Here is a 56,420-nt window from a genome sequence, read left to right on the forward strand (position 1 = left end):
GGTCCTGATGTCGAGAACGTGCAGTTTCTCGGCGGTCACTTTCCCTACGCCCCAGAGTCTTTCGATGTTCAGCGGGTGCAGGAACTCGAGTTCGCCGCCGGGCGGGACGAGCAGCAGACCGTCCGGCTTGGCGAAAGCACTGGCAACCTTCGCCAGAAACTTGGTGGTGGCGATCCCGACAGTGATGGGCAGTCCCACCTGCTCGGCGACGTCCCGCCGCAGTTGTCGGCCGATCTCCGTCGCACTGCCCGCGATCTTCTGCAACCCGCCGACGTCGAGGAACGCCTCGTCGATGGAGATGCCCTCCACCAGCGGGGTGGTGTCGTGAAAGACGTCGAACACGTCCTTGCTCGCCTGCGAGTACGCCTCCATGCGCGGCGGCACCACTATGGCCTGCGGGCACACGGCCTTGGCCTGACCGCCACTCATTGCGGTACGCACCCCGAACGCTTTGGCCTCGTAACTGGCGGCGAGCACCACTCCCCCGCCGACGATGACCGGCTTTCCGCGGAGCCGGGGGTCGTCGCGTTGCTCCACCGAGGCATAGAAGGAGTCGAGGTCGGCGTGCATGATGCTCGCCAGGTTCGGGTTGTTCGACTCCACGAATCCATGCTCGCACGGGCTACCGACATACTCTGAGGGCACAACTAGAACAATCGGGACTGCCGAAGTGACCCAGATCACCGAGTGTGCCATTGTTGAAGTCGTCGGATCGACGGGAACGGCTGGAGAGAATCGTGACGGCCTGGTGGCGGTGGTACGCAGCCCTCGGCGTAGTCGGCTGCGTCGCCTACTTCGCGGTTCCGAGTATCGTCGTGGCGCAGTCGTTCTTCGTGCTCGTCGGTGCCTCTGCCGTCGCGGCCACCGTGATCGGCACCAGGATGCACCGGCCGCGCAATCGCACTGCATGGCTGACCATCGCGCTGGGCACCGGGCTCTGGGTGGTCGGCGACATCGTGTTCGAGTGGATCGACCTCACGAGGGGCAGCGTTCCCGAGCCCTCGCTCGCCGACGTGTTCTATCTGGTGGCCTACCCGATCTACGGATTCGGCCTGTTTCTGCTCGTCAGACACAAATGGCGAGCGAGCGAGCGCGGTCACGTCGCCAACAGTGCCATCGTCATGGTCGCGTTCGGATTGCTCACCTGGGTGTTCGCCGTGCAGCCGTCGCTCGGCAACGACGGCATTTCGGGGACAGCTGGTCTGGTCGACGTGGCGTACCCAGCTATGGACATATTCCTGCTCGGGTTGCTGGCCCACTTCGTCGGCTCGCGGCAATGGCGCTCGCTGTCCTACCGGTTGCTGACGGCGGCAGTATCGCTGCTGGTCGTCACCGATATCGTCAACAATTTCTCGATCGTTTCGGAGTCGTCGTCGGAGCCCTCGCTGGTCGACGTCGGGTGGACCATGTCGTACGTCCTCATCGGTGTCGCCGCCCTGCATCCGTCCATGCGGCAAATATCGAGCCCGAACGTCGAACCCGAAGCACACCTGATGGCGTCGTTCACCACCCCTACGATCGTCGTCTTGACCGCCGCCACCCTGACGGCTCCGACGGTCATGTTCATCGAGGTGATTCGCGACGAGCCGATTGCGCAATGGGGCTGGGCAGTACTGCTGTGCGCATCGGCGTTGGTGGTTCTGGTGATACTCCGCATCACCGATCTGCTGCGGTTGCTCCACACCCAAACCGTGCGGCTCCGCGCTGCCGCCGACACCGATCGCCTCACCGGTCTCGCCAACGTCCGCGCACTCGAACACAGAATCTGGCAGAACGCGGGCGACACCACCTTGCTGACGGTCGATATCGACCGATTCAAAGAAATCAACGACACTTTCGGACGCGGCCTGGGCGATCAGGTTCTGGTGGCGGTCGCCGACAGACTGCGGAGTGTCGTCGACGATTCGATCATGTTGGCGCGCTTGGCAGGTGACGAGTTCGCGCTGTGCGGGACGGCGGATTCGATGGACCCGACCGCGCTGGCACACGAGATTCAGCGCCGCTTCGCTGCCCCGTTCGATGTGGGCACCATGACGCTGCTGATCGAGGCGAGTGTGGGTGTGGCGTCGAGCCTTCCTACTGCCGAGGGCGAGGACGAGGCCACCCCGGATCGCCTGGTGCAGCGCGCCGATCTCGCCGTACAGGCCGCGAAGGCGACGCAGTCGCGCGTCGCGTTCTACGACCGGTCCATGGACCGCGACACGAGCGCGCAACTGATCATGCTCGGAGAGTTGACCACCGCACTCGAATCCGACCAGCTGGAACTGCTGTATCAACCCCAGGTCGATCTCGAGTCGATGACGGTCGTCGGCGTGGAGGCATTGCTACGGTGGCATCACCCGAGTGGGACAGTGCTCTTGCCCAGCGCTTTTCTACCCACCGCCGAACGTACCGGACTCATCCGGCCGCTGACGAGCTACGTGCTCACCCGCGCGCTCGCCCAACGCAGCCTCTGGGCACTGGACGGGCTGGATCTACAGATTGCCGTCAACATCTCGACCCGCAACCTGTTCGACGACACCCTGATCGAGCAAGTGCGCACCGCACTGCGGGAATTCCACTGCCCTGCAGAACGATTGACACTGGAAGTGACCGAGACATCGGCCATGACCGATCCGGTGGGTGCAACCGAGATGCTGTCGATTCTGCATGCGATGGGTGTACAGGTCGCCATCGACGACTACGGCACGGGCTACAGTTCGCTCGCCTACATCGAACGGTTGCCGGTACAGGAGCTCAAGATCGATCGAGCCTTCGTCGGCGGGATGGCCCACGATCCCGCGCACGCCGCGATCGTGCGATCGACCGTCGAGCTCGCCCGTACGCTGGGGTTGTCGGTGACTGCAGAGGGCGTGGAGGACGAGATGACGATGACCGCGCTACGCGAACTGCGATGCGGGCGTGCCCAGGGGTACCACCTGGGCAGACCCACCTCCTCGGATCTACTCCCCACCCTCGTCGCCGAACTGAACACTCGTTTGAAAATTGCTACAGGAGAACGGATATCATGACCGAGGCAGCCCTGTCGGTGTACGCCGCGATCCGATCTCGACGCGATGTCCGTGCCGAGTTCGACGGAACCGTCGTGGACGACGACACGCTGCGCCGCATCCTCGGTGCCGCGCATCAGGCTCCGAGCGTCGGCAACACCCAGCCCTGGGACTTCGTCGTGGTCCGCAAGCCCGACACCCTGAGCACATTTGCCGCCCACGTCGCGGGCTGCCGACAGGACTTCGCCGACAAGCTCGATGACGAACGCCGACAGACGTTCGACCCCATTCGGATCGAGGGGATCGAGACAAGCGGAACCGGAGTGGTGGTCACCTACGATCCGAACCGTGGAGGACGGCACGTCCTGGGCCGCGACACCGTCGACGACACCGGATTGTTCTCTGCTGTACTCGCGATCGAGAATCTCTGGCTGGCAGCGATCGCCGAGAACGTCGGCGTCGGCTGGGTCTCGTTCTACGACGAGGCGTACCTCACCGAGCTGCTCGACATCCCCACTCCGGTCCGTCCCATCGCATGGCTGTGCGTCGGCCCGGTCGAGTCGTTCCAGGAGGTACCGGATCTGGAGCGCTTCGGTTGGCGCTCTCGGCGTCCCCTCGACGACGCCCTGCACTTCGAGCAGTACCGCCGATGAGGGCGCGCCTGGTGGCGGTGGCGACAGCCTGTGTGCTGGTGGCCGGATGCTCTGCTGCCGAATCCCCTACCGAACCGTCCACTCCGGCAACGACTCCGGCAGCCGAGCCCGCACAGGCTCCGGATTCGGCCGACCCGATCGGCACCGTCGTCCCCTTCCCCGGCGCTCCCGAGGGCGTCGTGGTCGGGACGTCCGGGATCGCTGCCGCAGCGGTCCGAGAACCCGACGGTGTGGTGTTGTTCGACGCGGCGACCGGTGTCGTGCGGCAGATGGTCCAGACGACCGGAGCACCACGGCATCTCTCGCTCGCCGGCCCCGACGGCCCGGTGCTGGCACCGCTCGAGGGTAGTGACGAACTGCTCGAGGTCTCGCTGGACGACGGCGCGATCCTGTCGACCGCCACCGGTGTGGGCCGTCAGCCGCACGATGCCGTGTCGACCTCCGACGGCACGATCGTGGCCACCAACGAAATGGGTGGCGGAGTGATCTTCCTGCGCGACGGCGCGGTGCTGTCGGAACTACCGCCGGGTCCCGTCCAACCCGGTGGAGTCGCAGCCCTCGGGCCGTATGCGGCCGTCGCGGACGTGCAGGGCAACGGCGTGTGGGTCTACGAAGGCGCGTCGCGGCGGGAGGTGGCGCAGGCCCCGATCGGAGTCAAGCTCACGCACGCGGTGACGGTGAATCAGACAACGGCCGGATTCGCCGATACCGACGGCGGCACGGTCCTTCTCGCATCGGTCGACGCGGCCGGGGGCATTCGTCAGATCGCGTCGATCGACGCACCCGGCAACCCGTACGGGCTCGCCGTGGATCCCGAACGCCGGCTGTTGTTCGTGACGCTGACCGCATCGAATGTACTGCGGGTGGTCGATGTGTCCGATCCCGCTGCCCCACGAATTCTGGGCGACGTCCCGACGGTGACACAGGCCAATTCGGTCGCGGTCGATCCGCGCACCGGGAACGTGCTGGTGACCGGCAGCGACCCCGGTGCGGAGAGTTCGATTCAGATCATCGCCCGCGCCGAATTGCCAGTGGGGTGAGTCGTCACCAGCCGTAGGAGCCAGGAATTCCCTTGAACGGGCCGACGACGTCGTCGGTGATCCAACCCTCGTAGAACCCGCCTTCCTGGGGTCGGACCGCTTCCCCATCGATTTCGCACTGCAGACGGCTGGGCGAGAACGCCAGGTAGCCCGCGATCGCGGCGAACCGCGGCGTCGGGTTCTCGTAACTCCATCCGGCTGCCTCTGCGACGGCGTCTCCGCCGTGCACGTCCCAGTACGTTGCCGCGCCTTTCCACTCGCAGTGTGTCGAGCGCGCCGCCGAGGGGGTCAATGCGCCCGGAACGACGTCGGCCGGGGAGATGTACCAGGTAGGCGGATGGCTCGTCTCGAGTACGCGGTAGGCGGCGGTGGTGCGGGCGACCACCTCGCCTCCGAGTCGGACGACGAGCGAACGGTTCGAGGATTCGAGGCTCGGCGGACGGGGGTAATCCCAGACCGACTCCTGTCCGGGCTTCGGCTTCTCGGGAACGACGGATCTCGGCAAATGTGGACTCATCCTTCGATGGTGCCACCGGGTGTCACGGGGCGTCGACGGGATAGAGGTCGTCCACGCGTTCTTCGTCGAGAATCCAGCGATCGACTTCGTCGAGAGGTTCGACGACGCGCACCGAGGATGCAGGCGTCGATTGCTCTGGGCGGGTGTCCACGATGGTGCGGATGTCCTCGATGGTGCGGGTGTCCTCGATGGGGTCCGGATCCGGCGGCGGAGCCGACTGGACCGGCACGGCGGAAGCAGGTGTGCGGATTTCCGGTTGTGGCTGTTCGGTCGGATGTGGCTGTTCGGTTGGTTGTGGCTGTTCGGTCGGTTGCGGCTGTTCAGTTGTCGGAACGACTGCGATGGGCTCGTCGGTCTTCGTGATGGTCGTGGTCTTCGGCAGCTCTGCGGGGATACGCACCAGGATGCCGAGTCCGTGCGTCGCGGCCAACAGGCTCACCGGGGCCACGGTTGCAATGGCCGCCGACAGGGCCTGATGCAGCGTGCCGGCATCGGAGATGAAGGCGTGCATGGCATTTGCGCCGATACTGACCAGGGCCGCGGTGATCAACACGCCCCAGAAGAAGCGTCGGCCCTTGCGTTGATCCTCGAACTGGGCCAACGCGATCACGGAGATGGTGGCCTGGAGAATGGTGCCGTCGACGATCACCGGCCACAGCCATGACAGCGAGCGCGGGACGCCTGCCATCGTGGCGAGATCCCACAGTGCGGCGAAACTCAGCACGAACGACGCAATTCCGATGACGGTGGTGATGACGACCGCACTGACGAGCGTCGCACGCAGGACCTTGTTCATGGTTCGTCATGAAACACGAGACCACCGACAGGTTCGGCAGGAGTGGAGCCTGCGGAACGACTCTGATGCGCAGGAGTGGAGCCTGCGGAACGACCCAAGCTGTCAGGAATGGAGTCGGACCAGGCGCGAGGTCGGATCGTGGAGACGAATGACAGAATGGCCGTCTCGCACGGAAGTAGGAGCTGGTGCAATGTCGACGCGGAGGATAGACCCTGGGGCGGTGCGCCGACGGGTGGTCGAAGCCACCGTAGATTGCCTTGTCGAGCACGGGTATGCGGGAACGACGACGCAGAAGGTTCAGGTTCAGGCCGGTGTCTCCCGCGGCGCACTGCTGCACCATTTCCCGAGCAAGCCGGCAATGTTTTTGGCTGCGGTGCAGCACGTGGGGGAACAACAGGATTTGGCTGTCCGAGCGGCGGCCGAGCGCACCGTCAGCGGTGCCGATCGATTGGAGTTCGCGTTCGAGGTGTTGCACGACGCGATGTCGGGACCCCTGTATCTCGCCGGCTACGAATTGTGGATGGCGGCGCGAACGGACGGCGATCTGCGTTCGGTCCTCCAGCCGTACGAGCGGAAGGTCGGGCAGAACCTGCGGGAGCTGGGCGTCCTGATTTTCGGGCCCGAATTATCTATGCAGCCGGGGTTTCCGACTGCTTTCGAGTCGCTGGTTCAGATGTTTCGGGGCCTCGCACTGACCGGGGTGCTTCGTGAGAACCCTGATCGGGAGAATGAGTTGATGACCGCATGGCGCTCGGTTTTCCCCGCGATGTGCGGCTTGACGCAAGCATGAACTCGCTGACCTCACCGTGGGAATCGATCGAATCGGACGTACGCATCAGCCGATCAGCCCTCCACTGCACGCGAGGACCTCGCCGGTGATGTAATCGGACTCGGGAAGGCACAGCAGGTACACGGCACCGGCTGCTTCCTCCGGGGTGCCGAGCCGACCCAGCGGTGAGATCTGTAGCGCTGCTTGCAGAATCATCGGATTGACGCCTACTTTCATCTCGCGCCCGTCGATGTCGACGGTGGCGTCACCGTCAGCGCTGGCTTCGGTGAGTCTCGTCTTTATCAGGCCGAACGCCACTGCATTGACTGTGACGTGATAGCGGCCCCATTCTTTCGCCATGGCCTTGGTCATTCCGAGGATGCCCGCTTTGGCCGAGGAGTAGTTGACTTGGCCGTCGTTTCCGTAGAGACCGGCAAGCGAGGAGATATTGACCACCTTGCGGGTAATACGTTGCCCTGCAGCTATTTCCCGTTTCGCAGCAGCGCTGATGACGGGTTGGGCGGCTCGCAGAATTCGGTACGGCGCTTTCAGATGGACGTCGAGGATGGCGTCCCACTGTTCGTCGCTCGTCTTCTGAATGACGCCGTCCCAGGTGTATCCGGCATTGTTGACGATGATGTCGACTCCACCGAACGAGCCCACCGCGGTGTCGACGAACCGTTCTGCGAAACCGTCTGCAGTCACATTCCCTGCGCAGGCGACGGCGGTGCCGCCGGCGCTTGCGATGTCGGCGACTACCGCTGCTGCGGCTGCGGGGTCCACGTCGTTGACGACCACGTTGGCCCCGTGAGCAGCTAGTTTGTGCGCGATGGCGGCCCCGATTCCGCGTCCGCTCCCGCTGACGAGTGCCGTCTTGCCGGTGAATGTGTTCATCGTGTCGTTGTCCCTGTCGTTGCGCTCTTCGATGTGCTTGTCGATGAGTCGAACGTTCCGTGGCGTCCGGCACCGTCGGCGAACCGGCCGGCACCGGCGACGGCGTCGCTGCCGATCGAGACGAGTCCGTGGCGGTACTCGATTGCGGCAGCTTCTGTTTCGGGCACGCCGTCCTGCTCTAGCAGTGACATGCGGTCGTGGCGCATGCACGTCTGGGGGAAGGCACTGAGCTCGTGGGCGAGTGTGACCGCCGCGCCGACCGCTGCACCGGTGGGCACTACCCGATGAACGAGGCCGATCCGCAGAGCCTCGTCGGCATCGACCGGACGACCGGTGAGGATGAGATCCATGGCCCGACTGGTCCCGATCAGCCGCGAGAGACGGTAGGTGCCGCCGTCGATCAGGGGCACACCCCACCGGCGGCAGAAGACGCCGAAGGTCGAATCCTGCGCTGCGATACGCAGATCCGCCCAGGCCGCGACTTCGAGGCCACCGGCGACGGCGTGGCCTTCGATCGCCGCGATCACCGGCTTGGACAGACGCATGCGGGTCACCCCCATGGGAGCGTCACCGTCGGGTGCGAAACGATTCGCTCGTCCGGATGCGACTGCCTTCAAATCAGCTCCTGCGCAGAAGCATTCGCCTCGACCGTAGAGTACGGCGACGGAAGCACCTGGATCGTCGTCGAACTCGCGAAAAGCGTCGGCCAACGCGTCCGCAGTGTCGCGATCGACAGCATTGCGGACGTGTGGGCGGTTGATGCCGATGAGGGTGACGGGTCCGTCCCGCTCGATCAGCACAGTGCTCTCGATCATGTTCCAGCCCTTTCGATTACAGCGAGCGAGCGATGAGTTCTTTCATGATTTCGTTGGCCCCGCCGTAGATGCGCTGGGCCCGCGCGTTTGCGTACATTTCCGCGATGGGGTAGTCGCGCATGTAGCCGTTGCCGCCGAAGAGCTGGAGGCAACGGTCGACGACCTGACACTGAATGTCGGTTGTCCAGTACTTCGCCATCGAGGCGGTCGCGGCGTCGAGACTGCCATCGAGGTGTTTATTGACACAGTCGTCGACGAACACTGTGGCCACTCGGGCGAGGGTGGCACATTCCGCAAGCTCGAACTTCACGTGCTGCTTCGCAAACAATGGCTTTCCGAACGCGTGTCGATTCTTGGTGTAGTCCACCGCGAGGTCGACCGCTCGTTGCGCGCTCACTGCGGCGGCCACCGCGAGGAGCAATCGCTCCTGCGGCAGCTGCGTCATGAGCTGACCGAACCCCATACCTTCCACGTCACCGAGAAGACTGTCAGCCGGTACCGACGCACTGTCGAAGAACAGTTCCGCAGTGTCCCCGCTGTGTTGACCGAGCTTGTCCAGCACCCGACCGCGCTCGAACCCGAGGCAGTTGTTCGCATCGACCAGGAACAGGGACACACCGTGCGCGCCGCCTGCTGGGTCCGTCTTGGCGGCGAGCAGGATCAGGTCAGCGGATCCGCCGTTGGTGATGAACGTCTTCGCGCCGTCGATCAGGTAATGATCGCCCTGTCGGGTTGCCCTCGTCGTCATGCTCGCCAGGTCGGATCCCGCGCCAGGCTCGGTCATGGCAATGGCGGCCACGACCTCCCCCGACGCCATCCGAGGCAGCCAGTGGTGGCGCTGCTCCTCGCTGCCGTAGGCCAGCAGATACGGAGCCACGATGCCGCTGTGCACATGATTGCCGAAACCCGGCTCCTCGATGCGACTCTGCTCCTCGAGCACCACCATGTCGTGCGCGAAGGTTCCTCCTCCCCCGCCGTACTCCTCGGGTACCGCCAGACACAGGAGACCGAGCTTCCCTGCTTCCAACCAGAACTCTCGGTCGATGAATCGCTGCTCCGCCCAACGCTTCTGGTTCGGAACGGCGACGGTCTCGAAGAACTTTCGTGCGGTCGCCCGCAATGCCAGTGCTTCGTCGTCCGATGCCCAAGGAGGTGCGATGACTGCCAGATTCATCGATCCACCATAACAGTCCGTCTGGACGGACTGTTCAACGGACACAAGCACTCGATTCCGACCCCCGCCGTCTTCACCTACTACCGACGGCGATCTCGACCGAAGCGAGTTGATACGGATGGTGAGTGGCGCGTCCGCCGAATACTCGACGATCCACTCCTGCCCGACGAACTTCTTCCGACCTATCGGGACGGGCGGGACATCCGCGAGCCCTGCGGGTTGTTTCGAGCCGAGTCGACGGCACCCGAATACCTGACATCATCATTGGCGTAGTCGAGGACGAGTGTGCATCGCCAGTCGAGCGCACCAGGGTTCAGGCGGTGCGGACGGCTCCGCGGTAGACGTCGGCGCGGTCGTGCGCGGACATTCCGCCCCACACTCCATATGGCTCGTTCGCTTCGAGTGCGTGTTGGCGGCATTGCTCGAGCACCGGGCAGCGAACGCAGACCTGCTTGGCGGCCTTCTCTCGCGAGGTGCGGGCTCGGCCTCGTTCACCCTCTGGATGGAAGAACACCGACGAGTCCAATCCGCGACACAGGCCGTCGAGTTGCCAGTCCCACACATCTGCGTTGGGAACGGGGAGTTGGACCGGCCTGGCGGGTGCGCCTCGCACCATGAGCTGTCTCCTCACTGAAAAGTGAACAAGCTCACCTTCCCGCATTCGTCATACTTTTACAAGTCCTTTCGTTCATTCGTAGTACTTAAAATCAAGCGCGCTTGCTTGGAAAACGAAGCGCTCAGTGACTCTCCGACATCCCCGCGCGCTTCTCGAGCTCGACGAGGACCTGTTCGGCAATCTTGGTCGGCGGCGGGCCGATGTCCACGACGATGGCGTTCTCGTCGTCAGCGAGCGGCTCGAGTGTCGAAATCTGAGTATCGAGCAACGAGGACGGCATGAAGTGGTCCATTCGAGCGTTGAGGCGTCCGCTGATCCGATCCTTGGTTCCGGCCAGATGCACGAAGATCACCGGGGCCCCGTCCCGGGATCCCGCGCTGAGCACGTCCCGATACGACCGTTTGAGCGCCGAGCAGGTCACGATTCCCGAACGGCCAGTGCTGGTGTGATCGGTGATCCACTCGGCGATCACGTCGAGCCACGGCCACCTGTCCTCGTCGGTCAACGGCTGACCCGACGCCATCTTCGCCACATTGGCGCCCGGGTGCAGGTCGTCGCCCTCCTGAAGGTCCCATTTCAACGCCCCGGCGAGGATGCCCGCCACCGTGGACTTGCCCGATCCGGACACTCCCATCACCACGAGAACCGGATGATGCGCTCTGCCTGTCGTCTGCGATGCCATCCCTCGATACTGCTGCATCAAGCTCGTTCGGATCGGACAGACGCGAGAAACCGGGCCACCCGTGGGACGATCGATCGGACATGACCGAGACCAGCGATTTCCGCCAACTGCATGATTCGGTGCTCGACGAGCTCGGTCGCGACATCGTGAGCGGCGCGATTCCAGGTGGGACCCGAATCTCGGCCGACGACGTCGCCGTGCGGTTCACCGTCTCGCGGACGGTCGTACGGGAAGTGGTCCGGGTTCTCGAGTCGCTGGGGTTGCTGACAGTGCGGCGCCGCGTCGGGATCACCGTGCAGGGTTCCGAGAACTGGAACTCACTGGATCCAGTGGTGATCCGCTGGCAGCTGGCCGGGCCGGCTCGCGCCGAACAATTACTGCTGCTCAGCGAATTACGTTCGGGCATAGAGCCTTTGGCAGCCAAGCTGGCTGCTCACCGAGCGACGCCCGAGCAATGCGGTGAGTTGACGGCAGCCGTCATCGGGATGTCGGCGACGTCCCGGGCCGCCGACTCCGTCGCGTATCTCGAACACGACTGCAACTTCCATCGGACGTTGCTCGCCGCGTCGGGCAATCCGATGTTGCGGTCGATGTCCGACATCGTGGTGGAGGTGCTCGCCGGACGCACCCGACACGCCCTGATGTCGAGGCAGGCAGACCCGGAGGCGATCCGCCTACACGGCGTGGTCGCCTCGTCGGTCCAGGCCGGCGACGGCGACGCCGCACAGCGAGCCATGCTGGCGATCGTCACCAAATCCGCCGCATCGATGTCGGCGGCCTCGGGCGTGACGCCGTCGCCCGGTTTGGTGCCCGACCAGCCTTGACACCCCGAGCCGACCGAGCCAGGCGCGCCGAGGCGGGATTCATCGCCTAGATTCGACGGGTGACTGCTCTCGAATTGCCGCTCGAACTTCGCCGCGCACTCGTTGGAGTAGCTAGGACTCCGCGTCTGCTCGTCGCGTCCGATTACGACGGCACCATGGCACCGATCGTTTCCGACCCGCAGAAGGCCTTCCCGCACCCCGAGTCGGTCAGCGCGATGCGCGGGCTCGCCTCACTGGCCGGCACCAACGCCGCTGTCATCTCCGGGCGCGCCCTTCGCGATCTTGCGATCCTCTCGCGTTTACCGTCCGAGGTACAGCTGGTGGGCAGCCACGGCAGCGAGTTCGACGCCGGGTTCGTCAACGCCATCGACGACGACGCCAAGAAACTCCTCATTGTCATCACCGGAGAACTGCAGGCCATCGCCGACGCCCATCCCGGCGTCAGCATCGAGACCAAGCCGGCCAGCGTCGCGCTGCACGTGCGCAACGCCGAGACTGCCGATGGCGACGAGGCGCTTGCCGCTGTGCGCTCCGGCGCGGCAGCACGCGACGGCGTTCAGGTCACCGAGGGCAAGTCCGTCATCGAGTTGGCCGTCATCGTCACCGACAAGGGTGTCGCCCTCGATATTCTTCGTCACCAGGAAGCAGCGACTGCCGCAGTCTTTTTCGGCGACGACGTCACCGACGAGAAGGCCTTCGGACACCTGCACGGCCCCGATATCGGGGTCAAGATCGGGCCGGGCGACTCTCTCGCCGAGTTCCGTATCGACAGCACCGAACAGGTCGCGCTGGCCTTGGCGTTCCTGTTGGAGGAGCGTCGGCAGTGGTTGTCCGGAGCCGACGCGCCACGTATCGAACGTCTCACGATGTTGGCCAGCCCCAATGCGGTTGCCCTGCTCACCCCCGACGCCGATGTCACGTGGCTGTGTCATCCCGAGCCGGATTCCGCGGCAGTGTTCGCGCACCTCCTCGGTGGCGATCAGGCCGGTCACTTCAGCGTCGGACCCACCCGCGCATCGCTGCCGCTCAGCCAGCAGTACGTGGACGGCACGATGACGGTGCAGACCAAATGGGCCAGCCTGCAGGTCACCGACTACCTGCCGCACGACATCGGCCAGGGCCAGACTGCGTTGACTCGCGTCATTACCGGTAGGGCGACTGCGGTGGTGACGTTCGCGCCGCGTCCGGAATTCGGAAAAGCTTGGGCATCACTGGAACCCGATGCCGACGGCCTGCGCATTCTCGGCACGGCCGACCCGATGGTGCTGCGTAGCCCCGGCGTCACCTGGAACATCGTCTCCGACGGGTCGCAACAGACCGCGCATGCAGAGGTCGATCCCTCGAACGGGCCGATCGTTCTCGAATTGCGGCTCGGTACAGACGATCTCAGCGAGCACCCCTGGGCCGAGGTCGAGCGTCGCCGCGCTGCCGAGGCCTACTGGAAGGACTGGGCCGACGGCCTGGACCTGCCTCCGCTCAAGCGCGATCTGATGAAGCGATCGGCACTGACTCTGCGCGGCCTGGTGCACGCCGAGTCCGGCTCGATCATGGCGGCGGCCACCACTTCACTGCCCGAAGATATTGGTGGAGTGCGTAACTGGGACTACCGCTACTGCTGGTTGCGCGACGCTGCACTGACCGCGACAGCACTGGTGGACGTCGGGTCCGTGGCCGAGGCCGAGAACTACCTGTCCTGGATCCACGGCGTACTCGAGTCGGTGTCCGGCCCCGAGCGTCTACACCCGCTGTACACGATCTGGGGTCTCGGACTTCCCGCGGAAGCCGTCATCGACGAGCTACCCGGGTACGCCGGATCGCGTCCGGTCCGCGTGGGAAACGCTGCCAACCAACAGGTTCAGCTGGACGTCTTCGGACCCATCGTCGAATTGGTGTCCGCCCTCGCGCACGCCCGCCGGGCCAAGGGCTCCGAGAACGGCCTGTCGGACGACGACTGGGAACTCGTCCGCGCCATGGTCGAAGCCGTCGAACGACGCTGGTTCGAGCCCGATCACGGCATCTGGGAGATCCGCGACAATCCCCGCCACCACGTCTACTCGAAAGTGATGGGGTGGATCACCGTCGACCGCGCCATCGGTCTGGCCGAAACATTCGGCCGCACAGCCGAACCGAGCTGGGCACCCTTGCGCGAGACCATTCGCGAGGAAGTTCTCGCCAACGGCTGGAACGACGAGGTGCAGTCCTTCACCGCCGCCTACGACGGCACCGACCTCGACGCCGCGACGCTGTACATCGGCCTGTCCGGACTGATCGACCCGGCAGACCCCCGCTTCGCCGCCACCGTCACCGCCACCGAAGCCGAACTGCGGAGCGGATCGACCGTTTACCGCTACCGTCACGACGACGGCCTCCCCGGTGGGGAAGGCGGATTCCACCTGTGCGCCGCCTGGCTCGTCGAGGCATACCTGTTGGTGGGACAGCGCGCCGAGGCCGAGGCCCTGTTCGCCCAACTCGTCAGTGCCGCAGGCCCCACCGGACTGCTCAGTGAGGAATACGACCCCATCGCCGAACGCTCACTCGGCAACCATCCGCAGGCCTACAGTCACCTGGGTCTGCTGCGTTGCGCGAGATTGCTCAGCGCTCAGCCGGCCTGACCCCCGCCCGTCCACCGCCCGACCCGGTAGAGCCACCCCGGTCGGGATGAATGTGGCTTTGTTGCACTCTGCCCTGAGTGACTGGAATCCGCATTGATCCCAAATGAGGGCGGGCGGACGGGCGACGGCAGCTCAGGCGATAGCGGGCGGTTGTTCCGGCGGAGGTCCTGCGGTTCGTCCACGGAAGAGTTCGGTCGGCAGGGTTTCGGCGGCGACGATGCCCGAGTGCGAGGACGAGAGCACCAGTTTCCCGGCTCGACGGCCTTTTTCCTCGGCGTCCTGGCGCACGGTGGTCAGGTTCTCCCGGATGGCGTCGGAGATGCCGTCGAATCCGGTCACCGAGAGTTGGCTCGGCACATCGATTCCGGAGACCCTCGCGAAGCTGAGTGCACCGAGCGCGATGACGTCGGTGGTGCAGAGCAGCGCAGTGGTTTCGCGATTGGCTTGCAGTGCTTGGGCCGCGGCGGAATGGCCGGAGCGAACGGTGTGGTCGAAGCGTTCGACGACGGTGAGGGTGTCGGGGTCGAGTCCGGCGTCGATCATCGCGGCCTGCACTCCGGCGATCCGTTCGCGTTGGACGTGGAAGTGACTGTCCGCCAGCCGCCCCGGGGGTACGACGCCATCGCGGCGGTCGCGTCCCAGCCGCATGCACAGCACGGCAAGATGCTCGTGCCCGAGCGAGATGAGATGCGCGGCAAGCATCTTCATGGCAACACGGTCGTCGATGGCGACAAGGGCCGCCTCGGGGATGTTGCGGGGCTGGTCGCACACCACGATCGGGAGGTGGCGTTCGCGCACTGCGGCCAGGTAGGGGTCGTCGTCGGCGACGGAGTAGACGACGAATCCGTCGACTCCAGCCTGTTGCACCACGGCAGCGGCCTGAACGTCGTCGCGTTCGGCACCAGCGGGAATCAACAGCAGACCTTGCCCTGCGGCCTCGCACGATTCCGCGAGGCCTGCGAGGAAGCTCATGGCGGCCGGGTCACGGAAGGAGTAGCTCAGAGCCTCGGTCAGGAGCAGCCCGATGGCTCCGGCCTTGCGGGTACGCAGTGATCGGGCGACCGGGTCGGGGCCAGCGTAGCCGCGCCGTTTGGCCGCCTGCAGTACGCGTTCGCGCAGTTCGGGAGAGAGCTGATCCGGTCGGTTGTAGGCGTTCGAGACAGTGGTGCGCGATACCTTCAGCTCGGCAGCAATCGACGCCAACGTCGCTTGACGTCGCGGTTCGCTCGACCTGACCATTACCGGGACGTTAGTCCCACAACGCACTCCGGAGAAATTCGAGGTCGCCTTCGTCCGATTCGATCGAGAGCCCCGACGAGCGCTAGAGTACAACGGTAACGGTTTCCATTAGCGTCAAGCATTGCCCATCAGGAGTACATCGATGTCGTCCATCCATCGCGCGTCCCGGACCAAGCTCATGGCTGCACTGGGCCTGAGCTGCGCCGCAGCCCTCACATTGAGCGCATGCAGCTCCAGCGATCCCGCGAGCACCGAGTCCGCCCCCGCCACCCCCGTCGACGGGCCGATCACGATCGTCGCGTCCACCAACGTCTGGGGAAGCGTCGCCGAGGCGGTTGCCGGTGACCTCGCGACAGTGACGTCGATCATCTCCGATCCCTCAGCGGACCCGCATTCCTACGAGGCGAGCCCGGCCGACGCTGCCTCCGTCTCCGAGGCATCGCTCGTCGTCTACAACGGCGGTGGCTACGACCAGTTCATCGAGGACATCCTCGGCTCCGAGGCCAAGGATGTGCCGTCGGTCGACGCCTTCACCCTGCTCGACGAAAGCCACGATCACGACTCCGAGCCCACCTCCGATGCGGCGACCGAGCCCGCGACGGAGGACGGCCACTCGCACGGCGAGGTCAACGAACACGTCTGGTACAACGCCGAGGTGGCAGCGCACGCCGCCGAGGAGATCGCCGACAAGCTCGGTCAGCTCGACCCCGACAACGCCGCGCAGTACACCGCCAACGCCGAGACATTTCACGAGCAGGTCCACGCCATCACCGACGTGACCTCGAAGATCGCGGCCGATTTCCCGAACGCGCCGGTGGCACAGACCGAGCCGATCGCGCACTACCTCATCGAGGAGTCCGAGCTCGACGATCGCACCCCCGAGGACTTCAAGGACGCCATCGAGGAAGGCAACGATCCGTCGCCCGCCTCCATCGCCGCGACGCGAGATCTGTTCACGTCCAAGTCCGTTCGCGCGTTGGTCTACAACATCCAGACCGAGGACGCCGCCACCCAGGACATTCGCTCCACCAGCGAGGCCGCGGGCATCCCCGTCGTCGAGGTCACCGAAACGCTGCCCGCTGGCATGACGTACATCGAGTGGCAGACCAAGGCTGCGACGGATCTGCAGGCCGCCCTCACCACCGCCTCCTGACCCGAACCGGCGTGATGGAAAGCTGTAGTACATGCCTGCTGTAGAACTGCGCGATGCCGGACTGGCGTTCGGCGAGCGCACGCTGTGGCAGAACCTGGACCTGACGGTCGAAAAGGGCGAATTCGTCGCCGTTCTCGGCCCCAACGGGTCGGGTAAGACCTCGCTGCTCAAGGTGTTGCTCGGCCAGAATCAGCTCACGTCCGGCACGGCCGCGATCGACGGTGATCCCGTCCATCGCGGCCAGTCGGGAGTCGGCTACGTCCCCCAGCAACGCAACATCGACGACGATCTGCCGCTGCGCGGACGCGATCTCGTCGGCCTGGGCTGGGACGGCCACAAATGGGGCATGGGATTGCGCGGCATGCGGCAGCGCAAGGAAACGGTGCAGCGAGCGATCGATCAGGTCGACGCCAACTCCTTCGCGGGTGCCCCCGTCGGCTCGATGTCCGGCGGTGAGCAGCAGCGACTGCGCATTGCCCAGGCACTCGTCGGGGACCCCTCGGTCCTGCTGTGCGACGAGCCTCTGCTCAGCCTCGACCTCGCCAACCAATCACTGGTCTCAGGCCTCATCGATCGCCGACGGCGTGAGCACGAGACAGCCGTTCTGTTCGTCACTCACGAGATCAACCCGATCCTCCCGCTCGTCGACCGCATCGTCTACATCGTCGACGGCCGGTTCCGCATCGGAACTCCCGAGCAGGTCATGACCACCGAGGTGTTGTCGGAGCTTTACGGCACCGAGGTCGAGGTGCTGAAGGTCCGCGGCCGACTCGTAGTCGTCGGCACCGGCGACTCCATCGATGCGCTCGGCTCGGCAGGCGCTCACCACCCACCTGTGCCGCACGACAGAGAAGACAAGGCATGAACGAGAAGGTTCTCGACGCATTCTCGAAGATGCTCGACTTCGACACCACCGCCAACCTGCTGACCTATGACTTCGTGCAGCAGGCGCTGATCGCGGCCGCGATTCTCGGGCTGCTCGCGGGCGCTCTCGGGCCGTTGATCGTCAGCCGTCAGTGGGCTTTCGCGGTGCACGGATCCAGTGAACTCTCGCTCACCGGTGCATCCGCTGCCCTGCTCGTCGGCATCACCGTCGGTCTCGGTGCCATCGTCGGTTCCGTCGTCGCGGCGGTGATGTTCGCGCTGCTCGGCAACAAAGCCCGCGACCGCGACTCGGTCATCGGCGTCATCATGTCGTTCGGGCTCGGCCTGTCGGTGCTGTTCATCTGGCTCTACCCGGGCCGAACCGGCACCAGCTTCTCGCTGCTCATCGGCCAGATCGTCGGCGTCGGGCAGAGCGGAATACAGCTGCTGCTGGTGTGCGCTGTGTTGGTGTTGATCGTGCTCGCGGTGGTCTACCGGCCGCTGCTGTTCGCCAGTACCGATCCCGAGGTGGCACTGGCCCGCGGCGTCCCCGTCCGTGCACTCTCGGTCGTGTTCGCCGTTCTCGTCGGCGTGGCATGTGCACTGGGCGTTCAGATCGTCGGTGCCCTGCTGGTGCTCTCGCTGCTCATCACTCCCGCCGCGGCTGCCGCGCGGGTCACGGCCAGTCCGCTCAAGGCAACGCTGCTGTCCATCCTGTTCGCCGAGATCGCCGCTGTCGGTGGCATCTTGCTCTCCCTCGCTCCCGGACTTCCCGTCTCGACGTTCGTCACGACCATCTCGTTCGTCATCTACCTCCTCTGCCGCGCTGTGGGGGCGACGCGCAAGGCCAATTCCGGACGGCTCGTCGCCGCCTAGAATGTCGAGGGTGACGGCCATCGATCTCAACGCCGATCTAGGCGAAAGTTACGGCGCGTGGACTCTCGGCGACGACGACGCCATGCTCGCCGTGGTCTCGCGCGCCAACGTCGCGTGCGGCTTTCACGCCGGTGATCCCACCACCCTTTTGCGTACGTGCCGTTCGGCAGCTCGAGCAGCCGTGCGGATCGGAGCGCAGGTGGGCTACCACGACCTCGCCGGGTTCGGCCGACGCTTTCTCGACGTCTCCCCCGCCGACCTCACCGCCGACGTGATCTACCAGATGGGCGCACTCGATGCGCTCGCCCAGGTAGCCGGATCGGCGATCGCCTACGTGAAACCGCATGGGGCGCTGTACAACGCGATCGTGCACCACCGCGAGCAGGCCCGGGCCGTGGTCGACGCCGTCACCTCGTACGACGCGACCCTGCCGGTGCTCGGGCTCCCCGGTTCGGTTTTCCTCGAGGAGGCCGAACGAGCCGGACTACGCACCGTCGCAGAGGCTTTCGCAGACCGCGCCTACACCCCGCAGGGAACGCTGGTCTCGCGCTCGGAACCCGGTGCCGTGCTGTCGGATCCCCATGCGGTGGCACAGCGAGTGCTGACCATGGTCACCGACGGCACCGTCGTGGCCGTGGACGGCTCGCGCATCGACGTTCGGGCCGACTCGATTTGCTTGCACGGCGACTTCCCCGGCGCAGCCGCAATGGCCAACGCTGTCTCGGAGTTGCTGCGCGCCAACCACATCGACGTCACTGCCTTCGTCTGATGCGCATCCTACCGGCCGGCGAAAATGCAACACTCGTCGAATTCGACGGGCTGGACGAGACGATGGCGTACTACCGTGCGCTGGCTCTGGCCCCACCGGCTGCCGTTGTCGACCTCGTTCCCGCCGCGCGCACCGTGCTGGTGATGTTCGACGGGGCACGGCAGCCGATTCTCGACTGGATCTGGGCAGTGACACCCTCCGTCTCGACGGATGAAGACCGGTACGACACCGTGACCATCTCGGTGATCTACGACGGGGAAGACCTCGACGAGGTGGCCAGTCTGACCGGCCTGACCACCACGGAAGTCGTTGCGGCTCATCTCGATCAGACGTGGACTGTCGCCTTCGGCGGTTTCGCCCCCGGTTTCGGCTACCTCGTCGGCACCGACACCCGACTGCACGTCCCGCGGCGTACGTCGCCGCGCACCAGCGTCTCGTCCGGTTCGGTGGGACTGGCGGGCGAGTTCTCGGGCATCTACCCACGATCCTCCCCAGGCGGTTGGCAGCTCATCGGGCGCACGGACGCACAATTGTGGAACCTCGACCACGATCCACCCCCACTGCTGCGCCCCGGCACCACCGTCCGATTCGAGCGGGCATGAGAGCCCTGACCGTGCTGCAGACGGGGCCGCTGTGCACGGTGCAGGATCGCGGCCGCCCGGGGCACCCGTCGATCGGAGTCGGCCGCTCCGGTGCCGCAGACCTCCTCTCGCACGATGCCGCAAACCGCCTGGTGGGCAACAACTCCGACGCTGCCACATTGGAAGTGACCTTCGGTGGACTCGAGCTACGCGCCGGGTTCGACGGTCTCGTCGCAGTCACCGGTGCGCACGCGACCTGCCGGATCGACGGCACGGAGCAGGGACTGAATTCGACACTGGTGATGCGAGCCGGGCAGGAACTGGAACTATCCGCGCCGACATGGGGTCTGCGCAGCTACCTCGCCGTACGGGGCGGGATCGACGTTCCGGAAGTCCTCGGCAGTCGCTCGACAGACACGATGTCGGGGATCGGCCCGGCCGCTCTCTCCCCCGGCACCGTCCTGCCTGTCGGCAACGGCAAGGCATGCTGGCCCGCTGCAGATTTCGCACCAGCGCCAGCACAACCCGACGCACTGTGTGTCAGCTTCGGGCCACGCGAGCACTGGTTCAGCGAGCATGCTCGATCCATTTTGCTGGAGCAGCCGTGGACAGTCACGCAGGATTCGGATCGCGTCGGAATCAGGCTGGACGGTGCCGAACCCTTGGGCCGCGCAATCGACGACGAATTGTCCAGCGAGGGAATGGTTCTCGGTTCGTTGCAGGTTCCACCGTCCGGACAGCCGGTGCTGTTTCTCGCCGACCACCCCGTGACCGGCGGCTATCCAGTGATCGCCGTCGTCACCGCGGCAGATGTGTCCGCCGCGGCGCGGCTGACCCCAGGAACGCAGATACAGTTCCGCGCTCTCGGTTGATCCCGGCCGCACACAACTGCGCTTCAGCCTCGGCGCTGACGCGCGATGTCGGCCAGCACGACGCCTGCCGCGACAGATGCGTTGAGCGATTCCACCGGCCCCGCCATCGGGATCGACAGGATGTGGTCGCAGGTCTCGCTGACCAGACGCGACAGGCCCTTGCCCTCGGATCCGACGACGATGACAACCGGGCCCTTACCGTCGAAGGTGTCGAGTTCGGTGTCGCCGCCGGCATCGAGGCCGACGACCGTGACGCCCTTGGACTGCCAATCCTTGAGGGTGCGAGTCAGATTGACCGCGCGCGCGATGGGCAGCCGAGCAGCAGCGCCGGCACTGGTTCGCCACGCCACTGCGGACACGCTCGCACTGCGCCGCTGCGGGATCACGACGCCGTGGCCACCGAACGCCGCCACGGATCGCACAACTGCGCCCAGGTTGCGCGGGTCGGTGATGTTGTCGAGCGCCACGAGCAGCGCCGGCTCCTGGTGCGTGCGCGCGTTCGAGATCAGATCGTCGGGGTGCGCGTAGCGGTACGGCGGTACCTGCAGCGCGAGGCCCTGGTGCAATCCGTTGGCGCTGAGCTTGTCCAGGTCGGAGCGAGGCACCTCGAGGATGGAGATGCGCGCATCGCCTGCGCGCTGCACTGCTTCCTTGAGTCGATCGTCGCTGTCGGTACCGACGGCAACCCACAGTGCGGTGGCGGGAACGCCTGCACGCAAGCACTCGACGACCGGGTTGCGACCGAGTACCACCTCGGGGCCGTCCTCGGCCTTACGTCCCGCCGGTCGTCCACCCGCGCGGCCACCGGTGTTGGCACCGCGGTTCGTTGCGGACTTCTCGGCGAGCTTGGCCCGGCGCGCCGCGGGATGCTTGGTGCGCTCGGAGGCGGGAGGCGTTGCGCCACGACCCTCTAGGCCTTTACGACGCTTGCCTCCGGAACCGGCGACCTGCCCCTTCTTGGTGCCGTCCTTGCGGATTGCGCCGCGCCTACTCGAATTGCCTGCCATCACAAACCTGCTTCGTCGGTCTTGCTCGTACCCAACGACCATTCGGGCCCGTTGGGTGTATCTGTCACGTCGACTCCGGCCTTGGCCAGTCTTGTCCGTATGTCGTCTGCGGCGGCCCAGTCCTTGGTCGCCTTCGCCGTTGCCCGACGCTCCAGCTCGGCCTGGACCAGGACGCCGAGGGCACCCAGAGCGGCTGCGTCGGAACCACTGTCGCCCAGCCAGTGCGGATCGAGTGGGTCGACGCCGAGTATGTCCAGCATCGCCCGCACACTGCCCGCGTGCTCCACCGCTGCCGGTAGGTCACCGGACTCGAGTGCGGTGTTGCCGAGGGTGACGGTGGCGTGAATCTCGGCCAACGCCTTGGGAACTCCGAGGTCGTCGTCGAGAGCAGCGGCAAATCCTGTGGTCCACTTGCCCATCGGTACCTCACCGGCGCGTTCGACGGCTCGCCGGACGAACCCCTCGATGCCCCGATACGTCACGGCCGCGGTCTCGAGCGCGGTGTCGGAGTACTCGAGCATCGACCGGTAGTGTGCGCCACCGAGGTAGAACCGAAGCTCTTGCGGCCGAACCTTTTTGAGCACATTGGGTACCGAGAGAACGTTACCGAGGGACTTCGACATCTTCTCGCCGCCCATCGTCACCCACCCGTTGTGCAGCCAGTACCGCGAGAAGCCGTCGCCGGCCGCCATCGACTGCGCCCGCTCGTTCTCGTGATGCGGGAACACCAGATCGAGCCCGCCGCAGTGGATGTCGAAATCCGCGCCGAGGTAGGTCTCTGCCATCGCCGAGCATTCGAGGTGCCAACCGGGGCGACCCGGGCCCCACGGCGTCGGCCACGACGGCTCACCGGGCTTGGCACCCTTCCACAGCGTGAAATCGCGGGGATCACGCTTACCCTCGGCAACACTCTCGCCCTGGTGTACATCGTCGAGCTTGTGCCCGGACAGCGCGCCGTACCCCGGGAAGCTCTGCACGTCGAAGTAGACGTCGCCGCACTCGTCGGCGTAGGCGTGGCCGCGTTCGATCAAACGCTCGATCATCTGGACCATCTGCGTGATGTGTCCGGTGGCGCGTGGCTCCGCGGACGGTGGCAGCACTCCGAGCCGGTCGTATGCCCACGTGAAAGATCGCTCGTAGGTCGCGGCCCACTCCCACCACGGACGGCCTGCGTCGCGTGCCTTGTTGAGGATCTTGTCGTCGATGTCGGTGACGTTGCGGACGAAGGCGACGTCGTAATCGTGCGCCAGCAACCACCGCCGCAACACGTCGAACGCGACGCCGCTGCGCACATGACCGATGTGGGGTTCACCCTGCACCGTAGCCCCACACAGGTACACCGATGCATGGCCAGGGACCAAGGGGGTGAATTCCCGCAGGGCCCTCGTCTCGGTGTCGTGTAGGTGAAGGGTCACGACCAGCAATGCTACCGGTGGTTTTACCCCGTCATGACAAGTGCGGTCGCGATGGCCGCAATTCCTTCACCGCGACCGGTCAGACCGAGCCCGTCGGTGGTGGTCGCAGACACCGATACCGGCGCACCGAGCACGCGCGAGAGGACCTCCTGCGCCTCGATGCGACGCGGTCCGATTTTGGGCCGATTGCCGATGATCTGCACCGCGGCATTGCCGATAGCGAATCCGTCGGCGTCGAGCAGCCGCTTGACCTCGGTCAACATGGCAGCTCCACTGACCCCGTCCCACTCCGGACGGCCGGTTCCGAACACCGACCCCAGATCGCCGAGGCCTGCTGCGGACAGCAGCGCGTCGCACAGAGCGTGGGAGGCGACGTCACCATCGGAATGTCCCTCTAGTCCGTCCGCGTCCTCGAACAGCAATCCGGCCAGCCAACAGGGTCGGCCGGGAGCGATCGGATGGACGTCCGTGCCGATGCCGACTCTCATAGCTCGCCTCTCACAGCAGGGCCTGTGCCAGTAGTAGATCGTGTGGCGTGGTGATCTTGAATGCGAGGGCGTCGCCGAGGATGGTGTGTACCGTTTCGCCGATGCGCTCGACCAAACCCGCGTCGTCGGTGGAGACGTCGGTGGTCGCGTCGTACGCACGGCGCAGGACGTCGGCGTCGAAGCCCTGCGGTGTCTGTACCGCGCGCAGACTCGCGCGATCGGGTGTGCCGACCACAGCGCCCATGAGGTCGACGGACTTGATGGTGTCGACGACCGGAAGAACCGGAATGACGGCGGAGCGGCCGGCGCGCACCTCGGCCACGACGCGGGCGATCAGCGTCGGTGGAGTGAGGGCACGCGCGGCGTCGTGGACCAGCACTATGGACGCGTCACCGACAGCAGCGAGACCGGCTCGTACAGAATCGGTGCGCTCGTCGCCACCCGCTACGACAAGTACATCGGCACCGACGTGATTGCGAGCCGCGTCGAGCAAATCCGCGGGAACGATGACAACGATGCGATCGACGGCACCCGAGGCCCGCAACCCGTCCACGGACCGCGTCAGAAGAGAGTCGGTACCCAGACAGACGAATGCCTTCGGCTCGTCGTGTCCGAGCCGAAGGCCTTTGCCTGCAGCGGGTACCAGCGCGACTACGTCGCCGGCAGTACCGTTCACTCTGGAAAGCTGTTCACACTAAGAAGCTGTAGCGAGAACTTCGTCGAGCATGGTGTCTGCCCTGGCCTGGTCGGTTCCTTCGGCCAGTGCCAACTCGCCGACCAAAATCTGACGTGCCTTGGCGAGCATGCGCTTCTCGCCTGCCGACAGTCCACGATCCTGTTCGCGTCGCCAGAGATCGCGGACGACCTCGGCCACCTTGTTCACGTCACCGGAGGCCAGCTTCTCCAGGTTCGCCTTGTAACGGCGCGACCAGTTGGTGGGCTCTTCGGTGTGCGGTGCGCGCAGCACCTGGAAGACTTTGTCGAGGCCTTCTTGGCCGACGACGTCGCGAACGCCTACGTACTCCGCGTTGTCCGCGGGGACTCGAACGGTGAGGTCGCCTTGCGCGACCTTGAGAACCAGATACTCTCTCGGTTCACCCTTGATGGTGCGTGTCTCTATCGCTTCGATCAGCGCCGCTCCGTGATGGGGGTAAACGACGGTGTCTCCGACCTTGAAAATCATGTGACAAGTGCCCCTTTCGATTTATCCAGAATACCACGCCTCATATCAACGGTGCAGGTCAGGGGCATAGCGATGCCGAATCAGGGGTTGACACAGAAGGATCGACGTGTATCCGGGGCCACATTTTCACGTGGACAGTTCTGCAAGTTCTTCTTCTGACAGGCACCCCCACCTGGCGTCATCGGGCCGCTGGCAGACCCCACGAGCGGTCGGTGCACGAGAACTACTACTCTGCCTAATGGACGAGATGGACCGAGCCGGCCCGGCACCACATGGAGGACGACCGAAGTGACTGCAATCGACGCTGCGACACCGCTTGGCCGCCATCGCAGAGTGGCCACCACTCTCGCCCTTCTCGCAGGTGGCGCACTCGCCCTCACGGCGTGCGGCGCAGGCCAGATCTCCCAGACCGCCACCCAGGTCGCCGCAGTCAACGGCAACTCCGCCGACGTGGGCGACATCCAGCTGCGCAACGTGCACGTGGTGTACCCCAATTCGCAGGAGTACAGCATCGAGCCCGGCGGCACCGTCGAGCTCGGCTTCACGGCCATCAACTCGAACCCGGCCGTCGCCGACGAACTGACCGGCATCTCGTCACCCGAGGCACAGATCACCATCGTCGACGAAGCGGAACCGGGCAGCACCGAGATCGCTGCCTCGACCGCCCTGGGTGCAGGTGCGCCCGCTGATACTCAGCTCGACGATCCGCTGGTGCCGATCCAGTTGATCAAGGTCGAGATGGCCGACATCAGCGAGAACGTCCGTCCGGGCCTGACGCTGCCGGTGACGTTCGAGTTCGCGAACGCAGGCGAGGTCGTCGTCAACGTCCCGGTCGATGCCGGTCACGAGCTCGAGCGCTCCGAAGAGGCAGTGTCCGAGCACAGCGGCGAATAACGACTGGGGCGGTCGAGGTCGCCCAAGATTGTCGGTACCGATCGTTAGGCTTCCGACGTGGTCAAACTGAAGTCGAGCTACCGCTGCTCTGCATGTAATCACTCGGTCTCGAAATGGGTCGGGCGCTGTCCCGAATGTGGTAACTGGGGATCGATGGACGAGGTCCAGGCCACCGCCGCGCCCCTGACCACGCGTGCAGGCGCGTCGACACTGCGGTCCGGCGGCGGGGCGATGATCCCGACCACGCCCGCAGCTGCTCTGACGACCATCAGCAGTGCCACCTCGCAGGCCAACACCACCGGGATCGACGAGTTCGACCGCGTACTGGGCGGCGGATTGGTGCCCGGTTCGGTCGTACTGCTCGCGGGTGAACCAGGTGTCGGCAAGTCGACCCTGCTGCTCGAGGTGGTGCATCGGTGGGCCCGCTCGGCACCGGATCGTCGCGCGCTCTACGTCACGGGTGAGGAATCAGCCGGCCAGGTTCGGTTGCGCGCGGACCGCACCGGCGCGGTACACGAGCGAGTATTCCTCGCCGCGGAGTCCGATCTGGCCACGGTGTTCGGCCACGTCGAACAGGTCAAGCCGAGCCTGCTGATCGTCGATTCGGTACAGACGATGCTCGCCGCCGACGTCGACGGCGTCATCGGCGGAGTCACGCAGGTTCGAGCCATCACCAGCGCCCTGACCACCCTGGCCAAGACCACCGGAGTGGCGGTGCTGCTCGTCGGACATGTCACCAAGGACGGCGCGGTGGCAGGTCCTCGGTCGCTCGAGCATCTGGTCGACGTGGTCCTCAACTTCGAGGGGGACAAGCACTCCACGCTGCGGATGATCCGGGGCGTCAAGAATCGGTTCGGGGCCTCCGACGAAGTGGGGTGCTTCGAGTTACGAGAGACCGGCATCGTCGGCATCAGCGATCCGTCCGGGTTGTTTCTGCATCATCGGAGCGACGCCGTCCCCGGGACGGCCGTCACGGTGACCATGGACGGCAAGCGGCCGCTGCTGGCGGAATTGCAAGCACTGATCGTCGACACCGCGATGCCGTCGCCTCGGCGTGCGGTCAGCGGACTCGATCACGCTCGAGTGGCGATGATCCTGGCCGTACTCGAACGCCGGTGCGGGGTCAGGGTCTCCAAGGCCGAGGTCTATGCCGCCACCGTCGGTGGCATGCGCACCAGCGAACCGTCCGCGGACCTCGCTCTCGCGGCGGCCGTGGCCTCGGCCGTGCGCGATCAACCCCTGCCTGCAGGAATGGTCATTCTGGGCGAAGTGGGCCTGGCCGGCGAGGTGCGGCGGGTGGCCGGGTTGGGCCGTCGACTCGCCGAAGCGGCACGACTGGGCTTCAACTACGCGATCGTCCCCGAGGACGCCGGACCCATACCCGACGGCATCAAGGTAAAGACGGTCACCAACGTCGGCGAGGCGTTGACCTACACGCGTATGCGCCCCGTATGACACCGGGCAGTACTCTTTGTTCGCACGAGAACATCGAACGCACGGGCAGAGGACGCCGCGCGCCGACATGACACGAGGGGGTTGGCCATGGAGGGCACCACGCCGTCCCCAGCGTTGCGCGAAACCATCGCTCGGCTCGCACCGGGCACCGCCCTGCGCGACGGCCTCGAGCGAATTCTGCGTGGCCGCACCGGGGGATTGATCGTCCTCGGCTACGACGAAGAGATCGAAGCGATCTGCGACGGCGGCTTCGAGCTCGATGTCGAGTTCGCACCGACCAGGCTTCGAGAACTGTCGAAAATGGATGGCGCAGTGGTGCTTTCGACCGACGGCAAGCGCATCGTTCGGTCCAACGTCCAGCTGGTCCCCGATCACAAGATCCCCACCGTCGAGTCCGGCACCCGACACCGTGCCGCCGAGCGAACCGCCATGCAAACCGGCTATCCCGTTGTCTCGGTGAGCCAGTCGATGAGCATCGTCAGCGTCTACGTCGACGGCATCAGACACGTCGTCGAAGGCTCGGCCACCATCCTCTCTCGCGCCAATCAGGCCGTCGCGACCCTCGAGCGTTACAAGGCTCGGCTCGACGAGAACACCCGTCAGCTCTCCGTCGTCGAGATCGAAGACTTCGTGACTCTCCGCGATGCCTTGACCGTCGCGCAGCGGCTCGAGATGGTGCGGCGAGTGTCGGTGGAGATCGAACAGAACGTCCTCGAACTCGGTACCGACGGCAGGCAGCTCGCCCTGCAGCTCGAAGAGTTGTTGGGCGACAACGACGTCGATCGTCAACTGATAGTGCGCGACTACCTGGCCGGCAACGAACCACCGAGCACCACCGGAGTCGAGAAAGCGCTCGCGGCCCTCGACAAGCTGACCGACGTCGATCTGCTGGATCTGACCACGCTCGCCCGCGCTTTCGGCTATCCCGCGACCATCGAGGCTCTCGACACCCCGATGAGTCCTCGCGGCTATCGGGTACTCACGCGCGTTCCGAGGTTGCAGTTCAGCCAGATTCATCGCCTCGTCGGCGCGTTCGGCACTTTGCAGGGGCTGCTCGCCGCCACTGCCGCCGACCTGCAATCGGTCGACGGCATCGGCGGATTGTGGGCTCGTCACATCAGGGAAGGCTTGTCCAGGCTGGCCGAGGCGTCGATCTCGGGGCCGTACGACTAGGACGGCTTCTTGGTCCCCGGGAGGAAACCGGCGTCGATCACGGCCTTCACATAGGGCCGTGCGCTCGTGATCAACTGATCCGCGTCCGGGACGTTCTTCCACACTGCCGATGCCATGGCGTCGGTGCGATCTTCGATGTGCTGATCGAGAGCGGTGCCGCTGTCGGTCAGTGTCTCACCCTCGGCCGAGGTGGTGAGCAGTCCGCGGGTGGCGAGTCGTTCTGCGGCTGAGTCCCATTCGCTTTCGGACCACTGCCTCGTCAGCTGCGTGATGCGCTTGCCGAGCGCTCGGCGGCCGGGCTGCGGGGTCGGGCGGACGGCCTCGTGGAACACTGCCGCTTCCGCCGGGTCGAGTTCTGCGTCGATCAACGCGGCGAGGTGGCCGTCGCCGCGCCACTCACGCAGGACGGTGATGGAATGCCAGAGGGCAAGGTGCGGCACGTCGGGTCGCTCGACGGAATGCCACGCTGCTGCGAGCGGCCGGCCGGCGAACGAGGCGGTGTCGCCGATATCGCCCAGACGGCCTGCCAACGTGGCGAGCGCCGGGTCGTCCGCCAAGGAGCCGAGAGCCGTTCCGAGAACGGAGTCGAGCAGAGTCCACCGACGGTCGGACACCGCATCCAGACCGACGGCCACAGCGGCGGGCCACGCATGCTCGATCAGCACCGGGTTGAAGTTGTAGAACGCAGCCGCAACAACACTCGGCGTGCACGGACCCATCGGGGCGGCCCGTGCACCGACGTACCAGGCATGACCGTCGAGTCCGGTGTCCTCGTAGGCCGTCCCCAACTCCGGATTGAAGTAGGCGGTGACGTGAAAAGGTTCGAACGTCTTGTAGGCGGCGCGGGCGAGGGCTGTCGAGGTGGTCATGAGATCCGACCGTACTCAGCCGGTGATGTTGAACGGCTCCGGCACACTCTTGAGCTCGCCGAGCTGCGCGATCGCCTGGTATGCACCGACACCCACCGGGATACGCTCTTCACCGCAACCGGGAACGGAGTTGGTACCCGACCACTTGACCGTGAATCCGGCTTGCTCGCCGGGCTTGAAGGTACGCAGATCGGACGCGGCGTTGGGGAAGCAGTCGACGTTGGACCAGATGCGCTGATTGTCGAGCGTGTAGACGAGCGCCTGCTGCAGACCGGCACCGACGTCGCGCTGGCATTCGGTGGAGCCGATGTTGGTGATGACCACGGTGAACACAGGCTCTTCACCCAAACGGTAGGTGGCCTTCTCCGGCGTCACCTTGATCGCGAGTGACTGGTCCGGGCACTGGTTGGCGATTACCGGAGCCGGTGCACCGCTGGTGGTCACTGCTGCGCCACCACCGGCGGCAGAGTCGGTGCCTCCACCCGATCCACCCGAGCCGCCGCCGGAGCCACCCGAGCCGCCGGAATCACCTTCGGTGGCGGACGAGCTGGGTGATGGCAGAGCCGAAGTCGATGCGGGTGCCGAAACAACTCCGGCCGGAGCGGCCTCGGTGTCGTCGGAACGGCCGCTGAGCGAAGCGATGAACCACACGATCAATCCGAGGACGACAACGGCCGCACCGATGGCGAGCGCGCGGCGTCGCCAATAGATTTCGGGAGGCAAAGGCCCGCTCGGTTCCAACACGAATCAACCGTATGCGGCCGGAGGCAACCTTTCCCTGAGCCCGCGCGGCGTGTCGCGCGAACGACTGGCTCGCACAGGCTTGGGCACGAGTCAGGCGGGCTGTTCGCCGATGTCGCCGATGACCTCGCGGAGCTGCGCGTGCCCCTTGGACAGCTGGTAGGTGAGGCCGACGATCGCGAGTTCCCCGGCTTCTACCTTGTCGGCGACGATGCGGGAGCGCTGCATCAGCAGATTGCCCGTCTCCTGGACGTGCCGTGCCTCGAACTCGTCGACCGCCTCGTAACCGTCACGTCGGGCCGAGAGCACGGACGGGGTGACGCGTTCGACGACGTCGCGGATGTAGCCACCGGGGACGTCTCCGCTTTCGAGGGCGTCGACGGTCGCCTGGACTGCACCGCAGTGATCGTGACCGAGCACCACGATCAACGGCGCGTTCAGCACCGCGACGCCGTACTCGATGGAACCGAGGACGGCGGAGTCCACCACGTGACCGGCGGTGCGAACGACGAACATGTCACCGAGGCCCTGATCGAAGATGATCTCGGCCGCAACGCGCGAGTCGGCGCAGCCGAACAGGATGGCACCGGGATGCTGAGCGCTCTCGAGGCGAGCACGGTCCTCGATGCCCTGCGACGGGTGCAGGACCTCTCCGGAGACGAACCGTTGGTTGCCTTCCTTGAGTGACTTCCAGGCAGCGATCGGATTCGAAGCAGGCATGGAATCCATTGTGCACGCGCCGCGGGCGCGGGGCGAGTTGGGTTCACTATTGTTGGTACCGATCACAGACACGAGAAGAAGGGCGCACAGTTGCCGATCGATGCCGAGGCTCTGCTCGGGTGGTTCGACACCGACGGGCGCGACCTGCCGTGGCGTCGTCCGGGCGTGAGCGCCTGGCAGATCCTGATGAGCGAGATCATGCTGCAGCAGACTCCGGTGGTGCGGGTGGCACCCATCTGGGAGCAGTGGGTGCAGCGGTGGCCGGTGCCCTCGGCGATGGCAGCGTCCTCGCAGGCCGAGGTACTGCGTGCGTGGGGCAAGTTGGGCTATCCGCGTCGAGCGCTGCGGTTGCACGAGTGCTCGCGAGCGCTCGCCGAGGAGTACGGCGACGAGGTGCCGAGCGACGTGGACACACTGCTGAGCCTGCCGGGCATCGGTGCCTACACAGCAAGAGCGGTCGCGTGCTTCGCCTACGGTCAGCGAGTTCCGGTGGTGGACACCAATGTTCGACGCGTTGTCGCGCGTGCGCAGCATGGCGGCGCCGAGCCCGGAAATCCCTCCACCACAAGGGATCTGGCCGATGTGGAGCAGCTGCTGCCGGTGAGCGTCCCGCGGGCGGCCCGATACTCGGCGGCATTGATGGAGCTCGGCGCGCTGATCTGTACCGCCAAGAATCCGGCGTGCCTGCTGTGCCCGTTGCCGGAATGTGCCTGGATCGAGGCGGGCAGACCCGCGCACACCGGGCCTGCGAAGAAGGTCCAGAAGTTCGCAGGCACCGACCGTCAGGTTCGCGGCAAACTCATGTCGGTGCTGCGCGAGAGCACCGGTCCTGTCGAACGAGCCCAGCTCGACATCGTCTGGCCCACCGACCCGACCCAACGCGACCGTGCTCTCGATTCGTTGCTCACCGACGGCTTGATCGAACAAACCGAATCGGGATTGTTCGCCCTCGCGGGCGAGGGTTCGGACGGTTAGGACGCCAGAAACTCGACCAGAGCCGCATTGACCGCATCGGGGCGTTCGAGGTAGCCGAAGTGGCCGGTGTCGGCTATTTCGACATAGCGCGCACCGGGTATCGCGGCGGCAACGTCACGGCACTGCTGCACCGGAATCATGCGGTCATCGGCAAATCCGATCACCAGAGATTTCGCCCTGATCGACCGGTACGCAGCCAATCGGTCTGTCCCGGAGCGCATTTCGAGTCCGATCTGCGCCCGCATGCCCGCCGTCTTCCGGCCACCCGAATATTCGAGAACTGCCAACCAATCGCCGATCGCACTGTCGTCGGCCAGGGTCTTCGGTGAAAAGTTCTGCATCGCAGTCATTGCCGCGCGGTACGACGCGGGAAGTTCGATTCCGGCGTCGTGGAGATCCTTCTCACCCTTCGACATCTGCACACGAAAGGTGGTGGCCTTACCGAAGGTGGCCATCATCACTGCATGCGACACCAGATCCGGCCGGGCCAAAGCCAATTCCTGGGTGACGCGGGCTCCCATCGAGGTGCCCACGACGCGCGCGGGGCCACCACCGAGGTGCTCGACGAGGGCAGCGGTGTCGGCCACCAGGTCGTCGAGCATCATCCCGCCCGCGCACTCCGAAGACGGTGCGATACCGCGATTGTCGAACGTCGCGACCCGAAACCCGCTCTTCACCAGGGCTGGAACCTGATGGGTTCGCCATACCCGCCCCGGGCTGCCGGTTCCCATCACCAGCACTACGAGCGGTCCGGCACCGGTGACGTCGTGGTTCAGATCGATTCCGTTGAGCTTCGCGAGAGGCATTCGGGTGACTCTAGTGTGCGCAGGAAGCCCTCGACTGCCATGCGATACCGCTCGGGTGCCTCGTCGTGAACCAGATGCGCTGCGTTCTCGATCCGTGAATACGTCGATTCGGGCTTGCGTACGTGCATCTGCCTCATCTGCCCGGCCGGTGTGATGGTGTGTTCGCCCTCGATCAGCAACACCGGAACGTCGACGGCATCCCACTCGTCCCAGAAATGACGCGTACCCCATTCCTGGGAGATCGCCTCGAAAGTGTCGACATCGCCGTGCAGTCGCCAGCCGTCGTCACTGTGCTCGAAGGAGTCCAGAAAGTATTGTCCTGCAACATCTCCGAAAAACGCACGCACTGCATCCGCATCGGGAAAAGGTTGCGGCCATGCCCGCATCATCGCGGCCCAATCGTCGGCGGTGCGGCCCCGGAAATCCGGCGCGATGTCTTCGATCACGAGGGCGGTCACCAGGTCGGGTCGCCGTGCTGCTGCACACCAGGCATGCAGCGCTCCCATCGAATGGCCTATGAGCACACTCGGGCCGAGCGACTGCAGATTTTCCAGAAGGTCCGCTACGAACGACTCGGTCGTGAGCTCGGACGGTGCCGGCCGCCGGTGCCCTGGTGCGTCGTAGGTATGCACGTGCCCGAATTCTCGGAGCCACGGAACCTGCCGACGCCAGGTGGCGGCACTGCCCATCAACCCGTGCAGCAGCAGTATCGAACGGCCGGATCCACCCTCGTCGTAGAGCATCACCGCCGAGCATAACGGCGGAGTAATCTCGCGAGCATGGCCATTGTGAAGATCAACGCGATCGACGTACCGGAGGGCGCAGGCCCCGAACTCGAGAAGCGCTTCGCTGCGCGCGCCGGAACGGTCGACGGCTCCCCCGGATTCCTCGGGTTCCAGTTGCTCCGGCCGGTCAAGGGCGAGTCGCGCTACTTCGTCGTCACCCAGTGGGAAGACGAGGAGTCGTTCCAGGCCTGGTCCGGTGGACCGTCTCGACAAGCACACGCCGGTTCCGGTGAGGGCAAACCGGTTTCGTCGGGAGCATCACTGCTCGAATTCGAGGTCGTGCTGGACGTGCCTGCGACATCGTGAGCAGCGGTGCTCAGATGCGTTCGCGAGCGAGTTCCCACTCGAGTTTCGTCGGCATCTCCGAATCCAGTTTCGCTACGGCATCGGCCAGGAACTCTGCGGGCATCGGTCTACCCAAGAAGTAGCCCTGGGCACCGTCGCACCCGAGCAGTCGCAGCGCGTCGAGCGTGCCCGCGTCCTCGACCCCCTCTGCCATCACTCGCACCCCGAGGCTTCGAGCCAGGTCGATGGTCGAGCGCACGATCGACGCATCGGTGTCGTCGGTGTTCATCTTCGACACGAACGAGCGGTCGATCTTGAGCGTCTGCACCGGCAGACTCTGCAGATACGCCAACGAGCTGTAACCGGTGCCGTAATCATCGATCGCAATGGTTGCCCCCAAGCTGCGCAGGGACGCCAACGCGTTCACCGAACGCACCGGGTCGGTCATCGCGGTTGTTTCGGTGACCTCGAATTCCAGGGTGTGCGCCGGCACCGCGTACTTGGCCAGCGCAGCCGACACCTGTTCGGTGAGCGTCTCGTCGAGCAAGTTACGGACCGAAAGATTCACCGAAACAGACAGATTGATGCCGCGTCGCCGTAAGGCACTGCACTGCGCCAATGCCTCGTCGAGCACCAGCGCGGTGATTGCGGGCAGCATGCCGGTCCGCTCGGCGTCGGGAAGAAAGATCGACGGGCCGATCAAACCCTCACGTGGATGCTGCCACCGCAGCAGAGCTTCGACGCGATCGACGCTGCCCGATTCCAGATCCAGGCATGGCTGGAAGAACACCCGAAGCTGATGATCCCGGATCGCGGTGTCGAGCTCGCCCAGCAACCGCATCTGATCGTGGCGATCACGATCCATGTCGGGTTCGTATCGACCGACTCGGGTCTGCCCTGCCTTGGCTGCGGTCAGCGCCACATGAGCCTGCTGCATCATCGCCTCACCGTCGATCGGTGTCGCCGACCGGCCCTCCGGCCGGTGTGCACAGACCGACAGCTCTTCGATGGCTGCTACTCCGACCGTCGCATCGAGGGCGACGTTGATGTCGTGGACGAACATCTTGCGACTGACGGCGAACTGCAGCTGTGCGGCGGTCTCGCACACATCCGTCCGGCCGGGGCGACGAGTCATCGCGACCACGAATTGATCGCCTCCGAGGCGTCCGACCAGATCGTCGGATCGAACCGATGCGACGAGTCGATGGCCGATCTCACGCAGCACACTGTCGCCCACCCTGTAACCGAACGTCTCGTTGATCTGCGCAAAGCGGTCGATGTCGACCACCAGCGTGAAGACGTCCGAATCACCGCGAGTGGCGAGCATCGTGTCCAATCGCTCCCGAAGCAGACGCCGGCTGGCGAGTCCGGTCACCGCGTCCGTACGTGCGACATCCTCGAGAATGGCGGCCTGCAGTCGCAGCGTGCGCACGAAGCGCGCCATCCGTAACCCGACAAGCAGGATGACCAGCGCGGAGGATCCCACGATGACCCAACCCCATTGCTCGACGGGAACGCCGCGGGCCAGCTGGACTGTCATCACCGTGGGTACCACGGCGATTGCAACCGCGAGTCCGAAGAACCGTCCCCTACCGAATTTGAACGGACCGGGCCGGTCGGCCCGCCTGACGGACTTCTGCACATCGTGCAGGGCGACGACTCCGAAGCAGACGTACGAGGCCAACCACATCGCGTTCGGAATCGTCGATCGGTAGACCTCGGTGTTGCTCGCGGCGGAGTAGGACGCGAAGTCGGCCGACACGAGCAGGATTACCCCGGCTGCCGCGGCCAAGAGGGGAACTGTGGCCGACCGCGTGACGAGATACAAACTGCCGACGAGGGTCAACAAGAACGCGTCGACGGTGAGGTACGCCGTTGCCGGCCACAGCGCCATGGCCTCCGAGAACGACCGCGTCGAACTGTCGGAAATGACGAACACCCAGGTGACGAGACCGAACCCGACGGCCACGATGAGGCACTCGTACAGTTCCTCGAGCCCGAACATCAAACCGTTTTCGTCGGCGGCCCGAGCGAACCCGACTGCGATGATCGCGTAGCCCAGAAGGTAGAACACGTCCGCAGCGGAGAACGTCGGCAATTGACCACCGTCGATCTTCATCACGGCTATCAGCGCGTCCCCGATGACCCAGCTGCCGATGCCGACAACCATGTACTTCCACGTCCGCTTGTCCGGGCCGGGTTCACCGACGTAGCGATGCACGAAGGCAGCCACTGTGGCCGAGACCACGATTGCGTAAATCGTGTTCCGGGGTATTCCCTGTGGGGCGAGTGCGTAGGCCACCACTGCAAGTGCGCCGAGACCTAGGAAGCGCGTCCACAACATGGTGGGCCGATCCTTCCTAGGCCGGTCGGTGCGTACCCCGAACGTACGCAACAGCCGATCGAACCCGACGTTTGACCACAATTCGTCGCCGAATCATCCGCGGATGGGCCAAGTAACGAACTATTTCAAACCTGACGATCGTTCGCCAGTCACACATCGGGCACCGCGTCGGTTCAGCCCTCCAAAGATGCATCCAAGGTGATCTCCACGCCGGTCAGCGCCTTGCTGACGGGGCACGTTTCTTTTGCAGCCTGAGCAGCCTTCGCAAACCCGTCTGCGTCGAGACCGTCGACCTCGCCTCGCACGGTCAGCTTGATACCCGTCAACTTGAAACCGGGCTGGTCGGGACCGAGCGAAACGTCGGCGGTGACCTCGAGGCTCTGCGGGGTACCACCCGCCTCGGCGATCAAGGCCGACAGCTGCATCGCGTAGCAACTCGAGTGGGCAGCTGCGATCAACTCCTCGGGGCTGGTGGTGCCGTCGGCGTTCTCGGCGGCGCGCTTGGGAAACGACACGTCGAAAGTCGCTGCGCCGGAACTGGACAGCTCGACCTGGCCGGAACCCTGCTCGAGAGTGCCGTTCCAAGCTGTGCGTGAGGTACGAGTTGGCATCGAACTTCAATCCTTTCGTCGTCGACCCTGTGTAGGACCGATACTCAGGCTAACGTCGGCGGCTCGGCCGGGCCATCGAGTGCGGGAATCTCGACACGAAGAATGCGACAGATGTAGAAGTGTGCCCACATGCCGGGCGCGAACCATCTGTCCGGGTCCTTGGCCGCGTAGTCCGACGTCATGCCCTGGATCGACGGCCTGATTCACCGGAGTGGAGCCGGCTGAAACGACCCGGCTGGATGATCTCGGGTGTGAAATCAGGGTGTTCACCGAGGCGTCGACGCGGTGACGTTGGTTCACTCGATCCATGCGCATCGTGCACGCCCTCCTGACCATCGCAGCAGTTCTGACCGCTACCCCAACCATCCCCGACGACGGCAGCGCGTCGGACATCGCGGTGATCGCCGAGGATCTGGGCCTGCCGGGAGTGGCCTTCCGAGTCGTCTCCGAACGCGAGGTGATCGAGAACGTCGAGTACGGGGTGGACGGACACGGTGCCCCGATCGACAACGGCACGCCGTTCGTCTGGGGTTCGGTGTCGAAGTCGGTGACGGCAGCGACGGTACACTCGCTCGCCTCGCAGCAGCGCCTCGACCTGCGTTCGACTGTGAATTCTGTTCTGCCGGAAAGTGATTCGATCCTCCCCGGCGACGTCATGATCACCGACCTGATCCACCACACCAGCGGACTCCCCCACGACGTCGCCCGACTCGATGTGTGGGGACGAACCGACCGAGCACTCGACGTAGTACCCACCCTCGACGTCACCGCCGCCGAGCGCGGCAATTTCCGATACTCCAGCCTGAATTACCTACTGCTGCAGGCCATCGTCGAGAAGATCACTGCCGAACCGTTCGCGAACGTCGTGGCTCGGGAAACCGGAGTGCACACCGTCGATACCGTCGCGCCCGGACACGTTCCGTTCTTCGGACTACTCCGACGCATCGACACCGGGATCGATGCCGCCGGACTCGGCTACGGCTACCTCGGTGGTTCGATCGACGAACTCTCGCGTTACGCGGCGCGGCAACTGACCGAACAGGCGTCGAACGGTCTCGACACGGTACCGACGGGCTCGGGCACGGCATACGGATGCGGGTGGTACGTCGAAACGCTGTCCGACGGTACCGAGATGCGATGGCATTCTGGAGCGGTTCCCGGCTACTTCACGCATGTTGCGCTGATTCCCGAACGCCATCTGGCCGTGGTGTTCACGGCCAACAGATACGGCGAACTCGAGGCCGAAAAACTGGCGTCGGCGGCTCGCTCACTCGTGCTCACCCGACTCGGACTCGACGAACCCCGCACCACCGGCCTCGGCATGTACGAGATCGCGCTGATCGCGTCGAGCACCCTCGCGGTGTTGCTGGCACTGTGCGCGGGCCGAATCCTGCTTCGCATCAGGACTGCCCCGGGCCGATGGGCACCTGCGCACATCCTGATGGCCGTCGCTGCCGGAGGAGTGCTGTACTTCGCGATGCCGATGCTCACCGGTGCCTCCATCTCGACCCTTGCCCGCTGGGCTCCCGACATGACCCTGCTGTTCTGGATCGTGCTGGCGAAACTTGCGGTCATCGCCGTTGCCCTCGCTGCTCGGGCCTTCCGTCAATGGACCACTGCACACGTCTGAGCGGTGCAACGGTTCATTCACCCACGGAGGTGATCTGCGTGAATGGACCGTTGCATGCGTCTGAGCGCTGCAGGGGTCCATTGACGCGAACGGGACGGGCCGCGAACGGGGCGGGCAGGGTCGGCGGACGTACGACAACGGGCGACCCTCCGAAGAGGATCGCCCGATGTGTAGAGCTCGCGGAACCTACTCGCTGTCGCTGTCTCCGGTGGCCTTGGCCAGATCGACCGGGACCTCGTCGGGGACGATGATCGCTTTCTTTTCACCGCGGAAGGTGAACTTGGCGTCCTCGCCCGAGCCTTCGCCGTCCCAGTTCTCGACGTCGACCAGGATGATCTGGCCGGCTTCGATCTCGCCGAAGAGGATCTTCTCCGACAACGCGTCCTCGATCTCGCGCTGGATGGTGCGACGCAGTGGCCGCGCACCCAGGACCGGGTCGAATCCGCGCTTGGCGAGCAACGACTTCGCCTTCTCGGTGACCTCGATGCCCATGTCCTTGTTCTTGAGCGCACCTTCGACTCGGTTGAGCATGAGATCGACCATCTGAATGATCTCGTCTCGCGTGAGCTGGTGGAACACGACGATGTCGTCGATACGGTTCAGGAACTCGGGCCGGAAGTGCTTCTTCAGCTCGTCGTTGACCTTGAGCTTCATCCGCTCGTAGTTCGACCCGGTGCCTTCACCCGAGGAGAAGCCGAGACCGACAGCCTTCGAGATGTCTGCGGTACCGAGGTTCGAGGTGAAGATCAGCACGGTGTTCTTGAAGTCGACCGTACGTCCCTGTCCGTCGGTGAGACGACCGTCTTCGAGGACCTGAAGCAGCGTGTTGTAGATCTCCGAGTGGGCCTTCTCGATCTCGTCGAACAGCACGACGGAGAACGGCTTGCGGCGGACCTTCTCGGTGAGCTGGCCACCCTCTTCGTAGCCGACGTATCCGGGAGGAGCACCGAACAGACGCGACGCGGTGAAGCGGTCGTGGAACTCACCCATGTCGATCTGGATCAGCGCGTCGTCCTCGCCGAAGAGGAAGTTCGCCAGAGCCTTCGACAGCTCGGTCTTACCGACACCCGAGGGGCCGGCGAAGATGAACGAGCCCGACGGACGCTTCGGATCCTTCAGACCTGCACGGGTACGACGGATCGCCTTGGAGACAGCCTTGACGGCCTCGACCTGACCGATGATCCGCTTGTGAAGCTCGTCTTCCATGCGGAGCAGACGGGTGGTCTCCTCCTCGGTGAGCTTGAAGACTGGGATGCCGGTCCAGTTACCCAGAACCTCGGCGATCTCGTTGTCGTCCACCTCGGCCACGACGTCCAGGTCACCCGAGCGCCACTGCTTTTCCCGCTCGGCACGCTGACTGACGAGGGTCTTCTCCTTGTCGCGCAGGTTCGCAGCCTTCTCGAAGTCCTGTGCGTCGATGGCCGATTCCTTCTCCCGGCGCGCGTCGGCGATCTTGTCGTCGAACTCGCGCAGATCTGGCGGCGCGGTCATCCGGCGGATGCGCATCCGCGCGCCGGCCTCGTCGATGAGGTCGATTGCCTTGTCGGGCAAGAACCGATCGTTGATGTACCGGTCGGCCAATGTGGCAGCCGCGACGAGCGCACCGTCGGTGATCGAAACGCGGTGGTGTGCCTCGTAGCGATCGCGCAGACCCTTGAGGATCTCGATGGTGTGCTCGACTGTCGGCTCGCCGACCTGGACGGGCTGGAAACGACGCTCGAGTGCGGCATCCTTCTCGATGTACTTGCGGTACTCGTCGAGGGTGGTGGCACCGATGGTCTGCAGTTCGCCACGAGCCAACTTCGGCTTGAGGATCGACGCAGCATCGATGGCACCTTCGGCAGCACCCGCGCCGACGAGCGTGTGCAGCTCGTCGATGAACAGGATGATGTCGCCGCGGGTGTTGATCTCTTTGAGCACCTTCTTCAGGCGCTCCTCGAAGTCACCGCGGTAACGGCTGCCGGCCACGAGCGAGCCGAGGTCGAGGGTGTAAAGCTGCTTGTCCTTGAGCGTCTCGGGAACCTCGCCGTTGACGATGGCCTGAGCCAGTCCCTCGACGACGGCCGTCTTACCGACACCGGGCTCGCCGATGAGGACGGGGTTGTTCTTGGTACGACGCGAGAGCACCTGCATGACGCGCTCGATTTCCTTCGCGCGACCGATGACCGGGTCGAGCTTGCCTTCGAGCGCGGCCTGGGTGAGGTTGCGACCGAACTGATCGAGGACCAGTGACGTCGACGGGGTGCCCGCCTCGCCGCGGCCACTGCCGGACTCGCTGGGCTCTTTGCCCTGGTAGCCCGAGAGCAGCTGGATGACCTGCTGGCGTACCCGGTTGAGGTCGGCTCCGAGCTTGACCAGAACCTGAGCCGCGACGCCTTCGCCTTCGCGGATCAGGCCGAGCAAGATGTGCTCGGTGCCGATGTAGTTGTGGCCGAGCTGCAGTGCTTCACGCAGGCTGAGCTCGAGTACTTTCTTGGCGCGCGGGGTGAACGGGATGTGACCGGACGGAGCCTGCTGACCCTGGCCGATGATCTCCTCGACCTGGCTGCGTACTCCTTCGAGGGAGATGCCCAGCGACTCGAGAGACTTGGCGGCGACGCCTTCGCCCTCGTGGATGAGGCCGAGCAGAATGTGCTCCGTGCCGATGTAGTTGTGGTTGAGCATCCGGGCTTCTTCTTGAGCCAGGACGACAACACGCCGCGCGCGATCGGTGAACCTCTCGAACATCGCTCTCCCTCACTTCTTGGTGGGTGGTAGCTCGCCCACCAGTTCTTCTAGCGCCGCAGTGTCCATACGCTGAGGTCGCTTGTGCATTTGAAGGTAAGACTGGTACTCACTGTAGTTGGCCGACGTGACGAACGCCGACCCTCCACCCCTGAAATGCTGCGAAACCGCCCGCGAATACGGACTGCCTTGCCTGCTTACTGTTCATAACGCAGGCACTATGCAAAACGTTTCCCATTCGATGTCCGCTGCTGGCGAACAGCGCTTTACCGACCGATCAGGCTTGGGAGGGCTTGACGATCGGAAACAGGATCGTTTCGCGGATGCCAAGGCCGGTCAGTGCCATCAACAGACGGTCGATGCCCATACCGGTTCCGGTGGTCGGCGGCATGCCCTGCTCCATCGCGGCGAGGAAGTCCTCGTCCAGAACCATTGCCTCGTCGTCGCCTGCCGCAGCCTGACGAGCCTGGTCCTCGAAACGCTCGCGTTGGATGATCGGGTCGATCAACTCGGAGTAACCGGTCGCCAGCTCGAATCCGCGAACGTAGAGGTCCCACTTCTCGGTGACGCCGGGCTTGCTGCGGTGCTGCCGGGTCAGAGGGGATGTCTCGACGGGGAAATCGCGAACGAACGTCGGTTCGGTCAACGCGTCACCCACCTGGTGTTCCCACAGTTCTTCGACCAGCTTGCCGTGGCCGTAGATCGGGATGCCGTCCTTACGCGGCACCTCGACGCCGACCTTGTCGGCGATCGCGAGCAGTTCGTCGACGGTGGTGTCGGGGGTGACGTCGAACCCGAGCGAGGTCGACAACGACGGGTACATCTCCAGCGTCGTCCATTCACCGCCGAGGTCGTAGGTGGTGCCGTCGGGCAGCGTGACGACCGTCGACCCGAGCGCAGCCATGGCCACTTCCTGGACGAGCTCGCGCGTCATCGTCGCCGAGTCGTCGTACGTGCCGTAGGCCTCGTACGTCTCGAGCATCGCGAACTCCGGCGAGTGCGAGGAATCGGCACCTTCGTTACGGAAGTTGCGATTGATCTCGAAGACCTTCTCGATGCCGCCGACGACGCATCGCTTGAGGAACAGCTCCGGCGCGATACGCAGGTAGAGATCGGTGTCCATGGCATTGGAATGGGTGACGAACGGCCGGGCCGCGGCACCGCCGTGCAGCGTTTGCAGCATCGGGGTCTCGACCTCGAGGAAGCCGCGACGCTCGAGCGCATTGCGCAGCTCACGAACGACGGCGATGCGCTTGCGTGCGGTCTCCCGGGCTTCCGGGCGCGTGATCAGATCCAGGTAACGCTGCCGGATGCGCGTCTCTTCGCTCAGTTCCTTGTGCGCGACGGGCAACGGCCGCAACGACTTCGACGCGATCTGCCACGCGTCGGCCATGACCGAGAGCTCGCCGCGACGGGAGCTGATCACCTCTCCGTGTACGAACACGAAGTCGCCGAGGTCGACATCGGCCTTCCATGCTGCGAGGGCGTCCTCACCGACGCCGGCCAGGCTGATCATCGCCTGCAGCTGGGTACCGTCGCCCTCCTGCAGCGTGGCGAAACACAGCTTGCCGGTGTTGCGAACGAAGATGACGCGGCCGACGACTCCCACGATCAGACCGGTGGTCGTGTCGGCTTCGAGTTCGGGAAACTCGGTGCGGATCTCGAGCAAAGAATGGGTCCGCGGAACCGATACCGGGTACGCCTCGACCCCGCGCTCGAGCAGCGCAGCGCGCTTGGCACGACGAATCCGTAGCTGCTCCGGGGTGTCGTCGGCCGGCTGGGTAGAAGCTGTATCACTCACGCGCAGACACTTTACAGTCCAGGACTGTCAGTGCGATCAGTGCGCTGCGACGGCCTCTGCCTCACGAACGCAGTGCTTGGCCTGCGTCAACACTCCGAGCAGCCCGGCCGATTTGAGGGCCTGGTAGCCGCCGACCAGATCGGTGGCCTTGTGCAGACCCAGCAGCTTGAGCGACGCGGCCGCGAGCGAGGAGGTGTAGCCCTCGGAGCAGATGACGATCCACTCGACGTCGTGGTCGGTGGCGATCGCCAGACGCGCGTCACTGGTGGGATCCAGACGCCATTCGAGAACGTTGCGTTCGATGGCCAGCGCGCCCGGCAAAGTTCCCTCGACGGCGCGCTGGGCCTGCGGGCGAATGTCGATCACGACGGCACCGCGGTCGACTGCGTCGCGCAGCTCGAAGACGGTCATTCGATCGATGGTCTCGCGAGCGGATTCCAGCATTTCGACGATGGTCATGGTGTGAATGGTCATCGTGTGGCCTTCTCGGGTTCGTCGGTGAGCTCGCTGCGGGTGCGGCGCAGAGTCGCACGCTCGGTCACCTCGTAGTAGGACATCGCCGTCAGTGGCGGCGAGTATGCGTGCACGCTGAGAGTGGGCCCGGTCGTGGTCGACGCCGGATCGTGCATCACGTCGTGCACCCATCCCAGCGGGAAGGCCGCCTGGTCTCCCGCGTCGAGATGACGCTCCTTCAATTCGGTTCCCGCCCAGCGGTACTCGAGCAAAGACCCGCTCAGGACGGTCAGCGCACCGAGCGATCCGGCGTGATCGTGCAGTTCGGTGGACCGGTCGGGAACCCAGCTGATCAACCAGACGTCCAGATCGTCGTCGGAGTGCAGACGAGTGGCCCAGCGCTCGTCGGTAGGCCACCGTCCACCGCCTGGCAACAGGTGGTCGAATCGACCTTCGAGGACGTCCGATGCGCCTTGATCGGTGATCCGCAGCAGGTCGGGAGGACGCAGCCGCGTCGGCAATGTCGAGACCGACCGTGAGGACAATGTGGGTCGGGAAGGTGCAGAAAATACAGGTGTGGAAAGCATGAAGCTCTACTCCAGGGGTGTGTGACGAACGAGGCAGCGGTCAGCCTCGACAACACTCCTGGGTGGCCATGCACATCATCACGCCGACGATTCTGACACACGAACCCCGGTTGCGCCAGCGCGCTCACCGTGGACGTCACTGAAGACAGTCAGCGTGGACGCCGTGCCATGTTCCGTTCGTAGACCAGTCGCAGTCCTTCGAGCGTCAGGTCCGGTTCGTGGTGCTCGATGGTGGTCGACTCGGGCAGGATCAGCGCCGCGATGTCTCCGGTGCCGATGACCGCGACGTCCGTACCGGTGACCTCGGGCACCTCGCGCCTGATTCGTCCGACGAGACCGTCCACCAGGCCCGCGAACCCGAAGATCGTGCCCGACTGGATGCATTCGACGGTGTTCTTGCCCAGCACCGACCGCGGTCGGACCATCTCGACCTCGCGCAGCGTGGCGGTTCGGGTCGACATCGCCCACGCCGACATTTCGAGTCCGGGCGCAATGGCACCGCCGAGGAATTCCCCTTTGGCAGATACGACGTCGACGCAGGTGGTGGTACCGAAATCCACCACGATGCACGCCGAGTCGTACAAGTCATGCGCGGCAAGGGTATTGACGATCCGATCGGCTCCGACTTCTTTGGGATTGTCCACCAGCAGCGGAACTCCGGTACGGACGCCGGGTTCGACGACCACGTGCAGCACATGATCCCAGTAGCGCGTGAGCATGGTGCGCATCTCTCGCAGCACCGACGGCACCGTCGACAGTGCGGTGATTCCGGTGATCTGTTCCGCATCGGCTCCGAGCAACCCACGCAACATCAGCGCCAATTCGTCGGCTGTCACATGGGGGTCGGTTCGAATGCGCCAGTCCCGCAGCAGCTTGGAGTGATCACCGGTGCCGGTGAACAGCCCGACCACGGTACTGGTGTTGCGCACATCGATCGCGAGGAGCATGAAATCAGACCAGCACGGAATCGGCCCGGAGATCGCGCGGAGTGATCAGACCCGAGCCCGCAGGCGCATGAGCCGGATCGCTGCCCAGCTCGACCGGCCGGTTCTTCTCGTCGACGAACAACACCCGAGGCGCGTAGTCGGCAACTTCCTGCTCGTTCATCACCCCGTAGGCGATCAGAATCACCAAGTCACCCGGATTGACCAGATGAGCTGCAGCCCCATTGATTCCGATGACACCGCTGCCGCGTTCACCGGTGATCACATAGGTTTCCAGTCGCGCCCCGTTGTCGATGTCGACGATGGTGACCTGCTCGCCTTCGAGCAGATCTGCCGCCTCCATCAGATCCAGGTCGACGGTCACCGAGCCCACGTAATGGAGGTCTGCGTGCGTGACGGTGGCGCGATGGATCTTGGACTTCATCATGGTACGAAACATCGTGTCACTCTCCACTTTTGGGATCGTCGGGGTACTCCAGAAATCCAGTGCCGACTGCGACACCGACATTGTCGATCAATCTCGTGCTACCGACCTTGGCCGCCACGAGCAGCCTCCCGTCCCCACGTTCGGGAGCCGGGCCGAGATGTGGATCGCGTACTTCCAGGTAATCGACCTGCACCAGCGGTGCCTTGTCGAGAACGGCACGCGCAGTAGCGATGATGGCGTCTGCTCCTCCGGCCGCAGCATGCGCTCCGGCTACCAGCGCCGCCGACAAGGCCATCGCCGCGTCCCGCTGCTCGGGGTCGAGGTACCGGTTACGCGAGGACAAGGCGAGACCGTCCTGCTCGCGCACCGTCGGTACCCCGATGACGGCGACGTCGAAGTTCAGGTCTCGCACCATCTGCCGGATCAGCGTCAGCTGCTGGTAGTCCTTTTCGCCGAAGTACGCGCGATGGGGAGCCGCGATCTGCAGCAGCTTGGCGACGACGGTGAGCATGCCCGCGAAATGCGTTGGCCTGCTGCCGCCTTCGAGTTCTGCGCCGAGCGGTCCGGGATTGACGGTGGTGCGCGGACCTGACGGATACATGTCCGATACCGACGGCGCGAACACCAACTCGACGCCCTCCTCGCGGAGCAGCGCGACATCGGCGTCGAGGGTTCGTGGGTAGGCATCCAGATCCTCGCCGACGCCGAACTGCAACGGATTGACGAAGATCGACACGATCACCACTGCACCGGTGAGCTTGGCCTGCCGCACCAACTGCAGGTGACCGGCGTGCAGCGCGCCCATGGTCGGCACCAGCGCGACCTGCTTGCCGACACCCCGTAAGGCCTTGGACACCGACGTGATCACCGCGGGATCGTGATGAACCGTCAACTGTCCCTTGGTGTAGCTGCCCGCCAGGGTCATTGCTTCCCTTCCAGAATCTCGATCAGATCGGCTGCCGCACCGATACGTTGAGCCGACCGCAGCGACAGCGCACGGTAACCGGCGGCGATCCGGGGATCCACGGCCTCGAGCACGTCGAGGTGCTTTCGGACGGCTGCGGCATCGCCTCGGGCCACCGGGCCGGTGAGCGCCGATTGCCCGTTGCGCAGCGCATTGTCCAGTGCTGCTTCGAGCAGCGGAGCCAGAACACGCTCGGGCACACCACGTTCGGCGTCGGAACCAGGAAAACCCGGTCCGGCCAACGCGACTCGAAGCGCTTCGACCGCGTCGACCACAAGCGTGACGAGGTGATTGCTACCGTGCGCCAACGCGGCGTGGTACAGCGCCCGATTGTTCTCGGCCACGTGAACCGGCTCGCCGCCGATCTCGAGCACCAGAGCCTGCGCGACGGCGTAACCGATCTCGTCACTCGCAGTGATGCCGAAGCACGCCGCCGTCATCCGGTCGGTGTCCTCGGCTCTGCCGCTGAACGTCATGGCCGGATGGATCGCGAGAGGCACGGCACCGAGGGCAGCGAGCGGTTCGAGTACCGAGACGCCGTTCGCACCGGAGGTGTGCACCACCAACTTGCCCGGTGCCACAGCCCCAGTTGCTGCCAAGCCGGCGACGATCGACGCCAGTTCGCTGTCCGGGACGGCCAGAATGAGCAGTTCCGCGCGCCGAGCGACGTCGTCGACCGGCAGAATCTGCGATTCCGGTAACCGGTCGCGCACCCTAGCAAGCGACGCGTCCGACACAGCGGCGGCACCGACGACGACGTGTCCGACGCGTTCGAGTGCCTCACCGAATGCGGTGCCCACCCGCCCGGCCGAGACGACACCCACCGTCAATCGAGCTGGAGACAGACCACCAGTGAACCCAGATGAGGTCACCGAAAACTTCCTCTCGTTCGTTCCAGTCCCGCGCGGCGGGTACCAGACGTCCTGCAGGGAACAATAGCGACAGCGGCACCGACGGTGCCATGGAAAACCGGTGTGATCTGGTTCTCAGTCTGCGCGACGGCGACGACGACGCGTGCCTGCGTCGGTGGTCGTGGTGTCGGCCGAGTCGCCGCCTGCCAGACCGGCCATGATCTCGGCGACGGAACGGCCGTTCGAGTGTGCGCCGCTGGCATCCTCGTCGGTCGACTCTGCACGCCGACGACCGCGCCGAGGCGAACTGGATGTATCCACGGCTGAAGTCTCGAGGTCACGATCGGCCGAGAAGAACGCATCCGCTGATTCGCGCAACGCACTACGGGACGCCGGATAGGGATCGCCTTCCTGGGCCGATCCGTACACAGGCTCGGAAACGTAGTCCGCTGCAGGCTGGGTCTCGGAATACTCGGGCTGAACAGGCTCGACGGGGGTCGAATACTCCTCGGCCTGGAACTCCGCGGCCTGGTACTCCGCGGCCACGGCGGTCTCGTCCTCGGATGTTTCAGCGGTGGGCTGAGGTACGTAGTCCTGTGCTTCGGGCTCTGCTGCCGGCGGACGCGTCTGCTCGAAGTTGTACGCCGTGAACGGCGAGCTGGGCGGAGTGACTCGCGCGGCCGGTCTCGGCGCGCTGTACGGACGCGGCCGCGCTGCGGGGCGCTCGACAGCATCGAACTCGTCCACCGCTGTTGCCGACTCGTCGTAGCTCGGCTCCTCGGTCTCGAACGCGTTCTCGGCGTACGCACCCTGCGCCCCGGGAGCCGTCGACGCGGCGGTGGCCTGTGGCATCTCGTCCGGTCCTTCGGGGTACACCACCGACGTCTCGGCCGTGACCGGCTCGTCGTAGGGAGTTCCGACACCGTTGCCGTTCGCACCACCCGGGATGTACAAGCCGGACGGCGCAGGCTGGTAGCTGTCGTATCGCCGACCGCCGAGTTCCTGCATTCTCATCGCCTCGGCCCGCAACGCAACGCGTTCGGTCGGCAGATTGCCGTCGAACAGCACCTGCAGGTTCTGGCGGAGCGCGGCGAGTTCGTTGCGCAGTGCTGCGACTTCGTCGATCTCCATTCGCGATTCGCTACGAACGCGAGCCTCGACGCTCATCTCGTACTCACGTCGCGCCGAAATCTCGCGGGCCAACTGCAACTCGTAGACCGTCTGCAGATCCTTCGCCTTGATCTGGTCCGCAGCCGATTCCCGGCGGTACTTGGTCATTGCGAAAGCACCGATCACGGCAGCCCACAGCGCCGAGAGAACACCGACCCTCATCCACTGCACACTCTCGGTGAACAGCAGGAACACGCTGGCGACGATGCCGAACACGACGAGCGCCGCAAGAAACAGCTGGCTCGCACTACGCCTGTTTCGGCGCCCCTTCTTTGCGCGAGTCTGATCTGTCATGTTCACCAGGGTAACTGGCAACCCGTTCGCAAATAGTCATCCTCGGCCGATCGCTTACACAACCGAGGTAACAATCAAATGTTTCGTGCGTTACCGCGAACGCTCGTCGTCCCGATCTTTCGGGGTTCGGCAACACTGCTCGAGCCACAATGCGGCAGCGACGACGGCCACTCCCGCAACCAGCGCCACGATCGCCCCGACCCGATCGGACGACGCGGCCCGCACTGTCGTGGCACGCGGCATCACATACACCAGAAATCCGACACTCACCCCGACGACAGCTGTCCCCACCAGCATCGATGCCTTCGCCAGCACCAGTGCCCTGTACACCGTCAACGGATTCAAATCGTGCAGACCGGTGCCCACGCGGTGCTCCGCGATGCGATTGCGGACGATGACCGCGGTCACCACTTCCACCACCGCCACCAGATACAACGACGCCCCTGCGTACACCGGAACAGGCGGCAACGAGCCATAGAAAACCCGGACCAGCAGCCAGGTTCCGACCGAGGCAACCAGGAAAAGACCCAAGACATCCCCGACCTTGGTGGGATTGGTCACCACAGGCGATCACCGATGCCGTCGAGACGTACGACTCCGCCACGCTCATCCGCACTCAATCGCGCGAGCAACTCGGTCACCGGCACATCCTCGTCACCGACGCGCAAAGTGGCGTCGGGTTCGACGTCCAGCCACGGCAGCAATACGAATGCCCGCTCGTGCGCACGGGGATGCGGAAGCAGCAGTCGAGGGTCCTCGCTGATCACGTCGTCGCACACGATCACGTCGACATCGAGGCTGCGTGGCCCCCATCGCTGCACTCGAACGCGATCCGCCGCTTCCTCGAGCTGCTGCCCCAGGCGCAACCAGTCCCAGGGGCCGTACGCGTCGTCCTCGGCCACCAGGGCCGCATTGAGAAAATCCTGCTGCTCGACGCCACCCCAGGGAGCAGATCGGTAGACGGCCGAAGACGCTACCAGTCGCGATCCCAATCCCGTTGTCACAGAACGTAAGTGGCCGAGCGAGTCGCCGATGTTACTGCCGATCGACAGAACCGCACGCGTCACGTTCGCTCCCGGTACGCCACCACGGCCACGTCCTCGAATGTCAGTGGGATGGGGGCAGACGGCTTGTGCAGCACTACTTCCACCGCGTCGACGCGGGAATCGTATGCCAGCACGACCTCGGCGATCTCGGCCGAGACCGTCTCGATCAGGTCCCTGGAAGGGCCCGAGATCACGGCCGCGGCGCGTTCGGCCAGTTCGCCGTAGTGCAGCGTCCGGGTCAGATCATCGGTCTCGGCTGCGGGACGCAGATTCATCCACACGGTGATGTCGACGACGAAGTCCTGACCGTCGCGCTTTTCGAAGTCGAAGACCCCGTGATTGCCGCGCACCGTCAGACCCCGTAGTTCGATGCGGTCGCTGCGACGCGTTCCGAGTCCGTCGCGGCCGCTGGTCTCGCTCATGCCCGATCACCCTGCCATGCCTTGACGACGGCCACCGCGTCGAGTGACGCCTGGACGTCGTGCACCCGCACGCCCCACGCGCCGCCGGCGACTGCGAGTGCCGATACGACAGCCGTAGCGATCTCGCGTCCGTCCGGGGGTCGAGGCGAACCGTGTTCGTCCGCCAGGAGTGACCCCAGGAAGCGCTTGCGAGAGGCACCGACGAGTACCGGAAAACCGGCCGCCACCAGCTCGGGTAGGCCGCGAAGCAGTTGCCAATTGTGCTGGGCGTTCTTGGCGAAGCCGAGGCCGGGGTCGAGCACGAGCGCCGATTCGTCGACCCCCGCGGCCACCGCACGATCGACCTGTTCCAGTAGTTCACTGCGTACGTCGGCAACCACGTCGTCGTACCGGTCGGCCGGACCGGAGTGTCGATACTCGGACCCGGCGGCCCGCCAGTGCATCAGGATCCACGGCAACCCACCGTCCGCGACCACTCCGGCCATGGCCGAATCGGCTCGGCCGCCCGATACGTCGTTCACTATCGACACGCCTGCCGCGATGGCAGCCTCGGCGACCGAGGCGCGCATCGTATCGACGCTGGTCACCACACCTTCGGCGGCCAGCGCGGCGATCACCGGCACCACACGCTCGGCCTCGAGAACCGGATCGATCCGGTCGGCCCCTGGACGCGTCGATTCACCACCGACGTCCACGACGTCGACTCCGCGGCGATGCATCGCCAACCCGTGCTCGACGGCGGCGTCGAGGTCGAGGTACCGACCGCCGTCGGAAAAGGAATCGGCAGTGACGTTGAGAACGCCCATGACGACGGGGGCCGACGGGATACCCCTCACGAGACTCATCGGGTATCGACCGGTCGCGTCATTTCCGCAGAATCAGGTCCAGTGCTTCCGAACGCGATGCCGCGCTGGACTGCAGCAGACCGCGCACGGCCGAGGTGGTGGTGCTGGCCCCCGGCTTGCGAATTCCGCGCATCGCCATGCACAGGTGCTCGGCCTCGATGACGACGATCGCTCCGCGCGGGTCGAGCTTGCGCATCAACGCGTCGGCGATCTGACTGGTCAGACGTTCCTGCACCTGAGGGCGCTTGGCGTACATGTCCACCACGCGCGCCAGTTTCGACAGGCCGGTGACCTTGCCGCTCTTGCCGGGGATGTATCCGACGTGTGCAACGCCATGGAACGAGACCAGGTGGTGCTCGCACGTGGAGAACATCGGGATGTCGCGGACGAGTACCAGTTCCTGATGTCCCTCGTCGAACGTCGTGTTCAACGCCGTGTCCGGGTCGGTGTAGAGCCCAGCGAAGATTTCACGGTAGGAACGCGCGACGCGGGCCGGGGTGTCGAGCAGGCCGGGGCGATCGGGATCCTCGCCGACGGCGATCAGCAACTCACGTACGGCGGCCTCGGCGCGGGGCTGGTCGAAGACCGCCCCGGTGGCGTAGGCGACCGTCTGCTCGACTGCTCGCTGCTCGACTGGTGGGACTTCTGCCGAGTCGCTGGTCGACTCGTCGGTCCGATTGACTGACACGTGAACGTACCTCCGTTTGGGCTCCACGAATGAGACGGCTGGGTTCATCTGCAGTGGTCCGAACAGAACCATTGCGGGTGTGCTCAGCACAGTTCGAACGACGTGCTGGGCCGACCGTCACGATCGACCCAGCAAGCCTAATGACTGGCCTAGCGGTACGAACCCCCCGGCCCTTCCCAGCGGTGCGTCTGCGGACCTTCGTCGCCATCGTCCTCGGCTCGCTCGTCGCGCCGCGAATCCTCGGACGGCGTGTCGCCGGAACGATCATCGCCGGGAAGCGGGTAGTTCTGCGACGGACCGGGAACCTGCCAGGACGGCGCCGACGGCTCCTCGTGGGCGGAACCGTCCGGGTTCTCGCCGTACGGGGGCGCATGTCGAGACGTCCGACCTTGATCCCGTGTGTCCGGTCGGAACGAATCCGGCTGATACTGCGGCGGTTGGTACGCCTGTTGCTGGCCGGTCGGCGGTTGGTACGACTGCGGCTGCTGGTACGTCGGGTGCTGTCGGTAGGTGGGCTGGCCCTGAGGCGGCTCGTACCGATTCGGTTCCGGTCGATCCGATTCCGGCTGCTCACGAGTCGGCTGGTTCTGGGCCGGCGGAGTAGTCGGGCCTTGGTAGCGCGGGACCGACTGCTGATCGCGCGGCGGCCAGCCCGGAGCAGACCACCCTGCCGGAGCGCCGTAGTCGGGCCGTGAACCCGAGTTGGGAGCCGGACGGGGTTCCGATCTGCGATAGCCCTCGGAGTAACCGCCGTCATTGGGAGCACCGCCGTTGGGAGCACCACCGTAGTTGCCGTTGGGGCCACCGCCGTTGTAGCCGCCGCCATGGGCCGGGCCGCCGTTGTTCGGGCCGCCGTTGTTCGGGGCACCGTTGGTCGGGGCATCGTTGGTCGGAATCCCGTTCGTGGGAGCGCCGTTGACCGGGTTGCCGTTGACCGGGCTGCCGTTGTATCCGTTGCTTCCGTTCGGGTAGCTGCCCTTGCTCAGCTGCGGCGAACCGGAGTAGCTGGGCTGCGGAACTTGTTGCGGCGGAAGCTGTTTCGGAGCCGGCGGCACCGGAGGCCACGGCTCGCCGCGCTCGGCGGCAAGTTCGCGCGGAGTCTTCACCGGCGGCTTGTCCGAGGGCTTGCGGTCACCGAAGTCGTTGAACAAGGTGATGCGCGGGCGCTTGGTGACGCTGTGGAAGATCTTCTCGAGGTCCTTGCGGGTGAGCGTTTCGCGTTCGAGCAGCTCCGTGGCAAGGGTGTCGAGCAGGTCGCGATACTCGTTCAGAATGGCCCACGCCTCGGTGTGCGCCGCCTCGATGAGCTTGCGCACCTCCTCGTCGATCTCGCGGGCGACCTCGTGCGAGAAATCGGACTGCTGTCCCATCGAACGGCCGAGGAACGGGTCGCCCTGTTCCTGCCCGTACCGGACGGCTCCGAGCTTGCTGCTCATGCCGTACTCGGTGACCATCGCGCGAGCGATCTTGGTGGCCTGATCGATGTCCGAGGATGCGCCGGTGGTCGGCTCGTGGAAGACGAGCTCCTCCGCGGCGCGGCCACCCATGGCCATGACGAGACGGGCGATCATCTCCGACCGTGTCATCAAGCCCTTGTCGTCCTCGGGCACCGTCATCGCGTGGCCACCGGTGCGGCCGCGAGCGAGGATGGTGACCTTGTAGACGGGCTCGATATCGGGCATCGCCCACGCGGCGAGTGTGTGTCCACCCTCGTGGTACGCGGTGATCTTGCGCTCGTGCTCGCTGATGATGCGGCTCTTGCGGCGCGGTCCCCCGACCACGCGGTCCACCGACTCCTCGAGATTGGCCTCGGTGATGACGGTGCCGTTCTCACGAGCGGTGAGCAGCGCTGCTTCGTTGATGACGTTCGCCAGGTCTGCACCCGACATTCCGACGGTTCGCTTGGCGAGGCCCTCGAGGTCGGCGTCCTGAGCAACGGGCTTACCTGCCGAGTGCACCTTCAGGATTGCTCGACGGCCGGCCAGGTCGGGGGCACCGACCGGGATCTGGCGGTCGAAGCGGCCGGGACGCAATAGCGCGGGGTCGAGGATGTCGGGGCGGTTGGTCGCGGCGATGAGGATCACGCCGGTGCGCTCACCGAAGCCGTCCATCTCCACGAGGAGCTGGTTGAGCGTCTGCTCGCGCTCGTCGTGTCCGCCGCCCATGCCTGCGCCGCGCTGGCGACCGACGGCGTCGATCTCGTCGATGAAGATGATGCAGGGGCTGTTCTGCTTGGCCTGCTCGAAGAGGTCGCGAACGCGGGATGCACCGACACCGACGAACATCTCGACGAAGTCCGAGCCCGAGATGGTGAAGAACGGGACGCCCGCTTCGCCTGCGACGGCGCGCGCAAGCAGCGTCTTGCCGGTTCCGGGAGGGCCGTAGAGCAGCACACCGCGCGGGATCTTGGCACCGAGCGCCTGGTAGCGCGCCGGGTTCTGCAGGAAATCTTTGATCTCGTACAGCTCTTCGACAGCCTCGTCCGCGCCTGCCACGTCGGCGAACGTGGTCTTGGGCATGTCTTTCGTCAACTGCTTGGCCTTGGACTTGCCGAAGCCCATGACTCCGCCGCGCCCGCCGCCCTGCATGCGGCTCATCACGAAGATGATCACGCCGAGGATCAGCACCATCGGAAGGATCAGCAGCAGGAAGGAGCTGAACCAGCTCTCCTGGGTGACGGTGGTGTTGTAGCTGTTCAGGCCCTGCGAGTCGACCTTGTCGAAGATCTGCTCGGACGCCGAGTCCGGGTACTTCGCAATGATCTGCTTCTGATTGTCCGTGGCATCGGACGCCTCTTTGAGGGTCAGCCGGATCTGCTGCTCACGGTCGTCGATCTGCGCGGACTCGACATTGCGGTCGTCGAGCTGGGCGATCGCCACCGAGGTGTCGACCGACGTCCAGTTCCGCGTGTCGTTACCGAAGTAACTGAAGGCATAGATCACCAACAGAATGCCGAAAACGATGGCAAGATTTCGTATTACTGTCTTCCGATTCATACAGCTTCAGCCGAGTCGGCCGTGTCCTTTCAGTCCGCTCCTGCGCGCTGGCTGCTCCCTGCCCGCCGGATACTCCAGGCTAGCGCGAGACTCGGACATCTGACTCGCTCATACCTGGCGCTGTGCGTCCACGCACCTGTTTGCGTCGACGCTTCTTCCCCTCCAACGACCGCACTCCCCCGGCAGTTCCCCAACCTCTTCGGCACCCTATCCGCATCGATGGACCATTGCATACGTCTCGGCGCGGCAGTGGTCCATTCACGCGGATCCATTCACGCGGATCGGGCGAATCGAACAACTCGGCTCAGCTGTAGACCTTCGGGTCCAGCAGACCGATGTACGGCAGGTCTCGGTAGCGCTCGTTGTAGTCGAGCCCGTATCCCACGACGAACTCGTTGGGGATGTCGAAGCCCACGTTCGCGACCTCGACGTCGACCTTGATGGCGTCGGGCTTGCGCAGCAGCGTCACCACCGACAGCGAGGCAGGCGAACGGGTCGCGAGGTTTCGCTTGAGCCAGCTCAGCGTCAGACCGGAGTCGATGATGTCCTCGACGATCAGCACGTGGCGTCCGGTGATGTCGCGGTCGAGGTCCTTCAAAATGCGTACGACGCCGGAGGACGACGTCGACGAGCCGTAGGAGCTGACCGCCATGAACTCGAGCTGCGCCGGGATGGGTAGGGCCCGGGCGAAGTCGGTCATGAACATGATCGCGCCCTTGAGGACGCCGACCAGGAGCAGGTCGCCTTCCGGGGAGCCTTCGGGATACCGCTGGGCGATTTCTTCTGCGAGTTCCGCAGTGCGCGCTTTGATCTGTTCCTCGGAAATGAGAACCGATTCGATGTCGCCCTCGTACACGGGGTTTCCCTTCATTCGTTCTCCAGGCCGACGCTCAGCCTGCCACGTCGACGCGAGCACACCAACCTGGCGTCGGGCGTTCCTCCTGGCAGCGCAACCCCGCCCTGGCCAGTCCACCGTCCGACGAGGGCATCGACGGCCCGCAGTTGTCTATCGGTCGACGACGTCACTCCCCGTCCGAGCAACCACCGGCGCAGTACGCGGCGGCGCACGGCGGGGGCGAGCGACTCGATCGCCGAGACCTCGATGTCCGGCCCGTCGGTGTCCACAACCGATTCGGCGAGCGCGTCGAGCACGACGCCGTCCTCACGCAACTGCTCGGCCGTCCGAGCCAGCGCAGCGGCGACGCCACCGCCCAGCACGTCCTCGAGCAACGGCAGCACCTCGTGGCGCAGCCGCACCCGAGTGAAATCGGTATCGGTGTTGTGCGGATCCTCGAACGGCTCCAGCCCGAGCTCGACGCAGGCAGCCCGGGTGATCGCCCGCCTGACGCCGAGCAGCGGACGGCCCCACGGTGCGGCGAACGCCGTCATTCCCGCAATCGACCGCGGCCCCGATCCGCGGCCCAACCCGAGCAGCACCGTCTCGGCCTGGTCGTCGAGGGTGTGCGCCACCAGCACCGACGCGTCGCCGCGCGCAAGATTCAACGCGTCGTACCTGGCTCTGCGGGCCGCAGCTTCCGTCCCGCCCGAACCGGTGACGCGCACCGGCAGCACACGAGCATCGACCACACCCAACTCCAGCGCCCGCGCCGCTGCCGTCGCCGCGACCTCGGCGGAACCCTCCTGAAGACCGTGGTCGACGACCAGCGCACGCACGTTCGGGGCCTCGGCAACAGTTGCTGCGGTCAAGGCCAGCGAATCCGCTCCGCCGGACAGCGCCACGGCGACCGGCCCGGGATAGACCGCCAGCCAGGCGCGCACCGCATGCCGGATCTCCAGCAGCGCGGGCCCCTCGGGTAAGAGCGTGGGCATCAGCCCAGAACTCGTGCGATCCACGCGTCCGGGTTCTCGATCTCCGACAGCAGCGGCAGCGTGTCGGGGCCCGTCCACACGGTGTTGAAGCGTTCCATCCCCACCGCGGCGACCACGTGATCGACGAATGCCTTGCCGCGGACGTACTGCGCCATCTTCGCGTCCATGCCCAGCAACGCCCGGATAACGCGTTGGAGCGGGTTGACCTTGCGTCGCCGCCGCTGGTCGAATGCACCGCGAATCTGCGTCACGGTCGGCACG

Annotated in this window: 58 protein-coding genes (2 of these 58 running past the window's edge); 18 read left to right on the top strand and 40 right to left on the bottom strand. The window is 65.2% G+C overall.

Annotated elements, in window-relative coordinates; translation table 11 throughout:
* Window positions 1-570, bottom strand: partial view of a DNA polymerase IV gene (gene dinB, locus QM797_RS15760; RefSeq protein WP_283276729.1) — the start only. The gene continues 618 nt to the left of window position 1, outside the view; 570 of the gene's 1,188 nt are visible here — the first part of the coding sequence; the start codon lies at window positions 568-570; its stop codon lies off the left edge, out of view.
* Between the two features lie 167 nt (window positions 571-737).
* On the opposite strand from dinB, the gene QM797_RS15765 reads away from it, so the two are divergent.
* From QM797_RS15765 to QM797_RS15775, 3 genes are read left to right on the top strand one after another with little or no spacing between them, the layout of a single operon-like run.
* Window positions 738-3,011, top strand: coding sequence for a putative bifunctional diguanylate cyclase/phosphodiesterase (locus QM797_RS15765; RefSeq protein ID WP_283276584.1), 2,274 nt, complete (start codon window positions 738-740; stop codon window positions 3,009-3,011).
* Window positions 3,012-3,022: 11 nt separating this feature from the next.
* Entirely contained in the window at window positions 3,023-3,643 is a 621-nt protein-coding gene (bluB, locus tag QM797_RS15770; protein WP_283276730.1) for a 5,6-dimethylbenzimidazole synthase, read from the top strand.
* Entirely contained in the window at window positions 3,640-4,683 is a 1,044-nt protein-coding gene (locus QM797_RS15775) for an NHL repeat-containing protein (protein WP_283276585.1), read from the top strand. The genes bluB and QM797_RS15775 overlap by 4 nt, the downstream gene beginning before the upstream one ends.
* Before the next feature lie 4 nt (window positions 4,684-4,687).
* Here QM797_RS15775 and QM797_RS15780 read toward each other — a convergent pair whose 3' ends face one another.
* Window positions 4,688-5,200 (bottom strand): DUF427 domain-containing protein, encoded by a 513-nt coding sequence (locus QM797_RS15780; RefSeq protein WP_283276586.1) that lies wholly within the window; start codon window positions 5,198-5,200, stop codon window positions 4,688-4,690.
* A 22-nt stretch (window positions 5,201-5,222) separates the two neighbouring features.
* Entirely contained in the window at window positions 5,223-5,996 is a 774-nt protein-coding gene (locus QM797_RS15785; RefSeq protein WP_283276587.1) for a DUF2637 domain-containing protein, read from the bottom strand.
* A gap of 190 nt (window positions 5,997-6,186) precedes the next feature.
* Between QM797_RS15785 and QM797_RS15790 the strand changes: the two genes are divergently transcribed.
* Window positions 6,187-6,786, top strand: a complete 600-nt coding sequence (locus QM797_RS15790) for a TetR/AcrR family transcriptional regulator (RefSeq protein WP_283276588.1) — start codon at window positions 6,187-6,189, stop codon at window positions 6,784-6,786.
* A 45-nt stretch (window positions 6,787-6,831) separates the two neighbouring features.
* On the opposite strand, the gene QM797_RS15795 is transcribed toward QM797_RS15790, so the two are convergent.
* From QM797_RS15795 to QM797_RS15815, 5 genes are all read right to left on the bottom strand, one after another.
* The gene (locus QM797_RS15795) at window positions 6,832-7,659 is read right to left on the bottom strand and encodes an SDR family NAD(P)-dependent oxidoreductase (RefSeq protein ID WP_283276589.1); all 828 of its coding nucleotides are present in this window, start codon (window positions 7,657-7,659) and stop codon (window positions 6,832-6,834) included.
* The gene (locus QM797_RS15800) at window positions 7,656-8,474 is read right to left on the bottom strand and encodes a crotonase/enoyl-CoA hydratase family protein (RefSeq protein ID WP_283276590.1); all 819 of its coding nucleotides are present in this window, start codon (window positions 8,472-8,474) and stop codon (window positions 7,656-7,658) included. The genes QM797_RS15795 and QM797_RS15800 overlap by 4 nt, the downstream gene beginning before the upstream one ends.
* A gap of 16 nt (window positions 8,475-8,490) precedes the next feature.
* Window positions 8,491-9,648 carry an acyl-CoA dehydrogenase family protein gene (locus tag QM797_RS15805; RefSeq protein ID WP_283276591.1) on the bottom strand — a complete coding sequence of 386 codons (1,158 nt, stop codon included), beginning with the start codon at window positions 9,646-9,648 and terminating at the stop codon, window positions 8,491-8,493.
* Between the two features lie 313 nt (window positions 9,649-9,961).
* On the bottom strand, window positions 9,962-10,264 hold the full coding sequence (locus tag QM797_RS15810) for a WhiB family transcriptional regulator (protein WP_283276592.1): 303 nt from the start codon (window positions 10,262-10,264) through the stop codon (window positions 9,962-9,964).
* Between the two features lie 121 nt (window positions 10,265-10,385).
* A complete protein-coding gene (locus QM797_RS15815; protein WP_283276594.1) occupies window positions 10,386-10,946 on the bottom strand; it encodes a gluconokinase in 561 nt (186 codons plus the stop codon).
* Between the two features lie 80 nt (window positions 10,947-11,026).
* On the opposite strand from QM797_RS15815, the gene QM797_RS15820 reads away from it, so the two are divergent.
* Window positions 11,027-11,770 (top strand): FadR/GntR family transcriptional regulator, encoded by a 744-nt coding sequence (locus tag QM797_RS15820; protein ID WP_283276595.1) that lies wholly within the window; start codon window positions 11,027-11,029, stop codon window positions 11,768-11,770.
* 59 nt (window positions 11,771-11,829) lie between these two features.
* Window positions 11,830-14,382, top strand: coding sequence for a trehalose-phosphatase (gene otsB / locus QM797_RS15825; RefSeq protein ID WP_283276596.1), 2,553 nt, complete (start codon window positions 11,830-11,832; stop codon window positions 14,380-14,382).
* Window positions 14,383-14,514: 132 nt separating this feature from the next.
* Here otsB and QM797_RS15830 read toward each other — a convergent pair whose 3' ends face one another.
* Window positions 14,515-15,621: a LacI family DNA-binding transcriptional regulator gene (locus tag QM797_RS15830; protein WP_283276597.1), complete on the bottom strand. Its 1,107-nt coding sequence runs from the start codon at window positions 15,619-15,621 to the stop codon at window positions 14,515-14,517.
* 142 nt (window positions 15,622-15,763) lie between these two features.
* Here QM797_RS15830 and QM797_RS15835 point away from each other — a divergent pair, with 142 nt between their 5' ends.
* From QM797_RS15835 to QM797_RS15860, 6 genes are read left to right on the top strand one after another with little or no spacing between them, the layout of a single operon-like run.
* Window positions 15,764-16,774 (top strand): metal ABC transporter solute-binding protein, Zn/Mn family, encoded by a 1,011-nt coding sequence (locus QM797_RS15835; protein WP_283276598.1) that lies wholly within the window; start codon window positions 15,764-15,766, stop codon window positions 16,772-16,774.
* A gap of 31 nt (window positions 16,775-16,805) precedes the next feature.
* Window positions 16,806-17,639, top strand: a complete 834-nt coding sequence (locus QM797_RS15840) for a metal ABC transporter ATP-binding protein (protein ID WP_283276599.1) — start codon at window positions 16,806-16,808, stop codon at window positions 17,637-17,639.
* Complete coding sequence (locus QM797_RS15845; RefSeq protein WP_032380152.1) at window positions 17,636-18,514, top strand: metal ABC transporter permease; 879 nt, start codon at window positions 17,636-17,638, stop codon at window positions 18,512-18,514. Before QM797_RS15840 ends, QM797_RS15845 begins: the two co-directional genes overlap by 4 nt.
* 10 nt (window positions 18,515-18,524) lie before the next feature.
* On the top strand, window positions 18,525-19,283 hold the full coding sequence (locus QM797_RS15850; RefSeq protein WP_283276601.1) for a LamB/YcsF family protein: 759 nt from the start codon (window positions 18,525-18,527) through the stop codon (window positions 19,281-19,283).
* The gene (locus QM797_RS15855; protein WP_283276602.1) at window positions 19,283-19,885 is read left to right on the top strand and encodes a 5-oxoprolinase subunit B family protein; all 603 of its coding nucleotides are present in this window, start codon (window positions 19,283-19,285) and stop codon (window positions 19,883-19,885) included. Before QM797_RS15850 ends, QM797_RS15855 begins: the two co-directional genes overlap by 1 nt.
* Window positions 19,882-20,736, top strand: a complete 855-nt coding sequence (locus QM797_RS15860) for a 5-oxoprolinase subunit C family protein (RefSeq protein WP_283276603.1) — start codon at window positions 19,882-19,884, stop codon at window positions 20,734-20,736. Before QM797_RS15855 ends, QM797_RS15860 begins: the two co-directional genes overlap by 4 nt.
* Window positions 20,737-20,759: 23 nt before the next feature.
* Here QM797_RS15860 and rlmB read toward each other — a convergent pair whose 3' ends face one another.
* The 5 genes from rlmB to QM797_RS15885 are packed head-to-tail and all read right to left on the bottom strand — an operon-like array spanning window position 20,760 to window position 24,829.
* Window positions 20,760-21,743 carry a 23S rRNA (guanosine(2251)-2'-O)-methyltransferase RlmB gene (rlmB, locus tag QM797_RS15865; protein WP_283276604.1) on the bottom strand — a complete coding sequence of 328 codons (984 nt, stop codon included), beginning with the start codon at window positions 21,741-21,743 and terminating at the stop codon, window positions 20,760-20,762.
* Window positions 21,743-23,158, bottom strand: a complete 1,416-nt coding sequence (gene cysS, locus QM797_RS15870; RefSeq protein ID WP_283276605.1) for a cysteine--tRNA ligase — start codon at window positions 23,156-23,158, stop codon at window positions 21,743-21,745. Before cysS ends, rlmB begins: the two co-directional genes overlap by 1 nt.
* Before the next feature lie 23 nt (window positions 23,159-23,181).
* Window positions 23,182-23,646, bottom strand: coding sequence for a 2-C-methyl-D-erythritol 2,4-cyclodiphosphate synthase (gene ispF / locus QM797_RS15875; protein WP_283276607.1), 465 nt, complete (start codon window positions 23,644-23,646; stop codon window positions 23,182-23,184).
* 10 nt (window positions 23,647-23,656) lie between these two features.
* Window positions 23,657-24,322, bottom strand: coding sequence for a 2-C-methyl-D-erythritol 4-phosphate cytidylyltransferase (ispD, locus tag QM797_RS15880; protein WP_283276608.1), 666 nt, complete (start codon window positions 24,320-24,322; stop codon window positions 23,657-23,659).
* A gap of 18 nt (window positions 24,323-24,340) precedes the next feature.
* The gene (locus QM797_RS15885) at window positions 24,341-24,829 is read right to left on the bottom strand and encodes a CarD family transcriptional regulator (protein ID WP_283276609.1); all 489 of its coding nucleotides are present in this window, start codon (window positions 24,827-24,829) and stop codon (window positions 24,341-24,343) included.
* Between the two features lie 288 nt (window positions 24,830-25,117).
* Here QM797_RS15885 and QM797_RS15890 point away from each other — a divergent pair, with 288 nt between their 5' ends.
* The 3 genes from QM797_RS15890 to disA all read left to right on the top strand — a co-directional run bounded on the left by QM797_RS15890 (window position 25,118) and on the right by disA (window position 28,351).
* Window positions 25,118-25,723 (top strand): copper chaperone PCu(A)C domain-containing protein, encoded by a 606-nt coding sequence (locus QM797_RS15890; RefSeq protein WP_283276610.1) that lies wholly within the window; start codon window positions 25,118-25,120, stop codon window positions 25,721-25,723.
* Window positions 25,724-25,780: 57 nt separating this feature from the next.
* A complete protein-coding gene (radA, locus tag QM797_RS15895; protein WP_283276611.1) occupies window positions 25,781-27,178 on the top strand; it encodes a DNA repair protein RadA in 1,398 nt (465 codons plus the stop codon).
* An 87-nt stretch (window positions 27,179-27,265) separates the two neighbouring features.
* Complete coding sequence (disA, locus tag QM797_RS15900) at window positions 27,266-28,351, top strand: DNA integrity scanning diadenylate cyclase DisA (protein WP_283276612.1); 1,086 nt, start codon at window positions 27,266-27,268, stop codon at window positions 28,349-28,351.
* Here disA and QM797_RS15905 read toward each other — a convergent pair.
* The 3 genes from QM797_RS15905 to QM797_RS15915 form a co-directional block, all read right to left on the bottom strand.
* Window positions 28,348-29,220, bottom strand: coding sequence for an SCO6745 family protein (locus tag QM797_RS15905; protein ID WP_283276613.1), 873 nt, complete (start codon window positions 29,218-29,220; stop codon window positions 28,348-28,350). The two genes, disA and QM797_RS15905, sit on opposite strands and share 4 nt — an antisense overlap.
* A gap of 15 nt (window positions 29,221-29,235) precedes the next feature.
* Complete coding sequence (locus QM797_RS15910; RefSeq protein ID WP_283276614.1) at window positions 29,236-29,964, bottom strand: hypothetical protein; 729 nt, start codon at window positions 29,962-29,964, stop codon at window positions 29,236-29,238.
* 90 nt (window positions 29,965-30,054) lie between these two features.
* Window positions 30,055-30,681: a carbonic anhydrase gene (locus tag QM797_RS15915; RefSeq protein ID WP_283276615.1), complete on the bottom strand. Its 627-nt coding sequence runs from the start codon at window positions 30,679-30,681 to the stop codon at window positions 30,055-30,057.
* A gap of 90 nt (window positions 30,682-30,771) precedes the next feature.
* On the opposite strand from QM797_RS15915, the gene QM797_RS15920 reads away from it, so the two are divergent.
* Window positions 30,772-31,656, top strand: a complete 885-nt coding sequence (locus QM797_RS15920; protein WP_283276616.1) for an HhH-GPD family protein — start codon at window positions 30,772-30,774, stop codon at window positions 31,654-31,656.
* On the opposite strand, the gene QM797_RS15925 is transcribed toward QM797_RS15920, so the two are convergent.
* On the bottom strand, window positions 31,653-32,462 hold the full coding sequence (locus tag QM797_RS15925) for an alpha/beta fold hydrolase (RefSeq protein ID WP_283276617.1): 810 nt from the start codon (window positions 32,460-32,462) through the stop codon (window positions 31,653-31,655). The genes QM797_RS15920 and QM797_RS15925 overlap by 4 nt on opposite strands.
* Window positions 32,429-33,205 (bottom strand): alpha/beta fold hydrolase, encoded by a 777-nt coding sequence (locus QM797_RS15930; RefSeq protein ID WP_283276618.1) that lies wholly within the window; start codon window positions 33,203-33,205, stop codon window positions 32,429-32,431. Before QM797_RS15930 ends, QM797_RS15925 begins: the two co-directional genes overlap by 34 nt.
* 36 nt (window positions 33,206-33,241) lie before the next feature.
* Between QM797_RS15930 and QM797_RS15935 the strand changes: the two genes are divergently transcribed.
* The gene (locus tag QM797_RS15935; RefSeq protein WP_032380136.1) at window positions 33,242-33,553 is read left to right on the top strand and encodes an antibiotic biosynthesis monooxygenase family protein; all 312 of its coding nucleotides are present in this window, start codon (window positions 33,242-33,244) and stop codon (window positions 33,551-33,553) included.
* A gap of 10 nt (window positions 33,554-33,563) precedes the next feature.
* Here the strand turns inward: QM797_RS15935 and QM797_RS15940 are convergent, their stop codons facing one another.
* The 3 genes from QM797_RS15940 to QM797_RS15950 form a co-directional block, all read right to left on the bottom strand.
* Window positions 33,564-35,876: a putative bifunctional diguanylate cyclase/phosphodiesterase gene (locus QM797_RS15940; protein ID WP_283276619.1), complete on the bottom strand. Its 2,313-nt coding sequence runs from the start codon at window positions 35,874-35,876 to the stop codon at window positions 33,564-33,566.
* A gap of 173 nt (window positions 35,877-36,049) precedes the next feature.
* A complete protein-coding gene (locus QM797_RS15945) occupies window positions 36,050-36,487 on the bottom strand; it encodes an OsmC family protein (protein ID WP_283276620.1) in 438 nt (145 codons plus the stop codon).
* Window positions 36,488-36,531: 44 nt separating this feature from the next.
* Entirely contained in the window at window positions 36,532-36,669 is a 138-nt protein-coding gene (locus QM797_RS15950) for a hypothetical protein (protein ID WP_283276621.1), read from the bottom strand.
* Window positions 36,670-36,794: 125 nt separating this feature from the next.
* On the opposite strand from QM797_RS15950, the gene QM797_RS15955 reads away from it, so the two are divergent.
* Entirely contained in the window at window positions 36,795-38,117 is a 1,323-nt protein-coding gene (locus QM797_RS15955) for a serine hydrolase domain-containing protein (RefSeq protein ID WP_283276622.1), read from the top strand.
* 186 nt (window positions 38,118-38,303) lie between these two features.
* On the opposite strand, the gene QM797_RS15960 is transcribed toward QM797_RS15955, so the two are convergent.
* The 18 genes from QM797_RS15960 to QM797_RS16045 all read right to left on the bottom strand — a co-directional run.
* Window positions 38,304-40,844 carry an ATP-dependent Clp protease ATP-binding subunit gene (locus QM797_RS15960; RefSeq protein WP_283276623.1) on the bottom strand — a complete coding sequence of 847 codons (2,541 nt, stop codon included), beginning with the start codon at window positions 40,842-40,844 and terminating at the stop codon, window positions 38,304-38,306.
* Window positions 40,845-41,118: 274 nt separating this feature from the next.
* Window positions 41,119-42,642 (bottom strand): lysine--tRNA ligase, encoded by a 1,524-nt coding sequence (gene lysS / locus QM797_RS15965; protein WP_283276624.1) that lies wholly within the window; start codon window positions 42,640-42,642, stop codon window positions 41,119-41,121.
* Window positions 42,643-42,678: 36 nt separating this feature from the next.
* Window positions 42,679-43,101: a rhodanese-like domain-containing protein gene (locus QM797_RS15970; protein ID WP_283276731.1), complete on the bottom strand. Its 423-nt coding sequence runs from the start codon at window positions 43,099-43,101 to the stop codon at window positions 42,679-42,681.
* A gap of 11 nt (window positions 43,102-43,112) precedes the next feature.
* A complete protein-coding gene (locus QM797_RS15975) occupies window positions 43,113-43,682 on the bottom strand; it encodes a cysteine dioxygenase (protein WP_283276625.1) in 570 nt (189 codons plus the stop codon).
* A 149-nt stretch (window positions 43,683-43,831) separates the two neighbouring features.
* The gene (locus QM797_RS15980; protein WP_283276626.1) at window positions 43,832-44,629 is read right to left on the bottom strand and encodes a type III pantothenate kinase; all 798 of its coding nucleotides are present in this window, start codon (window positions 44,627-44,629) and stop codon (window positions 43,832-43,834) included.
* 4 nt (window positions 44,630-44,633) lie between these two features.
* Window positions 44,634-45,065 (bottom strand): aspartate 1-decarboxylase, encoded by a 432-nt coding sequence (panD, locus tag QM797_RS15985; RefSeq protein ID WP_283276627.1) that lies wholly within the window; start codon window positions 45,063-45,065, stop codon window positions 44,634-44,636.
* 4 nt (window positions 45,066-45,069) lie between these two features.
* Window positions 45,070-45,978: a pantoate--beta-alanine ligase gene (gene panC, locus QM797_RS15990; protein WP_283276628.1), complete on the bottom strand. Its 909-nt coding sequence runs from the start codon at window positions 45,976-45,978 to the stop codon at window positions 45,070-45,072.
* On the bottom strand, window positions 45,975-46,889 hold the full coding sequence (locus tag QM797_RS15995; protein WP_283276629.1) for a Rossmann-like and DUF2520 domain-containing protein: 915 nt from the start codon (window positions 46,887-46,889) through the stop codon (window positions 45,975-45,977). Before QM797_RS15995 ends, panC begins: the two co-directional genes overlap by 4 nt.
* Window positions 46,890-47,003: 114 nt before the next feature.
* On the bottom strand, window positions 47,004-48,332 hold the full coding sequence (locus QM797_RS16000; RefSeq protein WP_283276631.1) for a DUF6779 domain-containing protein: 1,329 nt from the start codon (window positions 48,330-48,332) through the stop codon (window positions 47,004-47,006).
* A gap of 90 nt (window positions 48,333-48,422) precedes the next feature.
* Window positions 48,423-48,893 (bottom strand): DUF3180 domain-containing protein, encoded by a 471-nt coding sequence (locus QM797_RS16005; protein ID WP_283276633.1) that lies wholly within the window; start codon window positions 48,891-48,893, stop codon window positions 48,423-48,425.
* Window positions 48,890-49,399 (bottom strand): 2-amino-4-hydroxy-6-hydroxymethyldihydropteridine diphosphokinase, encoded by a 510-nt coding sequence (gene folK, locus QM797_RS16010; protein ID WP_283276634.1) that lies wholly within the window; start codon window positions 49,397-49,399, stop codon window positions 48,890-48,892. Before folK ends, QM797_RS16005 begins: the two co-directional genes overlap by 4 nt.
* The gene (gene folB, locus QM797_RS16015; protein ID WP_283276635.1) at window positions 49,396-49,800 is read right to left on the bottom strand and encodes a dihydroneopterin aldolase; all 405 of its coding nucleotides are present in this window, start codon (window positions 49,798-49,800) and stop codon (window positions 49,396-49,398) included. The genes folK and folB overlap by 4 nt, the downstream gene beginning before the upstream one ends.
* Window positions 49,797-50,645 (bottom strand): dihydropteroate synthase, encoded by an 849-nt coding sequence (gene folP, locus QM797_RS16020; protein WP_283276636.1) that lies wholly within the window; start codon window positions 50,643-50,645, stop codon window positions 49,797-49,799. The genes folB and folP overlap by 4 nt, the downstream gene beginning before the upstream one ends.
* A 19-nt stretch (window positions 50,646-50,664) precedes the next feature.
* Window positions 50,665-51,333 carry a GTP cyclohydrolase I FolE gene (folE, locus tag QM797_RS16025; protein ID WP_283276637.1) on the bottom strand — a complete coding sequence of 223 codons (669 nt, stop codon included), beginning with the start codon at window positions 51,331-51,333 and terminating at the stop codon, window positions 50,665-50,667.
* A 149-nt stretch (window positions 51,334-51,482) separates the two neighbouring features.
* Entirely contained in the window at window positions 51,483-54,329 is a 2,847-nt protein-coding gene (gene ftsH, locus QM797_RS16030) for an ATP-dependent zinc metalloprotease FtsH (protein ID WP_283276638.1), read from the bottom strand.
* 304 nt (window positions 54,330-54,633) lie between these two features.
* Complete coding sequence (hpt, locus tag QM797_RS16035) at window positions 54,634-55,185, bottom strand: hypoxanthine phosphoribosyltransferase (protein WP_032395535.1); 552 nt, start codon at window positions 55,183-55,185, stop codon at window positions 54,634-54,636.
* 11 nt (window positions 55,186-55,196) lie between these two features.
* A complete protein-coding gene (gene tilS / locus QM797_RS16040; RefSeq protein WP_283276639.1) occupies window positions 55,197-56,159 on the bottom strand; it encodes a tRNA lysidine(34) synthetase TilS in 963 nt (320 codons plus the stop codon).
* Window positions 56,159-56,420, bottom strand: the 3' portion of a protein-coding gene (locus QM797_RS16045) for a zinc-dependent metalloprotease (protein ID WP_502942348.1). It continues 836 nt past the right edge of the window; the window shows 262 of its 1,098 coding nt (coding positions 837-1,098); the start codon falls outside the window, past its right edge; the stop codon is at window positions 56,159-56,161. The genes tilS and QM797_RS16045 overlap by 1 nt, the downstream gene beginning before the upstream one ends.

The organism is Rhodococcus sp. IEGM 1381, assembly GCF_030056795.1.
In the GTDB taxonomy this organism is placed as follows: domain Bacteria; phylum Actinomycetota; class Actinomycetes; order Mycobacteriales; family Mycobacteriaceae; genus Rhodococcoides.

Bases quoted from the DNA above. Each gene is read 5' to 3' on its own strand.
- QM797_RS15775 (WP_283276585.1), top strand. From the start codon at position 3,640: ATGAGGGCGCGCCTGGTGGCGGTGGCGACAGCCTGTGTGCTGGTGGCC.
- QM797_RS15780 (WP_283276586.1), bottom strand. From the start codon at position 5,200: ATGAGTCCACATTTGCCGAGATCCGTCGTTCCCGAGAAGCCGAAGCCC.
- QM797_RS15785 (WP_283276587.1), bottom strand. From the start codon at position 5,996: ATGAACAAGGTCCTGCGTGCGACGCTCGTCAGTGCGGTCGTCATCACC.
- QM797_RS15790 (WP_283276588.1), top strand. From the start codon at position 6,187: ATGTCGACGCGGAGGATAGACCCTGGGGCGGTGCGCCGACGGGTGGTC.
- QM797_RS15795 (WP_283276589.1), bottom strand. From the start codon at position 7,659: ATGAACACATTCACCGGCAAGACGGCACTCGTCAGCGGGAGCGGACGC.
- QM797_RS15800 (WP_283276590.1), bottom strand. From the start codon at position 8,474: ATGATCGAGAGCACTGTGCTGATCGAGCGGGACGGACCCGTCACCCTC.
- QM797_RS15805 (WP_283276591.1), bottom strand. From the start codon at position 9,648: ATGAATCTGGCAGTCATCGCACCTCCTTGGGCATCGGACGACGAAGCA.
- QM797_RS15810 (WP_283276592.1), bottom strand. From the start codon at position 10,264: ATGGTGCGAGGCGCACCCGCCAGGCCGGTCCAACTCCCCGTTCCCAAC.
- QM797_RS15815 (WP_283276594.1), bottom strand. From the start codon at position 10,946: ATGGCATCGCAGACGACAGGCAGAGCGCATCATCCGGTTCTCGTGGTG.
- QM797_RS15820 (WP_283276595.1), top strand. From the start codon at position 11,027: ATGACCGAGACCAGCGATTTCCGCCAACTGCATGATTCGGTGCTCGAC.
- QM797_RS15830 (WP_283276597.1), bottom strand. From the start codon at position 15,621: ATGGTCAGGTCGAGCGAACCGCGACGTCAAGCGACGTTGGCGTCGATT.
- QM797_RS15835 (WP_283276598.1), top strand. From the start codon at position 15,764: ATGTCGTCCATCCATCGCGCGTCCCGGACCAAGCTCATGGCTGCACTG.
- QM797_RS15840 (WP_283276599.1), top strand. From the start codon at position 16,806: ATGCCTGCTGTAGAACTGCGCGATGCCGGACTGGCGTTCGGCGAGCGC.
- QM797_RS15845 (WP_032380152.1), top strand. From the start codon at position 17,636: ATGAACGAGAAGGTTCTCGACGCATTCTCGAAGATGCTCGACTTCGAC.
- QM797_RS15855 (WP_283276602.1), top strand. From the start codon at position 19,283: ATGCGCATCCTACCGGCCGGCGAAAATGCAACACTCGTCGAATTCGAC.
- QM797_RS15860 (WP_283276603.1), top strand. From the start codon at position 19,882: ATGAGAGCCCTGACCGTGCTGCAGACGGGGCCGCTGTGCACGGTGCAG.
- rlmB (WP_283276604.1), bottom strand. From the start codon at position 21,743: ATGGCAGGCAATTCGAGTAGGCGCGGCGCAATCCGCAAGGACGGCACC.
- ispF (WP_283276607.1), bottom strand. From the start codon at position 23,646: ATGAGAGTCGGCATCGGCACGGACGTCCATCCGATCGCTCCCGGCCGA.
- QM797_RS15885 (WP_283276609.1), bottom strand. From the start codon at position 24,829: ATGATTTTCAAGGTCGGAGACACCGTCGTTTACCCCCATCACGGAGCG.
- disA (WP_283276612.1), top strand. From the start codon at position 27,266: ATGGAGGGCACCACGCCGTCCCCAGCGTTGCGCGAAACCATCGCTCGG.
- QM797_RS15905 (WP_283276613.1), bottom strand. From the start codon at position 29,220: ATGACCACCTCGACAGCCCTCGCCCGCGCCGCCTACAAGACGTTCGAA.
- QM797_RS15915 (WP_283276615.1), bottom strand. From the start codon at position 30,681: ATGCCTGCTTCGAATCCGATCGCTGCCTGGAAGTCACTCAAGGAAGGC.
- QM797_RS15925 (WP_283276617.1), bottom strand. From the start codon at position 32,462: ATGCCTCTCGCGAAGCTCAACGGAATCGATCTGAACCACGACGTCACC.
- QM797_RS15930 (WP_283276618.1), bottom strand. From the start codon at position 33,205: ATGCTCTACGACGAGGGTGGATCCGGCCGTTCGATACTGCTGCTGCAC.
- QM797_RS15935 (WP_032380136.1), top strand. From the start codon at position 33,242: ATGGCCATTGTGAAGATCAACGCGATCGACGTACCGGAGGGCGCAGGC.
- QM797_RS15940 (WP_283276619.1), bottom strand. From the start codon at position 35,876: ATGTTGTGGACGCGCTTCCTAGGTCTCGGCGCACTTGCAGTGGTGGCC.
- QM797_RS15945 (WP_283276620.1), bottom strand. From the start codon at position 36,487: ATGCCAACTCGTACCTCACGCACAGCTTGGAACGGCACTCTCGAGCAG.
- QM797_RS15950 (WP_283276621.1), bottom strand. From the start codon at position 36,669: ATGACGTCGGACTACGCGGCCAAGGACCCGGACAGATGGTTCGCGCCC.
- QM797_RS15955 (WP_283276622.1), top strand. From the start codon at position 36,795: ATGCGCATCGTGCACGCCCTCCTGACCATCGCAGCAGTTCTGACCGCT.
- QM797_RS15960 (WP_283276623.1), bottom strand. From the start codon at position 40,844: ATGTTCGAGAGGTTCACCGATCGCGCGCGGCGTGTTGTCGTCCTGGCT.
- QM797_RS15970 (WP_283276731.1), bottom strand. From the start codon at position 43,101: ATGACCATCGTCGAAATGCTGGAATCCGCTCGCGAGACCATCGATCGA.
- QM797_RS15975 (WP_283276625.1), bottom strand. From the start codon at position 43,682: ATGCTTTCCACACCTGTATTTTCTGCACCTTCCCGACCCACATTGTCC.
- QM797_RS15980 (WP_283276626.1), bottom strand. From the start codon at position 44,629: ATGCTCCTCGCGATCGATGTGCGCAACACCAGTACCGTGGTCGGGCTG.
- panD (WP_283276627.1), bottom strand. From the start codon at position 45,065: ATGTTTCGTACCATGATGAAGTCCAAGATCCATCGCGCCACCGTCACG.
- panC (WP_283276628.1), bottom strand. From the start codon at position 45,978: ATGACCCTGGCGGGCAGCTACACCAAGGGACAGTTGACGGTTCATCAC.
- QM797_RS16000 (WP_283276631.1), bottom strand. From the start codon at position 48,332: ATGACAGATCAGACTCGCGCAAAGAAGGGGCGCCGAAACAGGCGTAGT.
- folB (WP_283276635.1), bottom strand. From the start codon at position 49,800: ATGAGCGAGACCAGCGGCCGCGACGGACTCGGAACGCGTCGCAGCGAC.
- folP (WP_283276636.1), bottom strand. From the start codon at position 50,645: ATGAGTCTCGTGAGGGGTATCCCGTCGGCCCCCGTCGTCATGGGCGTT.
- ftsH (WP_283276638.1), bottom strand. From the start codon at position 54,329: ATGAATCGGAAGACAGTAATACGAAATCTTGCCATCGTTTTCGGCATT.
- tilS (WP_283276639.1), bottom strand. From the start codon at position 56,159: ATGCCCACGCTCTTACCCGAGGGGCCCGCGCTGCTGGAGATCCGGCAT.